The 57,142-nt window shown below is 55.5% G+C and carries 60 protein-coding genes and 2 pseudogenes (1 of these 62 cut by a window edge); 50 read left to right on the top strand and 12 right to left on the bottom strand.

Annotated elements, in window-relative coordinates; genetic code table 11:
* Positions 1-114: 114 nt before the first annotated feature.
* The 19 genes from GE107_RS09130 to msrA all read left to right on the top strand — a co-directional run bounded on the left by GE107_RS09130 (position 115) and on the right by msrA (position 14,957).
* Positions 115-723 carry a pyridoxamine 5'-phosphate oxidase family protein gene (locus tag GE107_RS09130; RefSeq protein WP_219639775.1) on the top strand — a complete coding sequence of 203 codons (609 nt, stop codon included), beginning with the start codon at positions 115-117 and terminating at the stop codon, positions 721-723.
* Positions 724-824: 101 nt separating this feature from the next.
* Positions 825-1,616 carry a lipid II flippase Amj family protein gene (locus tag GE107_RS09135; protein ID WP_219639777.1) on the top strand — a complete coding sequence of 264 codons (792 nt, stop codon included), beginning with the start codon at positions 825-827 and terminating at the stop codon, positions 1,614-1,616.
* Positions 1,617-1,699: 83 nt separating this feature from the next.
* Positions 1,700-2,107: a hypothetical protein gene (locus tag GE107_RS09140; protein ID WP_219639395.1), complete on the top strand. Its 408-nt coding sequence runs from the start codon at positions 1,700-1,702 to the stop codon at positions 2,105-2,107.
* Positions 2,108-3,064: 957 nt separating this feature from the next.
* Positions 3,065-6,400 (top strand): Ig-like domain-containing protein, encoded by a 3,336-nt coding sequence (locus GE107_RS09145; RefSeq protein ID WP_370636325.1) that lies wholly within the window; start codon positions 3,065-3,067, stop codon positions 6,398-6,400.
* A 194-nt stretch (positions 6,401-6,594) separates the two neighbouring features.
* Positions 6,595-6,771, top strand: coding sequence for a DUF4177 domain-containing protein (locus tag GE107_RS09150; protein ID WP_370636343.1), 177 nt, complete (start codon positions 6,595-6,597; stop codon positions 6,769-6,771).
* 60 nt (positions 6,772-6,831) lie between these two features.
* The gene (locus GE107_RS09155) at positions 6,832-7,254 is read left to right on the top strand and encodes a GNAT family N-acetyltransferase (protein ID WP_255570354.1); all 423 of its coding nucleotides are present in this window, start codon (positions 6,832-6,834) and stop codon (positions 7,252-7,254) included.
* A gap of 30 nt (positions 7,255-7,284) precedes the next feature.
* Positions 7,285-7,878 carry a histidine phosphatase family protein gene (locus GE107_RS09160; protein ID WP_219639397.1) on the top strand — a complete coding sequence of 198 codons (594 nt, stop codon included), beginning with the start codon at positions 7,285-7,287 and terminating at the stop codon, positions 7,876-7,878.
* Complete coding sequence (locus GE107_RS09165; RefSeq protein WP_219639398.1) at positions 7,875-8,225, top strand: hypothetical protein; 351 nt, start codon at positions 7,875-7,877, stop codon at positions 8,223-8,225. Before GE107_RS09160 ends, GE107_RS09165 begins: the two co-directional genes overlap by 4 nt.
* Before the next feature lie 17 nt (positions 8,226-8,242).
* Positions 8,243-8,686, top strand: a complete 444-nt coding sequence (locus GE107_RS09170; protein ID WP_370636326.1) for an NUDIX hydrolase — start codon at positions 8,243-8,245, stop codon at positions 8,684-8,686.
* 27 nt (positions 8,687-8,713) lie between these two features.
* On the top strand, positions 8,714-9,379 hold the full coding sequence (locus GE107_RS09175) for an HAD family hydrolase (RefSeq protein WP_219639400.1): 666 nt from the start codon (positions 8,714-8,716) through the stop codon (positions 9,377-9,379).
* 213 nt (positions 9,380-9,592) lie between these two features.
* On the top strand, positions 9,593-10,315 hold the full coding sequence (locus GE107_RS09180) for a YjjG family noncanonical pyrimidine nucleotidase (protein WP_219639401.1): 723 nt from the start codon (positions 9,593-9,595) through the stop codon (positions 10,313-10,315).
* Between the two features lie 48 nt (positions 10,316-10,363).
* Positions 10,364-10,921, top strand: a complete 558-nt coding sequence (locus GE107_RS09185; RefSeq protein ID WP_219639402.1) for a hypothetical protein — start codon at positions 10,364-10,366, stop codon at positions 10,919-10,921.
* Entirely contained in the window at positions 10,918-11,106 is a 189-nt protein-coding gene (locus GE107_RS09190; RefSeq protein WP_370636327.1) for a GNAT family N-acetyltransferase, read from the top strand. The genes GE107_RS09185 and GE107_RS09190 overlap by 4 nt, the downstream gene beginning before the upstream one ends.
* A gap of 49 nt (positions 11,107-11,155) precedes the next feature.
* Positions 11,156-11,755, top strand: coding sequence for a histidine phosphatase family protein (locus GE107_RS09195; RefSeq protein WP_219639403.1), 600 nt, complete (start codon positions 11,156-11,158; stop codon positions 11,753-11,755).
* Complete coding sequence (locus GE107_RS09200) at positions 11,752-12,045, top strand: antibiotic biosynthesis monooxygenase family protein (protein ID WP_219639404.1); 294 nt, start codon at positions 11,752-11,754, stop codon at positions 12,043-12,045. The genes GE107_RS09195 and GE107_RS09200 overlap by 4 nt, the downstream gene beginning before the upstream one ends.
* An 18-nt stretch (positions 12,046-12,063) precedes the next feature.
* Entirely contained in the window at positions 12,064-12,558 is a 495-nt protein-coding gene (locus tag GE107_RS09205) for a hypothetical protein (RefSeq protein WP_219639405.1), read from the top strand.
* Positions 12,559-12,638: 80 nt separating this feature from the next.
* Entirely contained in the window at positions 12,639-13,142 is a 504-nt protein-coding gene (locus GE107_RS09210; RefSeq protein ID WP_219639406.1) for a GNAT family N-acetyltransferase, read from the top strand.
* A 33-nt stretch (positions 13,143-13,175) separates the two neighbouring features.
* The gene (modA, locus tag GE107_RS09215) at positions 13,176-13,952 is read left to right on the top strand and encodes a molybdate ABC transporter substrate-binding protein (RefSeq protein WP_255570355.1); all 777 of its coding nucleotides are present in this window, start codon (positions 13,176-13,178) and stop codon (positions 13,950-13,952) included.
* 30 nt (positions 13,953-13,982) lie between these two features.
* Positions 13,983-14,957 (top strand): peptide-methionine (S)-S-oxide reductase MsrA, encoded by a 975-nt coding sequence (gene msrA, locus GE107_RS09220; RefSeq protein ID WP_219639407.1) that lies wholly within the window; start codon positions 13,983-13,985, stop codon positions 14,955-14,957.
* A gap of 58 nt (positions 14,958-15,015) precedes the next feature.
* On the opposite strand, the gene GE107_RS09225 is transcribed toward msrA, so the two are convergent.
* Complete coding sequence (locus GE107_RS09225) at positions 15,016-15,216, bottom strand: hypothetical protein (protein ID WP_219639408.1); 201 nt, start codon at positions 15,214-15,216, stop codon at positions 15,016-15,018.
* A 334-nt stretch (positions 15,217-15,550) separates the two neighbouring features.
* Positions 15,551-15,751 (bottom strand): hypothetical protein, encoded by a 201-nt coding sequence (locus GE107_RS09230; RefSeq protein WP_219639409.1) that lies wholly within the window; start codon positions 15,749-15,751, stop codon positions 15,551-15,553.
* A 118-nt stretch (positions 15,752-15,869) separates the two neighbouring features.
* Here GE107_RS09230 and GE107_RS09235 point away from each other — a divergent pair, with 118 nt between their 5' ends.
* From GE107_RS09235 to GE107_RS09245, 3 genes are all read left to right on the top strand, one after another.
* Positions 15,870-17,669, top strand: coding sequence for an ABC transporter substrate-binding protein (locus tag GE107_RS09235; RefSeq protein ID WP_219639410.1), 1,800 nt, complete (start codon positions 15,870-15,872; stop codon positions 17,667-17,669).
* 126 nt (positions 17,670-17,795) lie between these two features.
* Positions 17,796-19,229, top strand: a complete 1,434-nt coding sequence (locus GE107_RS09240; RefSeq protein ID WP_219639411.1) for an aspartate ammonia-lyase — start codon at positions 17,796-17,798, stop codon at positions 19,227-19,229.
* 192 nt (positions 19,230-19,421) lie between these two features.
* The gene (locus GE107_RS09245) at positions 19,422-20,759 is read left to right on the top strand and encodes a deoxyguanosinetriphosphate triphosphohydrolase family protein (protein WP_219639412.1); all 1,338 of its coding nucleotides are present in this window, start codon (positions 19,422-19,424) and stop codon (positions 20,757-20,759) included.
* Positions 20,760-20,884: 125 nt separating this feature from the next.
* Here GE107_RS09245 and GE107_RS09250 read toward each other — a convergent pair whose 3' ends face one another.
* Positions 20,885-21,112, bottom strand: coding sequence for a hypothetical protein (locus GE107_RS09250; RefSeq protein WP_219639413.1), 228 nt, complete (start codon positions 21,110-21,112; stop codon positions 20,885-20,887).
* Between the two features lie 735 nt (positions 21,113-21,847).
* Between GE107_RS09250 and GE107_RS09255 the strand changes: the two genes are divergently transcribed.
* On the top strand, positions 21,848-22,663 hold the full coding sequence (locus GE107_RS09255) for a hypothetical protein (RefSeq protein ID WP_219639414.1): 816 nt from the start codon (positions 21,848-21,850) through the stop codon (positions 22,661-22,663).
* A gap of 934 nt (positions 22,664-23,597) precedes the next feature.
* On the opposite strand, the pseudogene GE107_RS09260 reads toward GE107_RS09255, so the two are convergent.
* Positions 23,598-24,221: pseudogene (locus GE107_RS09260) on the bottom strand (IS1595 family transposase); the annotation flags it as partial.
* An 88-nt stretch (positions 24,222-24,309) separates the two neighbouring features.
* Here GE107_RS09260 and GE107_RS09265 point away from each other — a divergent pair.
* Entirely contained in the window at positions 24,310-25,074 is a 765-nt protein-coding gene (locus tag GE107_RS09265; protein ID WP_219639416.1) for an SDR family NAD(P)-dependent oxidoreductase, read from the top strand.
* Between the two features lie 21 nt (positions 25,075-25,095).
* Here GE107_RS09265 and GE107_RS09270 read toward each other — a convergent pair whose 3' ends face one another.
* Positions 25,096-25,776, bottom strand: coding sequence for a DUF6022 family protein (locus tag GE107_RS09270; protein WP_219639417.1), 681 nt, complete (start codon positions 25,774-25,776; stop codon positions 25,096-25,098).
* A 107-nt stretch (positions 25,777-25,883) separates the two neighbouring features.
* Here GE107_RS09270 and GE107_RS09275 point away from each other — a divergent pair, with 107 nt between their 5' ends.
* The 4 genes from GE107_RS09275 to GE107_RS09290 all read left to right on the top strand — a co-directional run bounded on the left by GE107_RS09275 (position 25,884) and on the right by GE107_RS09290 (position 32,415).
* Positions 25,884-26,597, top strand: coding sequence for a TetR/AcrR family transcriptional regulator C-terminal domain-containing protein (locus GE107_RS09275; protein WP_219639418.1), 714 nt, complete (start codon positions 25,884-25,886; stop codon positions 26,595-26,597).
* A gap of 109 nt (positions 26,598-26,706) precedes the next feature.
* Positions 26,707-30,624 (top strand): 5'-nucleotidase C-terminal domain-containing protein, encoded by a 3,918-nt coding sequence (locus tag GE107_RS09280; RefSeq protein WP_219639419.1) that lies wholly within the window; start codon positions 26,707-26,709, stop codon positions 30,622-30,624.
* Between the two features lie 143 nt (positions 30,625-30,767).
* A complete protein-coding gene (locus tag GE107_RS09285) occupies positions 30,768-31,664 on the top strand; it encodes an ATP-dependent DNA ligase (RefSeq protein ID WP_219639420.1) in 897 nt (298 codons plus the stop codon).
* Positions 31,665-31,794: 130 nt separating this feature from the next.
* Positions 31,795-32,415, top strand: a complete 621-nt coding sequence (locus GE107_RS09290; protein ID WP_219639421.1) for a TVP38/TMEM64 family protein — start codon at positions 31,795-31,797, stop codon at positions 32,413-32,415.
* A 91-nt stretch (positions 32,416-32,506) separates the two neighbouring features.
* Here the strand turns inward: GE107_RS09290 and GE107_RS09295 are convergent, their stop codons facing one another.
* Positions 32,507-33,418, bottom strand: a complete 912-nt coding sequence (locus GE107_RS09295; protein ID WP_219639785.1) for a DNA-3-methyladenine glycosylase family protein — start codon at positions 33,416-33,418, stop codon at positions 32,507-32,509.
* Positions 33,419-33,662: 244 nt separating this feature from the next.
* Here GE107_RS09295 and GE107_RS09300 point away from each other — a divergent pair, with 244 nt between their 5' ends.
* Positions 33,663-34,631, top strand: a complete 969-nt coding sequence (locus GE107_RS09300; RefSeq protein WP_219639422.1) for an aldo/keto reductase — start codon at positions 33,663-33,665, stop codon at positions 34,629-34,631.
* 78 nt (positions 34,632-34,709) lie between these two features.
* Here GE107_RS09300 and GE107_RS09305 read toward each other — a convergent pair whose 3' ends face one another.
* A complete protein-coding gene (locus tag GE107_RS09305) occupies positions 34,710-34,868 on the bottom strand; it encodes a hypothetical protein (RefSeq protein ID WP_219639423.1) in 159 nt (52 codons plus the stop codon).
* Positions 34,869-35,044: 176 nt separating this feature from the next.
* Here GE107_RS09305 and GE107_RS09310 point away from each other — a divergent pair, with 176 nt between their 5' ends.
* From GE107_RS09310 to GE107_RS09340, 7 genes are all read left to right on the top strand, one after another.
* Positions 35,045-36,562, top strand: coding sequence for an FAD-dependent oxidoreductase (locus GE107_RS09310; protein ID WP_255570357.1), 1,518 nt, complete (start codon positions 35,045-35,047; stop codon positions 36,560-36,562).
* Between the two features lie 30 nt (positions 36,563-36,592).
* Positions 36,593-37,090 carry a metallophosphoesterase family protein gene (locus GE107_RS09315; RefSeq protein WP_370636344.1) on the top strand — a complete coding sequence of 166 codons (498 nt, stop codon included), beginning with the start codon at positions 36,593-36,595 and terminating at the stop codon, positions 37,088-37,090.
* Between the two features lie 204 nt (positions 37,091-37,294).
* Positions 37,295-37,510, top strand: coding sequence for a hypothetical protein (locus tag GE107_RS09320; RefSeq protein ID WP_219639425.1), 216 nt, complete (start codon positions 37,295-37,297; stop codon positions 37,508-37,510).
* A 28-nt stretch (positions 37,511-37,538) separates the two neighbouring features.
* The gene (locus tag GE107_RS09325) at positions 37,539-38,216 is read left to right on the top strand and encodes a hypothetical protein (RefSeq protein WP_219639426.1); all 678 of its coding nucleotides are present in this window, start codon (positions 37,539-37,541) and stop codon (positions 38,214-38,216) included.
* A complete protein-coding gene (locus tag GE107_RS09330; RefSeq protein WP_219639427.1) occupies positions 38,213-39,409 on the top strand; it encodes a glutathionylspermidine synthase family protein in 1,197 nt (398 codons plus the stop codon). Before GE107_RS09325 ends, GE107_RS09330 begins: the two co-directional genes overlap by 4 nt.
* A complete protein-coding gene (locus GE107_RS09335) occupies positions 39,410-40,045 on the top strand; it encodes a hypothetical protein (RefSeq protein ID WP_219639428.1) in 636 nt (211 codons plus the stop codon).
* On the top strand, positions 40,042-40,434 hold the full coding sequence (locus GE107_RS09340; RefSeq protein WP_219639429.1) for a DUF350 domain-containing protein: 393 nt from the start codon (positions 40,042-40,044) through the stop codon (positions 40,432-40,434). The genes GE107_RS09335 and GE107_RS09340 overlap by 4 nt, the downstream gene beginning before the upstream one ends.
* 75 nt (positions 40,435-40,509) lie before the next feature.
* On the opposite strand, the gene GE107_RS09345 is transcribed toward GE107_RS09340, so the two are convergent.
* On the bottom strand, positions 40,510-41,016 hold the full coding sequence (locus GE107_RS09345; protein ID WP_219639430.1) for a DUF4178 domain-containing protein: 507 nt from the start codon (positions 41,014-41,016) through the stop codon (positions 40,510-40,512).
* Positions 41,017-41,022: 6 nt separating this feature from the next.
* On the bottom strand, positions 41,023-41,694 hold the full coding sequence (locus GE107_RS09350) for a PspA/IM30 family protein (RefSeq protein ID WP_219639431.1): 672 nt from the start codon (positions 41,692-41,694) through the stop codon (positions 41,023-41,025).
* A 169-nt stretch (positions 41,695-41,863) separates the two neighbouring features.
* On the opposite strand from GE107_RS09350, the gene GE107_RS09355 reads away from it, so the two are divergent.
* The 3 genes and pseudogenes from GE107_RS09355 (at position 41,864) to GE107_RS09365 (ending at position 44,325) form a co-directional block, all read left to right on the top strand.
* Complete coding sequence (locus GE107_RS09355; RefSeq protein WP_370636330.1) at positions 41,864-42,859, top strand: potassium channel family protein; 996 nt, start codon at positions 41,864-41,866, stop codon at positions 42,857-42,859.
* A 98-nt stretch (positions 42,860-42,957) separates the two neighbouring features.
* Complete coding sequence (locus GE107_RS09360; protein WP_219639433.1) at positions 42,958-43,914, top strand: sigma-70 family RNA polymerase sigma factor; 957 nt, start codon at positions 42,958-42,960, stop codon at positions 43,912-43,914.
* Positions 43,915-43,957: 43 nt separating this feature from the next.
* Positions 43,958-44,325 (top strand): annotated as a pseudogene (locus GE107_RS09365) (SRPBCC domain-containing protein).
* A 77-nt stretch (positions 44,326-44,402) separates the two neighbouring features.
* Here GE107_RS09365 and GE107_RS09370 read toward each other — a convergent pair.
* Positions 44,403-44,819, bottom strand: coding sequence for a VOC family protein (locus tag GE107_RS09370; RefSeq protein WP_219639434.1), 417 nt, complete (start codon positions 44,817-44,819; stop codon positions 44,403-44,405).
* 143 nt (positions 44,820-44,962) lie between these two features.
* On the opposite strand from GE107_RS09370, the gene GE107_RS09375 reads away from it, so the two are divergent.
* From GE107_RS09375 to GE107_RS09405, 7 genes are all read left to right on the top strand, one after another.
* Positions 44,963-45,319, top strand: a complete 357-nt coding sequence (locus GE107_RS09375; protein ID WP_370636345.1) for a hypothetical protein — start codon at positions 44,963-44,965, stop codon at positions 45,317-45,319.
* Between the two features lie 37 nt (positions 45,320-45,356).
* The gene (locus GE107_RS09380) at positions 45,357-46,469 is read left to right on the top strand and encodes a Gfo/Idh/MocA family protein (RefSeq protein ID WP_219639436.1); all 1,113 of its coding nucleotides are present in this window, start codon (positions 45,357-45,359) and stop codon (positions 46,467-46,469) included.
* 64 nt (positions 46,470-46,533) lie between these two features.
* A complete protein-coding gene (locus GE107_RS09385) occupies positions 46,534-47,301 on the top strand; it encodes a sugar phosphate isomerase/epimerase family protein (protein WP_219639437.1) in 768 nt (255 codons plus the stop codon).
* Positions 47,302-47,304: 3 nt separating this feature from the next.
* Positions 47,305-48,207 carry an AraC family transcriptional regulator gene (locus GE107_RS09390; protein WP_219639438.1) on the top strand — a complete coding sequence of 301 codons (903 nt, stop codon included), beginning with the start codon at positions 47,305-47,307 and terminating at the stop codon, positions 48,205-48,207.
* A gap of 22 nt (positions 48,208-48,229) precedes the next feature.
* Positions 48,230-49,063, top strand: coding sequence for a sugar phosphate isomerase/epimerase family protein (locus tag GE107_RS09395; RefSeq protein WP_219639439.1), 834 nt, complete (start codon positions 48,230-48,232; stop codon positions 49,061-49,063).
* 17 nt (positions 49,064-49,080) lie between these two features.
* Complete coding sequence (locus GE107_RS09400) at positions 49,081-50,445, top strand: MATE family efflux transporter (protein WP_255570358.1); 1,365 nt, start codon at positions 49,081-49,083, stop codon at positions 50,443-50,445.
* Between the two features lie 66 nt (positions 50,446-50,511).
* On the top strand, positions 50,512-51,444 hold the full coding sequence (locus tag GE107_RS09405; protein WP_219639441.1) for a manganese-dependent inorganic pyrophosphatase: 933 nt from the start codon (positions 50,512-50,514) through the stop codon (positions 51,442-51,444).
* 55 nt (positions 51,445-51,499) lie between these two features.
* Here the strand turns inward: GE107_RS09405 and GE107_RS09410 are convergent, their stop codons facing one another.
* Positions 51,500-52,297, bottom strand: coding sequence for a DNA/RNA non-specific endonuclease (locus GE107_RS09410; RefSeq protein WP_219639442.1), 798 nt, complete (start codon positions 52,295-52,297; stop codon positions 51,500-51,502).
* Positions 52,294-53,259 (bottom strand): S8 family peptidase, encoded by a 966-nt coding sequence (locus tag GE107_RS09415; protein ID WP_219639788.1) that lies wholly within the window; start codon positions 53,257-53,259, stop codon positions 52,294-52,296. Before GE107_RS09415 ends, GE107_RS09410 begins: the two co-directional genes overlap by 4 nt.
* 256 nt (positions 53,260-53,515) lie before the next feature.
* Between GE107_RS09415 and GE107_RS09420 the strand changes: the two genes are divergently transcribed.
* The 4 genes from GE107_RS09420 to GE107_RS09435 all read left to right on the top strand — a co-directional run.
* Positions 53,516-54,007, top strand: coding sequence for a hypothetical protein (locus GE107_RS09420; RefSeq protein WP_219639443.1), 492 nt, complete (start codon positions 53,516-53,518; stop codon positions 54,005-54,007).
* Positions 54,008-54,197: 190 nt separating this feature from the next.
* Positions 54,198-54,884 carry a hypothetical protein gene (locus GE107_RS09425; RefSeq protein ID WP_219639444.1) on the top strand — a complete coding sequence of 229 codons (687 nt, stop codon included), beginning with the start codon at positions 54,198-54,200 and terminating at the stop codon, positions 54,882-54,884.
* A 266-nt stretch (positions 54,885-55,150) separates the two neighbouring features.
* Complete coding sequence (locus GE107_RS09430) at positions 55,151-55,909, top strand: DUF6612 family protein (protein ID WP_219639445.1); 759 nt, start codon at positions 55,151-55,153, stop codon at positions 55,907-55,909.
* 125 nt (positions 55,910-56,034) lie between these two features.
* Positions 56,035-57,142, top strand: the 5' portion of a protein-coding gene (locus GE107_RS09435) for a family 10 glycosylhydrolase (RefSeq protein ID WP_219639446.1). 440 nt of this gene lie beyond the right edge of the window; 1,108 of the gene's 1,548 nt are visible here — the first part of the coding sequence; it begins with the start codon at positions 56,035-56,037; its stop codon lies off the right edge, out of view.

The raw sequence follows: 57,142 nt of genomic DNA on the forward strand, positions 1-57,142 counted from the left end.
CAGCTTGTTCTCCTTGATGAATGCTCGGAGTTGCTCCTTCGTCCATAAACCCATGTGTACTCCCCAACCTTTCTGCTGCTTTTATTCTAACAGGTTTGAGAGTTTACACACTTTATTTTACAGACTCAAGAGATCCGGGATATTATCGGCTATCCAAGTCAACTCGTCAATCATAAGGTCATTGATCATTTGGATTCCCACGTGAGGCAGTTTATTACCCTCTCTCCGTTGCTGTTTATTTCGTCTTCGGATGAATGTGGCTCGTGCGATGTTTCTCCCAGAGGGGATGGGCCCGGATTCGTACATATCGTGGATGAGAAGCGAATCGTCATTCCGGAACGGCCAGGGAATCGAAGGATCGATACCTTGAGGAACATTATGATGAATCCCAAGGTAGGCTTGATATTTGTCATCCCCGGGCTTGAAGAGACATTGAGAATCAACGGAACGGCGCAAATCATGAAAGACGCGAATCTGCTCCAGCGTATGGAAGTGAACGGAAAACCTCCTTTGCTCGGCATCGGCGTAGTAGTTGAAGAATGTTTTGTCCATTGCGCCAAGGCTTTTAAAAGATCCCGCTTGTGGGATCAGGAGTCGTGGTTGGACGATAAAGAGCTGCCGAATGTACCAAGAATGATCGCGGCGCATGCAAGACCATTAGGGGTATCGGAAGAAGAAGTATCGAAAGCTTTACACGAGAGCTATTCCAAGAGATTATATTAACAAAGAGGTATAGGTATAGTCGTTTGACCGCCGAGTGTTCGCAGCACTCGGCTTTTTTAAATGTACGAACGATAACGGAGAAGTCGGTGGTGATCAGAGAATTGACGACGAATCTAATCATCGTTTTCGTTATGACCATGATCATTCATGTCGCCGAAACGTTGTCCTATTCCATTCGGTTGGCAGGCGTGCGAATGAATAAGATCGCAGTAGCGTTATCGCTGACGGGGATCATTGTACTCGTTTCGAGAACGGCGAATTTGATACAGGCCCCTATGGCCGCCAAGTTTGTGGATTTCGCGAAAAGCCATGTTTCGTTCGATCTGCTGAGACATTTGAGAATGATCATACTTGCTTCATCCGTTGGGACGCTGATCGCGATCATCTTGTTTCCGACCTTCGTGAGCTTGTTCGGGCGAATGATCTCCAGGCTGGAAGTCGCGGGCTCCATTCCCAAGCTAATCGCGAGCGTTTCATTGGGACAATTGAAAAACACAAAGCACTATCTGAAGGTTCCGAGGTTCAGGTTGAGCCAATACAGATACTTGGGGATCTCCAAGAAGTTTATTCTGCTTAACATGATCGTGACTTCCTTCTATACGGTCGGCGTATTATCTTCCTTATACGCGGCTCACTTGTTTCCGGAATTCAGCACCACAGCTTCACAAGCTTCCGGAATCATCAACGGGATCGCTACGATTTTGCTAACCATCTTCATCGACCCGCAGCTGGGGCTGATTACGGATAAAGCTTTGAACCATGAAGAACAGAGGCATCAGCTAGGAAAAATTTACGTGATGTTGATGACGACGAGGTTTTTCGGAACGATGCTGGCTCAATTCGTTCTCATTCCGGGATCCTATTTGATCGGGTTCGTTGTGAGGCATATTTGACCAGCTTGAAACATTACGAATCCCTTCACCGTCGGTAGTATGAGAAGGAAAAAGGTAATGTTTACCGAGGCGGGGTGGGGATTATGAAACGAGCGATCATCGTCGCGATATTGCTTCTCGTCATGGGATGCCAAGGCAAGACGGAAACGATCGATCTTAAGCCGATCACATTAGCAGAAGCTTACCCGGGGGATATCTCGGAAGTCGGTCGAGTGGAGCTGCTGGACGGGTCTACTGGGGAGAGAAAGACCATTAAGGATCGGCAGAAGATCCAGCATTGGATCGGTCAAATTAAGGACATCCAACTGACACCTGACATCAACCAAGAAGGCCGGACGGGGTTTATTTTCGGGATCAGCCTTTACAAGGGCGAAGAAATGAAGCTGGGGTTCATTCCAAACCAGATTCATCACATTTACTACGAGTCCAATCCGGAATTCGAAGAGCGCATAAGATCATTTTTTGAAGAGCAATTCGGAAGGAACTATTAATATCCTTGAACCCTCTTGTAGGAGCAAGTTCATGTCCTTGGGTTAGGACAAGAACTTGCTCCCTTTTTTACTGAGCATGGGATGAGTCGTCGAGATACTGGGAAATCGCGAAAAGGAATCGCAATTGACGATTCGTATTGACGATTTTTTGGAGGTAAAGTATGTTAATTTTGGGTGCAGTAGTAATGCTGTTGCTTACAGTTTAGGTATCGGATGCCGGTTTGCTTGAGTAGCTGATTTAGACTTTTTTAAGAGGTGGATGAGGTTATGATTAAAATACGGAGAAAACTTCTGAGTTTCCTGTGTTTATGCTTTATCGGTCTATTTGTTCCTCATGCGCAAGTGAGTGCTGCAACCGCTTTTGCTTCCTTCGACATGTTTGCAGACGATTATGGACCTGTGGACGGCGGTCTTAGCGATAGCAGTTTCCACAATGAAAATTTTGTTGGTTACACGTCGTTTGGCGGCGCTTCAAAGACGGCGATCAGGTTTAATATGCCTAGTGGACTAGACACAGTCTCTCAAGCGATATTAAGGGTGTTTGTGGTCGATAAGACAGGGGTTCCTTACGTTAATTTATATGGGACAGAAACGGATAATTGGAGTTCAAGTAACGGTTTTCCGACCATATTAACACCGATTTATGAAAACAAAGATACAAACATTACTGTCGGTCAATACAAAGAATTCGATGTTACGACTTATGTGAATAATCAGTTGGATCCATCAAAAAATGATATTATTTCATTTGTATTAAAAGGGAACGAGATCGAAAGTACTCCTCCAAACTATATTTCAATTCGTGCGTACGATCATGGATCGGAACAGGCGCAACTGGTGTATTACATAAACTATCCCCCATCCGTGTCGAATATCACCGACCAAACGATTAATAAGAATGCATCGACTTCCGCTCTGTCGTTTACGGTGAGAGATCCGGAGACAGCGCCGGGAAGTTTGAGTGTAACGGCAACTTCGAGCAATACGACGCTCGTGCCGAATAACGGAGCGAACCTGACGCTCGGCGGGAACTTCGAAAACCGGACGTTGACGGTGACGCCGGCAGCGAATCAGAGCGGAACGGCGACGATTACGGTGACCGTACAGGATGAAGGCGGGCTCAAGGCCAAAGACACATTCTTGCTGACAGTAACTGACCCGCCGACCGTATCCGACATCACGAATGTAACGATAAATAAGAATGCTGCGACTTCCGCTCTGTCGTTTACGGTGGGGGATGCGGAGACAGCGCCGGGAAGTTTGAGTGTAACGGCAACTTCGAGCAACACGACGCTCGTGCCGAATAACGGAGCGAACCTGACGCTCGGCGGGAGTGGAGCAGACCGGACGTTGACGGTGACGCCGGCTGCGAATCAGAGCGGAACGGCGACGATTACATTGACCGTATCGGATGAAGACGGGCTCACGGCGCAGGATACATTCGTGCTGACAGTAAATGATCCGCCGACGGTATCCGACATCACGAATGTAACGGTAAATGAGAACGGATCGACATCCGCTCTGTCGTTTACGGTGGGGGATGCGGAGACAGCGCCGGGAAGTTTGAGTGTGACGGCAACTTCGAGCAACACGACACTCGTGCCGAATAACGGAGCGAACCTGACGCTCGGCGGGAGCGGAGCAAACCGGACGTTGACGGTGACGCCGGCCGCGAATCAGAGCGGGACAGCGACGATTACGGTGACGGTATCGGACGGGAACGGCGGAACGGCTCAAGACACGTTCGTGTTGACCGTTAACGGTAAACCATCCATTTCGAATATCACCGACCAAGCAATAAATAAGAATACAGCGACTTCCGCCCTGTCGTTTACGGTGGGGGATGCGGAGACAGCGCCGGGAAGTTTGAGTGTAACGGCAACTTCGAGCAACACGGCACTCGTGCCGAATAACGAATCAAACCTGACGCTCGGCGGGAGTGGAGCAGACCGGACGTTGAAGGTGACGCCGGCTGCGAATCAGAGCGGAACGGCGACGATTACATTGACCGTATCGGATGAAGACGGGCTCACGGTGCAAGACACATTCGTTCTGACGGTAAATGATCCGCCGACGGTATCCGACATCACGAATGTAACGGTAAATGAGAACGGATCGACTTCCGCTCTGTCGTTTACGGTGGGGGATGCGGAGACGGCGCCGGGAAGTTTGAGTGTATCGACAACTTCGAGCAACACGACGCTCGTGCCGAATAACGGAGCGAACCTGACGCTCGGCGGGAGCGGAGCAAACCGAACGTTGACGGTGACGCCGGCCGCGAATCAGAGCGGCACGGCGACGATTACGATAACCGTATCGGACGGGAATGGCGGAACGGCTCAAGACACGTTCGTGTTGACCGTTAACGGTAAACCATCCATTTCGAATATCACCGACTTAACGATGAATAAGAACGGATCGACTTCCGTCCTGTCGTTTACGGTGGGGGATGCGGAGACGTCGCCGGTAAGTTTGAGTGTGACGGCAACTTCGAGCAACACGACGCTCGTGCCGAATAACGTAGCGAACCTGAAGTTCGGCGGGAGCGGAGCATACCGGACGTTGACGGTGACGCCGGCAGCGAATCAGATTGGAACGGGGACGATTACGGTGACGGTACAGGATGAAGGCGGGCTCACGGCGCAGGACACATTCGTGCTGACAGTAAATGACCCGCCGACCATATCCGACATCACGAATGTAACGGTAAATGAGAACGGATCGGCTTCCGCTCTGTCGTTCACGGTGGGGGACGCGGAGACGGCGCCGGGAAGTTTGAGTGTAACGGCAACTTCAAGCAACACGACGCTCGTGCCGAATAACGTAGCGAACCTGACGCTCGGCGGGAGCGGAGCAAACCGGACGTTGACGGTGACGCCGGCTGCGAATCGGAGCGGAACGGCGACGATTACGGTGACGGTATCGGACGGGAACGGCGGAACGGCTCAAGACACGTTCGTATTGACCGTAAACGGCAAGCCATCCAACGCGAATGAAAAGGGTGCCGCTGGCGGCGGTGGAATTACCGATGACAAGATCGAAATTATCGTAGACGGAGTTACACAGGAACGGTCCGCTACGATCCGAACGACCAAAGACGGGGACAAAACGGTTACTACCATCGTGGTTGACAACGAGAAAGTTCTGTCGAACATTATGGTGGGCAACAATAGCCGAACATTGACGATTCCTTTCAACGGAAATTCGAATGTTGTAATCGGGGAAATGAACGGTCAGTTAGTCAAAGCACTTGAGGGCAAAGACACCAAGGTAGTAATGAAGACTGAACGAGGCACCTATACGTTGCCTGCAGATCAAATCAACATGGACATCGTATCCGCTAAATTCGGCCAAGATGCAGCTCTTAAAGATATTAAAATCAGCATTACGATAGCAGAGCCTGCGAGCAATACCGTCAGGCTGGTTCAATCGGCGGCCGGAGAGAAAAAGATAACGATAATGGTTCAGCCTGTGGAATTCGAGGTTAAGGCGACCTACAATGGCCATACGTTGAAAATTGACCGGTTTACCAGTTACGTGCAACGGATGATTCCGATTCCGGATGATGTCGATTATTCAAAAATAACGACTGGCGTTGTTCTAGACACAGACGGTAAGATCAGGCATGTCCCGACTAAAGTCGTATCTGAGAACGGCAAGTTTTATGCAATTATCAACAGCTTAAGCAACAGTGTATATTCGGTTGTCTCGTCTCCCAAAACCTTTGCAGACGTTGAAAATCATTGGAGCAAGGCGGACGTGAACGATATGGGCTCCCGAATGATTATCGAAGGCGTAAGCGAAACCTTGTTTGAGCCGGACAAAGCGATTACCCGCGCGGAGTTTGCGGCCATTATCGTTAGAGCGATGGGATTGACGGAAAACGAGACATTGATTGACCGATCCTTTACGGACGTGCGCAGCGGAGAATGGTATCAGGAAGCGATTCAGTTGGCGGCAGGATTCGGACTTGTTTACGGTGACGAGGATGGCTCGTTCCGACCGAACGAATCCATAAGTCGGGTTGAGGCGATGGCGATTTTGTCCAGGGCGATGAAGCTTGTAGATCTTACACCGATTCAAAGCAAGAGTGAGGCCGTTCATCTGCTCAGTGGCTTTAAAGATGCCGATCAAATTGGAGAATGGGCTGTAGAAGCCGTTGCGTCAACTGTAAAACAAGGGATTGTGCAAGGATACGATCAACAGCTGAAACCTCATGTGAAGATTACCCGTGCGCAAACTGCGGTGATGGTCAGAAGATTGTTGCAAAAAGCCGATTTGATCAATGGCTAGTATCTAAACCCATTTTCCGCTTAATGGAAGTTTGACAAAATGACCCAAGCCCGTTTACAAGCATATGGCTTGTATGACGGGCTTTTCAATTCATTTGGCAATGGAGATTATTGTTATAATATTAACGAGATATTCAAAAGCAGTATCAATCAGCAAACACAACAAAAGGAAGGTGTTTTCGATGCTATGAGTATATATTCGTTGAAACGTCGCTTGGAGGATTTTTCACAGAAGCGACGCATCGGGAAACCATCGAGGAGTATGCCAAAGAAGGATGGCGGCTCGTTCAAGTGTTGCCCACGAACTATAACGGACACGGCAAACCGACTCACTATGAAGTCATCTTCGAAAGGTTAGTCCAAACTAGTTGATCCAGGAGAATAGAAATCATGGTATATTCGAACTGAATGCCAAATGGAGGGTGAGCAGCTTTGCTGATCGATATCAAGGACATGCTGGGGAACCGAGGCATTCAAGAGCTGATCGCTTATGCGGTTTTCCCCGATCCGGAAGTGATTCAAAAGACGTTTGAGAAATATGAATCCAATCAAGGGAAGATCATGGGCTATTCTTTGGATGACGAAATCATAGGGATTCTCGGTTATGAATCATTGCCGGACGAAGTGGTGAAGATTGCCCATATCTCCGTTCATCCGGAATTTAGAGGGTTAGGCTACGGACGGGGTATGATTTTGGAGCTGATTGATCTGATTCGCCCGCGGAAAATCGTGGCGGAGACCGACGAAGAAGCGGTGGATTTCTATCGGAATATCGGATTCGTCATTGTCAGCTTAGGGGAGAAATATCCGAACGTCGAAAGATTCGAATGCTCGTTCGAAACGGAGTTCAACTGAACGTATTTCCACATAAAGGAAGGTTAAGAGGTGACATCGTTATATTTCGTCCGACATGCCGAGTCCGATCTTTCCGTTAGGGAGGATGCGATTCGGCCGCTTACGAAGAAAGGTCGCGAAGACGCGAAGAAAGTAACCGAGGCCTTGAAAGAAAGAAACATTACCGCGGTTTACTCTAGCCCTTATCGGAGAACGATCGATACCGTCAAAGACATATCCGAGTATCTCGGTTTAGAGATAACACTCGTTCATGATCTTCGGGAACGGAAAGTCGGGGAGTGGGTCGACGATTTTCGGGCGTTTGCGGCGAGCCAGTGGAACGATTTCGATTTCAAGCTGGGCAACGGGGAATCGCTGCGGGAAGTGCAGAAGCGGAATGTTTCCGCGCTCTATCAAATCCTGGATGCAAATCCCGGCAAAAACGTAATGATCGGCACGCACGGGACCGCTTTGAGTACGATCCTCAACCACTTCCGACCCGATTTCGGATTGGACGACTTCTTGGCGATTGCGGATAAGATGCCCTATATCGAATGCATTCAATTTGAAGGAAACAAGGTCACAAGCATTCGGGAAATCGAAATAGGAACCTCATTCTTCAACTCAAAGGAGAATTTCATTTGACCGTTAACGAAATCCAAATCAGGCGAGTCAAGTTCGGTTCCTTCTATCGATTCTGTGTTTTGTCCGCGTTATCGTTGAGCGTGTTTATTGCGTTTATCGTCCTTATCTTAAGTTTGCTCGGCGGCAATGTAACGGTGAACCTGAACGGCAATACTTATACGGGGATTACGGCGGGCTTGATGGGTTTATTTTTGTGCCCCATTATCTTTTTCCTCATGGGGTCCTTCTTTTCTCTCTTGCTCTATTTCCCTGTTAGGCTCGGATTGATAGTAATCAAGGGGCTTAGAATCAGTGGAGAATTCGAGCTAGACGGATCGAATGACGATGTCGAAGCCGGAAAGGTATAGGTCCAATGGGTTATATCATGGATTTGAGGAAAATTGTCGGTACGCAGCCCTTGATCATGGTCGGGGCGTGCGTTCTCGTATTCAACGAAGAACGGCATCTGTTACTGCAGAAACGTACGGACACGCTGGACTGGGGAACCATCGGAGGTTCGCTTGAGCCAGGAGAGTCCTTGGAGGAAGCGGCACATCGGGAGCTTTACGAAGAGGCCGGCCTGCGCGCCCGTTCACTGCGGTTTATTGCTTTATTATCCGGCAAGGACATGTACTACAAATATCCGCATGGGGACGAGATCTATAACGTTACGGCGGTTTACGAAGCGGACGGAGTCGAAGGGGTTCCCTGCGTCAATGATGAGGAGAGTTCGGAGCTTCGGTATTTTTCGCTGGAGGAGCCGATTCCAGGTTTGAATCCGTCGATTGAAGTCATTTTGAGAAAGTCGGGGTACATCCGGAAATGGTAGAAAAACAGCATATAGGCGGAGGAGAGCATGAATTGGACCCGGGCGGTACTGTTTGATTTGGACAATACGATATTGGATCGAACCCTAACTTTCAGGCGCTTCGCGGAGTCCTTCGTGGATTCCTATTTGGGTGATGCCGATACCAAGCAAGACATTGTCGAGAGAATCATCGTGCTGGATCGAGATGGGTATAAGGATAAAGAAGAACTGTTTACCGAATTGCTTGAGGAATTGCCTTGGAAGGTCAAGCCATCTGTAGCGGAACTGATGGAATACTATGGCCGAGAATACGTGAACAACGCCGTATTGATGGACCAAGCCCGGGAGGTCCTTCAGGATCTGAAAGCCCGGTTCAAGATCGGATTGATCACCAACGGCAAGACGCGGATTCAATATGGGAAAATCGATCGATTAGGGATTCGTGAACTGTTTGATGTCATATTGGTTTCCGAGGAAGCGGGTGTGAAGAAGCCGGATTCGAGAATCTTCGAAATGGCGCTTGAGCGATTAAGCTTACATGCCGAAGCATGCCTATACATCGGAGACCATCCCGCCAACGATATCGAAGGAGCTTGCAAAGCTGGCATGCAGACCATCTGGATGCAAGTGAACCAACCTTGGAGAGACGGTCTGAAAGCAAAGCCTATTCATACGATCCGGAATCTGGCGGAATTATTACCATTGGTCCCCTGACGGGGTGTGCAAACCCGACCGTTCGCGTAAAGACAAGGACAGTCTCACGGAAGTCATACGACTCCGGAGGATGTCCTTTCTTTCTATGCAGGTGTGCGAGCGAGAAAATTCGTTATTGATTTTACTGGAAAATGTGGTAGACTTCTTCGATACTCGGTTTCGTTCGTTAAAACGTTTCAATCCGAAACAACGGAAAGGCAGGCTGCCATTTAAATGTATAAGGCGATCATTTTCGATCTGGATAACACGCTGCTCAACTATGACCTCTGCGAGCTCGACTCCATGAAGAGAACGTGCAAGGATCACGGACTGTTCACGGATGAACCCTCGCAATGGGAATCGTTCTGGAAAACGTTCCTCGAGCACAATTACCGGTATTGGATGGATTTCGTCAACGGAGGAACGGTCAAGTCGATTGCAGAGGTGCTGCGCAATTCTTTCCGGGATACGTTACGGAAGGACGATACGTTCCATAACCGATTAACAGAAACGTACTGGAGGTATTTTTGCGCGATCTGCCATTTCGAAGATGGAGCGAAGGACGTCTTGGCCCGCGTGAAGGACCGTTTCCGGCTCGGCATCGTTTCGAACGGAATTCACGAAGCCCAGCGTAAAAGGCTTCAAGCCGGCGACATCGGGGATCTGTTCCATTCGATCGTCGTTTCGGACGAGGTCGGGGTTCGGAAACCGAAGAAGGAAATTTTCGACATTGCGCTTCGCGAACTGGCGCTGGAGCGGGAGGAAGTACTCTTCATCGGCGACTCCCTCAGCGACGATTACCATGGCGCGGTGAACGCCGGCATCGATTTCTGCTTCTACAATCGCAAGAACATCGAGCTGCCGTTGAACCACGAACCGAAATACATCATACAATGGCTTCCGGAACTTCTGCATGTCATCGGTTTGGAGGAGCGAAATGGGGTCCGAGTGGGATGATCACGCGAAAGCCGTTGTGATAACATGGAAAAAGAGAGGAGGGGCGCTTTGAACATCTTAATGAACATAGCGGGGACACTCATCTTGGTGGTGGGAATCCTCCTGGGACTCGCGGATGGTAATCTGATTGTCATCGCATTGAGCGTCATTGGCGGTTTTATGTTGCTTGGGATGTCCAAGATCATCGAGCTGATGGAACAAATAAACGAGAGGATGCTTCACGTCCCCTATACGCGTGACCATCTCCGATCGATTCTGCAAGCGTCTCCCGATTATGTAATCGAGGGAGGCGATTTCGAGATTTACCCGGAACCTCAGTCTACCTACACTTTGTTAAACTTGGATGGCGAAACTTATATCCGGGCCAGGGCGTTTCGCAAGTACATGAGCCAACGGGATGAGGAATACACGTTTTCCTTCCCGGATCGGCAGCCCGTGGTCCTGAATCGCGCCAGCCGCTATCATCCGGGCGCCGAATTATTCGCTTACGAGGATCAAGTCTACGTGATGTTGGGCGCAATCGGTCTCCGCTATCGGATATCCGGGCATCGGTTGATTTTGGAAAAACCAACGGAAGCGGACACGATGGGGGAAGAGAAGCTATGAATTTCTCCGGGAATGGGAACCGCTTCGGCATCGAAGCCAACATCATGCCAAGGTACCGCGCTTCCCTCCGGGTCGTGGAGAAGCTGGGCTTTCAGAATGAAGGGCTGGCGAAGAAGTATCTGAAAATCAACGGCATATGGGAAGACCACATACATATGGTGCTTATAAACGAAGCCATTGAATAGGAGGAGCGAATAGATTTCGACCCTATAAAGGGGAAAGGAAGTGTTGCGCTTGACGCTGATCGCGTTGATCCGCCACGGAAGCACGTATTGGAACCGAGAGCGCCGGATGCAGGGGCACGCCGGGAATCCGCTCGACGAGGAAGGCTGGCGTCAAGCTCGCTCTTTGGCGGACAGATTAAGCCTGGAAAGTTGGGATGCGCTGTACGCCAGCGATTTGCCGCGGGCGCGGCAGACCGCCGAGATCCTGCTTGAAGCGCTCCCGCTGAACGAAATTCGCTTCAATGCGCGTCTGCGGGAATTGAACCGCGGGTTGGCCGAAGGAACGACGGAAGAGGAACGGGTCTCCCGATGGGGAACGGATTGGCGAAAGTTGGAGCTTGGGATAGAGACGGATGCGGCAGGCACCGCAAGAGGGGCGGCGTTCATCCGCGACGTTGCGGCGCTGCATCCCGGAAGGAGAATTCTCGCGGTCAGCCACGGCAACATCCTTCGCCTTGCCTTAAAGGGAGTGATGCCGGATCTAGATACCGATACCGTCCTCGACAACACTTCGGTTACGTTGATCCGATTGCGTGACGGACAATGGGATTGCGCGCTCTATAATTGCTCGAAGCATCTGACGATTGCCGGAAACGGAGGGATCCGATGATCACCGAAGTCGCGATACTGAACGTCAAGCCGGGCTTGATGAACGAGTTCGAGAGCCAGTTCCGCAAAGCGTCGATCATCCTATCCGCCGCAAGGGGACACCGCTCGCACGAGCTTCATAAGTGCGTGGAAGAAGCCGACAAATACATCCTGCTCGTCCAGTGGGACACCCTTACCGATCACAGGGTCGGTTTCCGGCGGTCGGAGGCATTCGAGGAATGGAAAAACCTGCTCGCTCCGTTCTTCGATTCGATCCCGACGGCGGAGCACTACGTGAAAATCAAACTGTAGAGGAGAGGGACGACCGCGATGACGCCTGCCCGACTTAGGACCGTGGTGTTCGCGTTGATTCTGCTGTTTTTCCTCAATATCGTCTGTCTCGGTTTGGTTGACTTGTTCACGTTTAAAGTCGTTCCCGGCGGGGGGATGTCAGGGAACGGAAACCCCGCATTGGCCTTCGTTTTCCTGCTGATCCCGATCAATCTGGCTTTCCTCGCGATATTGGTTACGCTGACCCAATATTTGTTCCTGAACGGGTTCCGAGAAGGAAAGTTTTCGGTCGAATGGCTGATCATCGTCTTCTGCCTGGGCATCCTGCTGGGATGGCTGGCCAAGCTGCATGCGGACGGGATCTTCTCCACGTTGGGCGGTAAACCGGGGAATCCCCGCTCGCTCTTAATCGGCCGGTCTCTATTCAACCAATATACGAATACGGTTTTTTTCAACTACATCACGTTCGCGATAGGCGTCATGGCGGCCATTGTAGTTGGATACGTGACGGCGTTCGTCCGGTATCGTTCCTGATCAACGTGCATTCGTGATATGATAAATCCATAGAGGCTAAACCCGGAAAGCAAGACGCCGCAGAGAAAGAGGGACTCCGAATGCAGAACGGATATGTCATCGCGGACGCGCAATGGGAGGATTTGCCCGCCATTGTCGACATTTATAATTCCACCGTCGCGGGCCGGATGGTAACCGCCGACCTTGAACCGGTATCCGTGGAAAGCAGACGCCGCTGGTTTGAAGAGCATTCGCCCGACAGGCGCCCGTTGTGGGTGGTGAAGGACGAAGGTCGCGTCGTCGCCTGGTTCAGCTTCTCCTCCTTCTACGGGCGGCCGGCGTACATGGGTACGGCGGAAGTCAGCATCTATATCTTCGCGGATTACCGATCGAGGGGACTGGGCAAACGGCTGGTCCGGATGGCGATCGAGGAATGCCCGCGTCTTGCGGTCAAGACGCTTGTCGGCTTCGTGTTCGGACACAACGAACCGAGCTTGGCGCTTCTGCGGGCATGCGGATTCGAGCAATGGGGCTTTCTTCCGAAGGTCGCGAACCTCGACGGTATCGAACGCGACTTGGTTATTTTGGGGCTGCGGGTCGGCTAGAGGAGGGCAGAGGGTTCGAGAGAACCGGGGATCATGAAAATAGCGAAAATCCTGCTGCTTGTACTTGCGGTTGCCGCCACTTTGCTTCTCGCATCCTGCGGCAAATCCGGAGGCAAGCAAGAGAGGACCATCTTGCTCGTCTCGGCTGCCGCCAGCTTAAAAGACAGCTTGGAACGGATCGGCGCGGATTACGGGAAGGACCACCCCGAGGTCGACATCCGGTTCAATTACGGTTCGTCCGGTACGTTGCAGAAGCAAATCGAGCAAGGAGCGCCCGCCGACCTGTTCCTGTCCGCCGGCCGCAAGCAGATGGACGCTTTGACGGCGAAGAAGCTGGTTAGCGAAAGCCGCGATGTGTTGTCCAACCGGTTGGTTCTAATCTTGAGCGCGGATTCACGCGAACGCGTCGAGTCGCCGGAGGCGCTGCTGAAACCGGGATACCGCAACATTGCGATCGGCGAGCCGAACACCGTCCCTGCCGGTATGTACGCCAAGCAAGCGCTAACCGCGCTGGGGCTGTGGGACAAGCTTCAAGACAAACTCGTGTTTGCCAAGGACGTGCGGCAAGTGCTGACCCTCGTGGAGTCGGGCAATGCCGATGCCGGATTCGTGTACCGCACCGATGCCGGACCGTCCGAACGGGTCGCCGCGGCGCTCGACATCCCGGATGATGCCCACGATCCCATCGTCTACCCGTTCGGAATCGTGGCCGCCTCCAAGCACCCGCAGGAAGTATCGGCTTTCTATCGGTATTTGACGTCGGAGCCGGCGCTTCAAGTGTTTCGAGACCATGGATTTCGTATACAATGAGGTCATGACAAGAGCGAGAGGTGATGGAAGATGACGGATCGGCTAAATGGGGCGCTGGAGCAGGCGACGTTCGCCGGAGGCTGCTTCTGGTGCATGGTGAAACCATTCGACGAAATGCCGGGGATCGAGAAGGTCGTTTCCGGCTATACGGGCGGGCATGTGGAAAACCCGACTTACGAGCAGGTTTGCAGCGAAACGACGGGACATACGGAGGCGGTCCAGATCACGTTCGATCCGGAGCAGTTCCCCTATCGGAAGCTGTTGGATATCTATTGGCGGAACGTCGATCCTACCGATGCGGGAGGCCAGTTCCACGACCGGGGCTCCTCTTACCGGCCGGCGATTTTCTACCATAACGAGCAGCAACGGGCGCAAGCGGAAGCGTCGAAGAGGGAGCTTGAGGAAAGCGGCCGGTTCCCGAAACCGATCGCGGTGGCGATCGAGCCGGCATCCGCCTTCTATCCGGCGGAAGAGTACCACCAGGATTATTACAAGAAGAACCCGATCCGCTACAAGTATTACAGCAGAGGCTCGGGTCGCCCGGATTTCCTCGCCCGGCACTGGAACACGGACCAAGATCGCGAGCAGCTCAGAAGCAAGCTGACTCCCATGCAGTTCGAAGTCACGCAGAACAATGCGACCGAGCCGCCTTTCCGCAACGAATACTGGAACAACCACGAAGAAGGGCTCTACGTCGATATCGTATCGGGAGAGCCGTTGTTTACCTCGCTCGACAAGTTCGATTCGGGCTGCGGCTGGCCGAGCTTCACCAAGCCGATTCACGCCGGCACCATCGAGGAGAAGGAAGATTACTCGCATGGGATGATCCGTACCGAAGTGAGAAGCCGCGCGTCGGATTCGCACTTGGGGCATGTCTTCCCGGACGGGCCGAGAGAAGCCGGGGGCCTTCGGTACTGCATCAACTCAGCGGCGCTGCGCTTCATTCCGGTCGACCGGCTGGAGGAGGAAGGATACGGCCGGTATCGGAGTCTGTTCGGGAAGTAAGGTTTCAGCCATGCAATCGGATTGTGTGCAGATCGCATATAAGCAAAAAAAACGGCTGTCACTTCGACGAAGTGCGCAGCCGTTCTCTATTCAACCATTTGTTCCAGAATCCCCGCAACTTGCCCGACAGCGGACTCGCATTCGGTTTTCGCTCAAGAGCCTGCTTGAGGTACATGCCCAGGCGGCTGTTCCGGTTCCATTCCTCTTGCCGGAGTTGAATCATTTTCTCGACGTAATACGTGCTTTGGATTTGGATCATTCGCGTTCTCTCCTTGGTTATGGGTTGTCTCGGGCCGGCGGCGGCCGAACCATCGATGCCAGAATTTCCGATTGGGATGCGAATACGGCACGGTCTGATCCGGAGCTACCAGATCGGCATCCGCGTATCGGTTCATGTTTCGAACCATCTCCGCCTGCCGCAGCTCCATCATTTTCTCGACATGGTAGTGGTTGTGGTGCTGTATCACTTCCATTTTCCCCCTCTCGGTTACGACCTCATTATGCTTCAGTCAAAAGGGGATAAAAAGTGAAGATTGAATGAAAAATACTTCCTCTTTTTTTCACCTAACGCAGGGCAACAAAAAAGGCGGCCGTCACTTCACGGAAGTGTTGAGCCGCCTGCCGGGGAACCATTTGAGCCAGAAGCTTTGCCGGTTCCCGGTATGAACTTGCGCGTTCGAGGGGTCGGAGATGATTTCCCGGATATAAAGCCCCGATCGAACCCTTTTGTTCATTTCCGCTTGGCGGTATTGCATCATTAACTCTTCGTGGAAAGTACCATACGTTTGAAACATTGGAACACCTCCTCTTTCCGGTCTGTATCCTCATTATGCTCTCGTCAAAAGAGGATAAAAAGTGTAGAATCGATGTAAAAGATTTCCCCTTTTTTCCACCCAGGAGGAATACGATCCTATGCAGACGGCAACGGCGGAACGGTATCTGGATTTGTATCAGCGTTTCGTAGATGGCTCGGGGATTGGCGCTCCCGTCGAGGTTTCCTTGGAGGAGTTGGCCGACACGCTGTATTGCTCGACCCGGAACGTGAAGCTTGTCCTTCGCAAAATGGAGGAGGACGGGTGGATCGACTGGTTGCCGGGAAGAGGACGTGGCAACCGATCCCGGCTCGTTTTCCGTACGGACCGGGATTCCCTGCTGCTGGACGTCGCCAAGAAAATGGCCCTGCGCGGGGATTACAAGCAGGCGTTCGAAATGATCCACGCTTACGGGGAAGGGACGAACGTCAAAGAAAGATTCACCGAATGGCTGGATCTGCACTTCGGCTACCGAACGGAAACGCCGGACGGCAAACGGCAGGTGGATACGCTGCGCCTGCCGGTTCATACGCCGATTCATACGCTGGATCCGGCGGAAGTGTACAGCGCCTTCGATGGGCATCTGGTTCGGCAGCTATTCGACCGGTTGGTTCAATACGATGCCGCCTCCTGCCGTGTCATGCCCGCTTTGGCCCATGCGTGGGAGAAAAACGGCGATGCGACGGTGTGGCAATTCCATTTGCGCAAGGGTGTCCGTTTTCACCACGGACGCGAGTTAACGGCGGATGACGTGATTTTCACCTTGGATCGGCTGCGGGAAGGCAAGAGCCACAGCTGGGTGCTGCGGACGCTGGTCAAGGCGGAAGCCTTGGGTTCGCGGACCGTCCGCATCGAGTTGAATAAGCCGAACCGGATTTTTCACCGGTTCATGTGCTCGGCGGCCGTCTCGATTCTGCCGCGGGACTTGGTCGAGCAGGACGAAGCACGTTTCTGGAGATGCCCGGTCGGCACGGGTCCGTTTATGGCGACGGAATGGACGATGGATCGTTTCGTGATGGCTGCGCACACCGATTATTTCATGGGCAGGGCCCATGTGGACGGCGTCGTGATCGCGTTCATGCCGGAAGAGCACGGGGGTTGTTCGCAGAGAAGCTGGGAGAAGCTGGTTAGCGATCATGAGGTCTCGGAAACTAGCCCGGAAGAAGAGTGGCAGACCGTGGAGACGTTATGGCAGGGTTGCACGCTGCTCACTTGGAATCTGATGAAGGAAGGTCCGCAGCGGTCGATGGCGTTCCGGCGAGCCATCGATGCGTTGATCGACCGGAACGCCATGATCCGCGATCTCGGCGACGACCGAATGTACCCTGCGCGCGGTTTCCGTCCGGACGAGTCGATGCCGAATTGGAATGACGAATCGGAACCTGAACGGGCGCTTGCTTTACTCCGCGAAGCGGGTTACGACGGGACGCCGGTTACCTTGTTTGCCCGGGGCGTCCATGTGGAGGATGCGGAGTGGATCGGCAAGCAATGCGCGAAGTACGGGGTGAACATTCGGGTTCGACGGATTGACAAGAGTACGGCCGAGAAGCACGACTTCTCGGATGCGGACGCGATCCTTTACGGGATCAAATTCGCCGAGGACGATGTTTGCGAAATCGAGACCTACGAACAGGCCGGCAGCTATTTGAAGGAAAATCTGGATCCGGAGCTTCAAAGGTGGGCCAGGGAGATGATCGACCTTGCGCTCGATGCTCCGAATGCCGATGAGAGGCGCGTATTCCTGGAACGGATCGAACGCCGTTTGAGGGAGGAGGCGCACGTCATGTTCCTGATCCATAAGAAAGTGAATACGTCTTTCCAGCCGGGAATCCGCGGGGTAACCATGGGCCCGCTCGGCTGGATCGATTTCAAGAACGTTTGGGTCCAGAGCGCGGATTGACTTCCAGAACCGCGGGTACATCCTCCGCGGTATTTTCATGCCCGTCGTATGGGGAGGGTTTTTCCCGCGGGATTTGATACAATAAGGGAGAAGCTGGAAGCGACTATGCGAAGGGGATGGGTTCTCATGGCGGCAGGCAGAATCGAGAAGGACTTTCTGGGCGAGAAAGAGGTCCCGGCTGACGCGTATTACGGCATTCAGACGATGCGGGCGGTGGAAAATTTCCCGATCACGGGCGTGCCCGTCCATGCCGAGCTGTTGTGGGCGTTGGCCCATGTGAAGAGGGCTGCGGCGCGCACAAACGCCGAGCTGAAGCTGATGCCGGAACGGATCGCGCAAGCGATCATCCGCGCGGCCGACGAGGTGGCGGAGGGCAAGTTCGCGGACCAGTTCATTTCCGATTCGATCCAGGGCGGCGCGGGAACGTCCATCAACATGAACATGAACGAGGTGTTGGCCAACCGGGCGCTGGAATTTCTCGGATACGCCAAAGGGGATTATTTCCACTGCAGCCCGAACAATCACGTGAACATGGCCCAATCGACGAACGATGCCATTCCGACCGCGCTCCGCATCGCGGCTTACCGGCTGACCCAGCTGCTGCTTGAGGCATTGGAGGGGCTTGTCGGCGGCTTCTCTCTCAAGGAGGGGGAATTCGACGACGTGGTCAAAATGGGCCGAACCCATTTGCAGGACGCCGTTCCGATCCGATTGGGACAAGAATTCGGCGCTTACCGCCGGGTGTTGGAGCGGGATGTGGCGCGAATTCGGCGAGCGGCCGATAATTTGCTGACGGTCAATCTCGGAGCGACGGCGGTCGGAACGGGATTAAACGCCAAAGTCGAGTACATCGCGCGGGTCGTGGAACATTTGGCGAAGGATCTGGACATGCCGCTCCGTACGGCGGACGACTTGGTGGACGCGACCCAGAATACCGACGCCTATTCGGAAATGTCCGCCTCGCTCAAGGTATGCGTCGTCAACCTCTCAAAGATCTGCAACGACATCCGGATGATGGCCTCCGGACCGCGCGCGGGCCTGGCGGAGCTCATGCTTCCTCCCCGGCAGCCGGGTTCCTCCATCATGCCGGGCAAAGTGAATCCGGTCATGGTCGAGGTGGTGAACCAGGTGGCCTTCCAGGTCATGGGCAACGACCATACGATATGCATGGCCTGCGAAGCGGGGCAATTCGAATTGAACGTGATGGGGCCCGTGATCGCCTTTAATCTGCTGCAATCGCTGAAGGTTTTGCGTAATGCGGCGGACGTCTTCCAACGCTTCGCGCTGGATGGCATGGAAGCGAACCGGGAGCAATGCCGCGCCTATGTGGACCGCAGCTTCGGCATCGTGACCGCGCTGAATCCGCATCTCGGTTACGAAGTGGCGGCGAGGCTGGTCAAGGAAGCGACGGCGACCGGGATGCCGATCCGCGAACTCATTCTGGAGAAGAACATCCTGACGCCGGATGAGATCGACGTCATTCTAGACCCGATCCAGATGACGACGCCCGGCATCGCAGGTGAGTGGCTGTTGACCGGACGGGACCGGGAGGAAAGCTGAGGTCAGCGGTCGAAATCGCGCATGCGTGAAGGAAGGGTTGTCCCGAAGGCCATGGATATGGCTGGGGACAGCCCCTTTTTATGAGAGCTTATCTGACGTAATAAATACATCATGCATTTGCAGAGCCGGACCGATCGTGTAAAATGGTTGAAACACTTGCAAACGGCCCATTCGGGAGAGAAAGGGAACAAGATGAACGTACGCAAAATACGCTTGGACGAATCATCGGGAGCCCATGCCGGCACCGGCGAAGATCGGGACGAATACGAGAAGGATTACGCGCGGCTGATCGGTTCGCCGTCGTTTCGGCGGCTGCAGGGCAAATCCCAGGTGTTCGGAGCGGGCTCCGGGGATTACTACCGCACGCGGCTGACCCATTCGCTCGAGGTTTCCCAGATCGCGAGAGAGGTGGCGCGGAAGCTGGTCAAGAACGACCCGTTTCTCGCCCGCAAGGAGCATCCGGGCCTCATGATCGATCCGGATGTCGTGGAATGCGCGTCGCTCGCGCACGATTTGGGGCATCCTCCTTTCGGACACAAAGGAGAAGAAGTGCTGAACCGGCTGCTGATGGAGGAACACGGGCTGAAGTTCGAAGGGAACGCGCAAAATTTCCGCCTGCTCATGTTCCTCGAGAAACGGGCGGGAAGCGACAGCGGCCTGGACTTGACCGCCTCCGTGCTGCTGGCCGTGAACAAATATCCGTATTGCATTGACGAGCCGGGAAGGCTCAAGGGCGTGTTCCGCTCGGAATGGGAAGGGATCGAGCACCTTCGCCATCTCTGGGGCATGCCGGCGGGCTGCGCGACGCTGGAAGCCCAGCTCATGGACTTATGCGACGACATCGCGTATTCGACGCACGATTTGGAAGACGGGATGCGGGCCGGCAAAATCCAGATGAACCGCTCCTTCTTCGAGGACGATCGCGTGATCCGCAGCCTGATGCAGGAAATCGCGAACGACACGACGAACGAGGATATGGTCTGGGACCAGGTGGACATGTACGCGATGGTCAAGCGGGTCCTCATCCAATTTCTCGAGCAATGGGAGCAAATCTACGCCGAGAACGGCGGGGAACCTTCCCGGGCCAGGCGCGAGATCAAAGCCAGGTGGGTCGGCAAGTTCGCCAGCCAAGTGGGCTTCATCGACGATCCGAAGACCGGATGGAAACGGGTCACGTTTATCCGGGACGGAGAGGAGAACCTGGAGCTGCTGAGGACGATGGAAATTCTGAAGAAGCTGGCTTGGGTAACGCTGATCCAGGATTTCCGCGTACAGCGGCTGCACAAGCGGAGCGAAGTGATGATCGGTCGGCTGTGGGAGAGCTTCAAGGGCTACGAAACGGGTCATCAGATCGTGCCGCCGGACTGGCTGGAGAACTACGAACGGCAGAAGAGCCGATGGCCATGGGAGCGGCTTGTCGCGGATTATATTTCCGGGATGACGGACGCATACGCGGAGAAGGTATACGCCGAATTTTTTGCTAGTGCGTCCAATACAAAATGGGGTTTATCTATATACGACCGCGACTGATGAAGAACCGGTTTTTCAATCCCTTGGGCCGCGTCAGTGGCGTTTGTAAGGTGATGGACTTGAATACGATCCAATCATTTCTTGCTTCTGTCCATCTTCTAACGTGGGCCAATCGACCATGTGCGTTAGTTGCTTTTAACTTTGTCGTCATGCTCTTTGTCCGGGCCGAGTAGTGAGAGGGCGTTATATAAATCCTTCACTCGCTCGGCTTCTTCATTCAGACGGTCCCGCAATTTTCGTTCATGGTACAACCTGTCAAGGGAAACAGCTATAAATCCTTTATACGCGTCATTTTTGGATATCTGTTTTTCTGCATAGCGGATATTATCGTAGTTTGATTTTTCACCGTCCAATCTCTTAGCGGCAACTATTTTTTGTTTTTATATACGAATGAGAAATCAGGTTTTTCCACTTGACTTTAAACCCTGACATCGCAAACAGTTTGGCAGGCGGGGAAGATCGTAAATTACGGCGGTCCCATCGAAAACCACAATGATAAGGACGTTATCATTAATGAAGGTACGTTTTTCACATTTTTATTCTTTGGGATCTGCCGGATAAACTTGTCGTTTTCGTCGTATATCATGATGCTCTACTCCATAATAGCCCCCCATGTGGTGAAAAGTAGAAGGATCTCTTCTTCTCGTGTTATGGGAACTCCAATACGCTGCCCATTGATTCCGAGATAGTATATTCGCACTATCAGGACTTCGAATTTTTTTACCAAACTCCTCCATTTGAACCATGAAAAAAAGCCGCTCAGTAGAGCGACATCGAGAACTGCGTGTCAGCAAACTATTTTGCTCAGTAACACTGGTCAGACCATGCGGGTAACACCAAACTGTAGATTAAAGAATCAAATTTCAAACTACAAATTTTGTTAAAAGTTTGTTAAACGACATATTACGACATAGATCGCTATATACTTTTCCAACAATTGGGTGGTATACTCCTGTCAAGCAAGAATTCACTTTTTTGAATTTAACTTGACAAACTATTACGGTGTTGATCTCCCTGGATAACAGAAAGAACCATTACCAGTTAACTTTGGCGGGTCGGCTGGTAATGGTTCCGGTAGCCTAACCTCTTTGCAACTGCAAAGAAGTAGTCTATTTCATATTTTATCGCAAATGTATGCTCTTGTAAATTATGTTGATAAGCTGGCCAGCTATCATATAAAATTAATGGAAGGGAATGCGACTATGAATACGAACAAATCGAACTCACCTCGGTTCAACAAAAGAAGAAGACGTGTCGTTAGTCGTGCAATTATCTCCTCGGTTTCAGCATTATTGCTTCTTTTCAGTAGTCTATCTTCAGCTGGAGCAGCTTCTGAAAAGAAATCTCCTTCTGTGACTTACGCACCTGAGTCACCGACCACAATCAATGGTGTGCCTGAAACCAGCGATAGTGGGGGCAGGATTACTCCCATGCTCAACTATAAGGTTTCAACCACCTATAACGCGAGCACAGGCTATCCAGTTCAATATTTCAAGCTCATTGCAACAGCCACACATGATAATAGGAATTCTGCGGGATTATTTAAATTAGGTCTCAAAATAGAACAATCTACATCACAAGGATCTGAATTCTCCGGTAATATTGAATTTTCCGGAGAGGTTAAAGTTGCAATATTTGCCGGAATCCAAAGTAAGGTCGGCTATTCAGTAAAAGAAACAAGATCTTATAACGAGGCAGTAGGTTGGAATGGCACTATGGATTGTCCTGCATATAAGTATTGCACATTTGATGCATTTTATGAAGGTGTTGCATCAGGCGGAACAGTTGTTGAGAAATGGTACTCTGACTCGCTTGGTGGATATTATACTAATAGTTACCCCGTTAATGTAAAAGTTCATCCCACTGCTCTTAAAATAAATAGCAGATCTACTACTTCGCCGTAAACCTTTAAAGTGATTAAAAGGGCAGTTAAAGATCTTCTTTAATTGCCCTTTAATACAAGGAGAATGTATGAAGAGAAATTTTCTGTTTCTAGTATTATTAGCATTGTTAAGTTCATGTTCTACTAAGGAAGTTCAAAAGGAGAACACTGAACCGCTGTCGTATACAGCTTTTATTGAAAAAGTGCTGAAAGTAAAGAGCAGCTTCGAAAGTTCTCAATATAAATTAATATCTGAGGAAATCCTTTCAAATATAACAACCTCATTTCCGTCGAATTTAATTGATAATTCAAGAAGCTCCGATACCCTATCTAATGAGGATCAAAGCCCTCAAAGATACGAGTGGTATTACAAACAAACATCCGGGGAACTACTAATTAAAGTGAATTTTATCTACGCACCAGAAAACATTACCAGCAAATTCATGTCAATTAGCACAATCTCTCCAGAGGATAATTTCAATATCTTGGAAAAGGAAATCAAGAGACCTTATTTAAGGACTTACATAATTAATTTAAAAGGAAGTATCCTCATTATTGAATTTCTTTCGTCGCAGAACAAGAATAACAGTTTTTTCAATGATTCAGGTTTGTTTTATCAAGAATTTGAAAAACTACTCATTAATTTTTAGGGAAATCCCCGCACTTGCGGGGTCATTTCATTTTGTCGCCTCCTTCAGTAACGCATGACAATATTGGTCCCAGTGAATCTTACTACACCAAGCACAACACCTTTTCTAACGCTCACTTCTTTTACCGCTTCTTGAGCAAGTGAAGTTGCGCGATATGTCTGTTCAAAGCGATAATGGGATCGAAACTCATTTCTATGGCTCACCCTTTGTTGCTTGATGACCATATTATATGCGAACGTTAGTTCTGGATATGCACTTACCTCAGGGTTGAGAGGGTACGGGCCAGTCAAAGCGCAAGCGTTGCGGCTTATAAGAAGAGTGGCCGTCGGAGACGATTGTGCTGCCAGGTTCAACAAGCTTATGGGCGACGCGCTTGATCTCTTCGATCGATACGCTCTCGATGACCTGAACTCGAAGATATTGTGGACGATTCTTCTTGTCCTTGGAAAGAGCGATGACCGCTTTGGCTTTGTCGGTTCCACGTCCGTCCTTGCCCTTGCGCGGCGCTCCAAAGTAGGCATCGCCCATGTCCACTGTGCCTGAGAGTTTGTACTGATCGTCGCGATCGGCCATTGCAGCGCGAATCTTTCGCATCAAGCGCTGAGCCGTACGGTAGTTGAGGTCCAGGATTTGCGACAGGGACAGCACCGACTTTCCGCGCTTGTCGTGTGCAACCAAATAGAACGCCCAAAACCAAGTGGTCAGTGGCAGTTTCGTTTTGTGAAGTAGAGTGCCCGCCGTCACAGAAGTCTGATAGTGGCAAGCTTGGCATTCGTATAGCTGTCGGGTCTGAATGTAGTAGTAAGCATCGTGCTTACACTTTGCGCAAACGAAGCCGTCCTTCCAGCGCTTATGCGCCAGATAATCGGCACACTGTTCCTCGGTGGCAAATTCCTTTTGAAATTGAAGACCGCCATGTTGTGGAGTCAAATGTAGGTAATATTGTGTCGTTTGGGAGCCGGTCCGGTTCGATTTACGAAAGGGACTAATCGGAGTAACAAGAGGGGAGAAGGGGGACATGCTAGCCATCGATTTGTCGGGCAGAACCGCGCTTGTCACGGGGGCGGCCGGCCAGCTCGGCCGCGTCATGATCCGCACGCTCGCGCGGGCGGGGGCGGATGTCGTCATCCATTATCAGAGCAGCGGGAAGAAAGCTGCGGAGCTTCTGGAAGAAGTGAGGGGCATGGGGCGCCGCGGCATGATCGTGCAAGCCGACGTCACGAACCGGGAGTCGGTCGCGGAGATGAAGCGCAAGACGGCGGAACAGCTCGGACACGTCGACATCGTGGTGGCGAACGCGGTGATCCAGTATCAATGGACTTCGGTGCTCGAGCAGCCGCCGCAAGACTACGAGAGCCAATTCGAGTCATGCGTCATGCAAAATGTGTACTTGGCTCAGATTTTCGTGCCGGACATGATCGGCAAGAAATACGGGCGGATGATCGGCATCAATACCGAATGCTCGATGCAGAACTTCAAGACGCAGTCGGCATACGTGGCCGGCAAACGAGGGATGGACGGCGTCTACCGCGTGCTGGCCAAGGAAGTCGGAGAGCATGGCATCACCGTCAACCAAGTGGCCCCGGGCTGGACGATCAGCGACCGGGACCGCGAGAACAACGCCGAACGCAGCGAAGCGTACGAGCGCTCGGTGCCGTTGGGTCGGCGAGGAACCGATCAGGAGATCGCGAACGTGGTTGCGTTCCTGGCCTCGGACCTCGCGAGCTTCATCACGGGCGCATACGTGCCGGTCAACGGCGGCAACGTGATGCCGGCGATATAAGCAAGCTCGCAACGACCGTCGTTATGCCGGCATCGGACGTTTGAAGAAAGCGACGACGTCGTTGCCTCTCGGCACGACGGAGACGAGCTCCCAGCCGTACCGGCCCCAATCGGCCAAGACCTGGTCCAGCGTCCAGCTGTATCTTTGTCCGTCATCTGCGGGATGCAAGGCATCCGCGATCGCGATGTCGGACGCGTATTCCCAACGGATCCCTGCGGCTTTCGGATCGTCCGGGCCGGGGAGCCGTTCTTCCGGGAGGTCCCATCTGACGCGGGTTGCGGCGCGGGACAGCGCCTCCAGGATGGCGTCCCTGTCCACGGCCTCCATGGGCAGGAGGCGGGGCGCACGGGGCAAGCGGAACGATTTATGGGAATGGTAGACCTGCAAAATCATCGTCCCGAGCGGGGTTCCGTCCCCGTGACGGACGACGTACCACGCGCAGCGTTCCCTTTCCTCCGGGGGGCCCCAGGATTCCACCGAGTTGGCTCGATTGAAGCCGCCTTTGACGAGATAACCTTCCGCGGTCAGATGTTCGATCACGGGGGTCATGAAGTGATGGATCCACACGCCGTAGGCGCGGTCTCCGAATTTCTCGAACATCTCCGCGAGTTCATCTTTCTTGTCTTCAAGGACGGTTCTCCACGAAGCGTTTAGAATGGGGTCGACCGAACGGACGAGGGATGCGATAAGGGATGGGGTCATCGTAAGCACTCCTTTTGCTGTTTTCAATTTAACAACGATAAATTATAATTGAACAGTGTTAGAATAATGCAGGAATGCGCACGTGTCAACCATAAAGGAGGGAAAACATGGCAAGAAGACGCATTCGCCCCCCCGCGGCCGAGACGGATACGTCAGCTTCGGAGGCGCTTCATACGCCGCTCGACCGTTCGAGGATCATGAACGCGGTCATCCATTTGCTGCAAACCGAGGGGCTGGACGCCTTAAGCATGCGCAAAATCGCCGATGCCCTAGGCGTGAAGGCGGCGGCCCTCTATTACCACATCAAGGACAAAGACCAGCTGCTGCGCGAGTTGGCGGAACGGATCGGCTCGGAGGCGGCGTTTCCGGATTCGGATCTTCCGTGGCAGGAGCAGATCCGGCAATGGGCGATGAACTTCCGGACGACGCTCCATCGGTACCGGGACTCGGTGCGGATCATGAACGCCACGTTCGCCGCGAGCCCCCATCGGATGGCGCATATCGAATACCTGTACAAGGTGCTCGTGGAAGCCGGCTTTCCGGACGCGCAAGTTCCTTGGATGGCGGCCATGCTCAAAAATCAGATTTACGCGTTCGTGGACGAGGAGAGCCGTCTGACCGACCGTGCGCAGCGGGAGAACGCGGACATGGCCGGACTCGGAGAAGCTCAAGCCCATCGGTTCGAGTCGCTCCCCCCGGACCGATATCCGCATGTAACCAGGCTGGCCTCCTACGCGACCTCCGTCGAATGGGACCGGGAGTTCCGGTTCGGATTGGACGTCTTGTTGGCCGGTTTCGAATCGAAATGGAAACAAGAGTGATATCTGAAGGTATTTTGATAGAATTGTTGAATATCTTACAAAAAGTAGAGGGCTATCTAACAATAGTCCTCTATTCTATTTAATGAATCGAAGAATGGGGAGGTAAATCATGCTGAAGAGGCTTCGAAAACGTTTTTTGAGACTCGGATTGGCCGCACTGGTTCTCGCATCCGTCATGCCCGCTTTCCAGCAAGCCGCCTATGCCGAAAGCACGGTCCTTACGGTTGGCCAAGCGATCGCGAACAACAGCGGAACGGCGACCGTCGAAGGCTTTGTCGTCGCGCATACGACGGGAACCAACGCGTATGATTTCAACGCACCGTTCGCCAACGACTTCAACCTGGCGTTGGCCGACAGTCCGACCGAACGCTCGGCAGCCCATTTGCTGCCCGTGCAAATTCCGGCTTCATTCCGCCCCCAATTCGGGCTGCTGAGCAATCCGTCCTTGATCGGTTCGAAAATCCGGGTTACCGGGACGCTGAAAGCCTACTTCTCGGTTCCCGGACTGCAGAGCCCGACCGCGATCGAGAAAGTTTCTTCCGGCGACCCGAACCCGCCCGAGCAAGTTTCCATTGCGCAAGCCAAAGGACGCCTCGGCCAAACCGTGATCCTTCAAGGCGTCGTGACGGCGGACAATTCGGCCGTCGGAGGCGGCAAGCTGTCCACGTACGTTCAGGACGCAACGGGCGGCATCAATCTCTTCGATCCGGCTCCTCTTGATTTGAAGGAAGGAGATTGGGTCCAAGTTACGGGCGTGATCGCGGATTACAGAGGCCTCGCCGAGATCATGCCGGTTCCTGGCGGCGTGACCGTTCTCCAATCCGGGCAGCCGCTCCCCGCTCCGCTCCCCGCCACGATCGCGGCGCTGAACGATCCGGCTCAGGCGGAACCGCTCGAAGGCAGGCTGGTGAAGCTGACCGGCTTCATCCAAAGCGTACCTTCCTCCCCGGCCGGAGGCGGATTTAACGTTTCGCTGATCGATGCGGATTTCAAAGGCATTACGCTGCGCGTGATGGAAGGCTCCATGGATATCAGCCAGCTGCAGCCAGGCAAATGGTACGAGATCACCGGCATCGCAAGCCAGTACAACAGCTACCAGGTGTTCCCTCGCAAAGCGGCCGACTTGGTCCTGCTGGAACCGCAGCCGCCAGCTCCCGCCGCTGCCGGCGAGTATTCCTCTATCGTGGAGAGCGTCGTGGACGGGGATACGATCCATTTGAAAACGCCTGTGCTCGGCACGGATAAGGTGCGGTTCGTCAACATCGATACGCCGGAAACCTACCATACGCCGAAGAACGAGTTGGATCAGAATCAGCTCGATCACGGGCTGGCCGCCAAGGCCTATATCCATACGCTGCTGAAAGCAGGCGACGAGGTCACGCTCAAAGTCGGCCAAGAGGCCACCGACGATTACGGCAGGCTGCTCGCCCAAGTTATCCGCAAATCCGACGGCCTGAACGTGAACCTGGAAATGGTGAAGCAAGGGATGGCGGTTTCCTACTTCATCTGGCCGATCGGCGACGATTACGAAGTTTACTCGCAAGCCGTGAAGCAAGCGTACGACGCCAAAATCGGCATCTGGAACGAATCGAATCCGCTGCTGGAGCTGCCCTTCGTCTTCCGCGCGCGGGAGCAAGGCAAAGGCCTGACCCGGTACGTCGGCAATTATTTCACGAAGAAATATGTATCTCCCGAACAATGGGCAGCCGTCCCGGTGGAAGCGCGCGTGTTTTTCGCATCCCCCGCGGAAGCGGAAGCGAACGGATACCTCCCGCAAGGCGCAACGCAGGAGAACGTCAAGGTCCAGCTGCTCGGCATGAACGACCTTCACGGGAAGATCGACGTAACGGCCACGGTAAATGGCGTGAAGTACGGCCGCGCCGAATACTGGGCGGCTTATCTGCGCCAGCGGGAAGCGGCCAATCCGAACACGCTGATCATGCACTCCGGCGATATGGTAGGGGGAAGCTCTCCGGTTTCGGCGCTGCTTCAAGACGAACCGACGGTGGATATCCTGAACGCGCTCGGATTCGATGTCGGAACGCTCGGCAACCACGAATTCGACGAAGGCGTGGACGAAATGCTGCGCCTGATCAAGGGCGGCGACCATCCGAACGGAACGCCGAATTACATGGGAATGAATTTCCCGGTCATCGCCGCGAACGTGGAGTACAAAGACACGGGCGCAACGGTTCTGGATCCGTATGCGATCAAGGAAATCGGAGGCGTCAAAATCGGATTCATCGGCGTCGTGACGACGGATACCCCGAGCATCGTCATGCCGTCGGGGATCGCGAACGTCCGATTTACCGACGAAGCCGACGCGGTCAACCAATACGTGCCCGAGCTGAAAGCACAGGGCGTGGAGGCGATCGTCGTTCTGGCTCACGTCCCCGGCAATCAGGACGGGACGACGGCGACGGGCGAAATCGCGGACCTCGCGAACCGCGTGGACGATGCGGTTGACGTCATCTACGCCGCGCACAATCACGTGAAGCTGAACGCCGTCGTGGACCATAAGCTGATCGTGCAGGCGTGGGAGTATGGAGACGCCATCGTAGACGTCGATCTGGAGATCGACCCCGCGACTCATGATATCGTGAAGAAATCCGCCGAAATCGTCGACGTCGCGCAATCGGGGATCGCGCCGGATGCGGAAGTCGCGGCCATTATGAAGAAGTATGAGGATATGGTCGCTCCCAAAGTGAACGCTGTCGTCGGAACGAACGAAATCGCCCTCATCAAAGGTTATCCGACGAAAGGCGTTCTCGGCGACAATGCGCTGGGCAACCTGATCGCGGACGGCATGAGGTTCGCGATGAACAGCGACTTCGCGCTGATGAACGGCGGCGGCGTCAGGGACAATCTGGACGCCGGCCCGATCACGTGGGGCGAGCTGTTCAACATTCAACCGTTCGCGAATACTTTGGTGAAGGTCGACGTGACGGGAGCGCAGTTCGTCGACATTTTGAACGCCATGATCAGCCCGCAATACGGTCCGGACTCGTTCGTCGCCGGTGCTCGCTATACGTGGGACACGGCGACGAACAAAGTCGTAAGCTTGAGGCTTGCCAGCGGTCAGCCGGTGGATCCGAACGCCACTTATTCGCTCGTCGTCAATAACTTCATGTATAACCAGACCAACGCCAAGTATAAGCTGATCGCGCAATACGGCAAGAACGTGGTGCAAGGTCCGGAAGACGTCGCGGCGACCGTCGATTTCGTGAAAAGCTTTGCCGCGCCGATCCATTATGAGGCGGAAGGCAGAATCAGCACGGATCTCGCCGCTCCCGTAACCGAAGCGGCAGTGGACGGCGTCAGCGGCGAAGGCGAGTATAACGCCCAAGACGTGAAAGTGACGCTGACGGCTACGGACGGAACGGGGATCGGCGTCGCAGCTTCGCAATTCCGGATCGGAGGCGGAGAATGGCAACCGGCGATCGGCGGAACGTTTACGATCACGGCGGAAGGCCGCAATGTCGTCGAATACCGCTCCATCGATCAAGCCGGCAACGCGGAAACGGCGAAATCGCTGGTGATCCTGATCGACAAGACCGGTCCTTCGATCCAAAATCCGGGCGAGAGGAAGGTTTACCCGTTTGAGGACGTATCGATTCCGCTGGCCGCATCGGACAGCCTCAGCGGCGTTGACCGGGTTACGGTTACCCTGGATGGCGCTCCAACGGCAAATCCGCTCCGGATCGCACCCTATGCACTGGCCTTCGGCAGCCATGAAGTGAAGGTAACCGCAGTAGACCGCGCGGGCAACAAGAGCACGCTTGCCTTTACGGTCGTCGTGGCGATGGACGTCGCTCATCTGGATGATCTCGTACGGGCAGGGGCGGAAGACGGCAAAATCACAAGCAATGGCGTCATGAACAGCCTTCTGGCGAAGGTCGAATCGGAGTCGTTCCGCGCGTTGGCGAACGAAGTGAAGGCGCAGTCCGGCAAAAAAATCGACAAGACGTTCGCGGAACTGCTTCTGAAGGCCATCGAACAAATCATGAAGACAGAGAAAGCGGCATAAGCCTTATCTTCGGCAAGCAGCCCGGTCATCCCGGGCTGCTTGCTTGTTCCGGCCGAATCTTCGGGCAATGAAAATAATGGAACCCGGAAGGATATCCTAGTACGCAGATCGAACACCCGATGCGAGGAGGAATCCGTTCCGAGATGCGACCGTTCAAGCCGATGTCCCCGATCCGGGCGGACCGGCTGCCCGAAGGCCCCGAGTGGAGCTACCAGCTCAAATGGGACGGGTACCGTCTCGTTGCCAGCCTGGACCAGGGCACGGTCCGGCTGTATACGAAGAACATGCTGCCGGCGAACGAGATGTTTCCGGAAATCGCGGCAGCTTGCTCTAGTCTGCCCGGCTCCCTGCTGCTCGACGGCGAGGCCGTCGTGATGGATCCTGAGACGGGCAGGCCGAGCTTTCAGCGCATGCAGCAGCGCAACAAATCGCGCAATGCGGAGGCGATCCTGCGGATGTCGAAGAACCTGCCGGTCCAGTATATCGTGTTCGACATCCTGCGGATCGGCGAAGAGAACCTGAGGCCGATTCCTTACGAAGAGCGCGATCGCAGGCTGCGCGAGCTGGCCGCCGATTGGCAAGCTCCGCTGTTCACGACGGACCGTTTCGCGGACGGTGCCGGTCTCTGGAGTTGGGTAGAACGGCACGGCTGGGAAGGCGTCGTCTGCAAGCGGCTTTCCTCGGCTTACCGGGAAGGCAAGGAGCATCGGGATTGGTACAAACGGAAGCTGGCGCCCGAATTCGACGTCGACATCGTAGGCATTCTTTGGAGAGAGGGGCGCGTGGCGAGCCTCGTCATGCGGGAGAATGGCGTATACTTCGGGCGCGTGTCGCTCGGGCTGAGCGGCGCGCTGAAGGAGAAGCTTCGGCCCATGGGCTCGGACGATCCGGCCCATTGCCTGCTGCCGCGCGCGCCGGCCGTCGCGAGGGGAGAACATGTACGCTGGCTCCGGCAACCGTTCGGCGCTCGAGTGACCGGGACCGAAATTACGGACGAAGGGATACTCCGCCATCCGAAAATCGTCTCGCTTCACCTATAAGTCCGGGAATGTCATCGGTTCGCATGCGCGGCCGATTTTTTTTCGGAAAATAGACTGAATTTCAGGATATTTTAATGCGATTCGTGTATTGTTAAGTTAATTGCACAGTTTTTCCAGGGAGAGGAACTCTATGGATTGGTTTAACGTATGGGTGGACAGGGCGGTGGAAGTGACGGGCCTGACCGGTACGACGATACTCGCCGTGACCTTTCCCTTGGCGGTGATTCAAGGCTTTCTCGGACTTTTTCCTTTCTCTACGCTTATCCTCGTGCACATCACGGCGCTCGGCGTGATCGATGGCCTCATTGCCAGTTGGGCGGCGGGCGCGTTGTCTGCCATCGTCGTATACCTGGTCTGCAAATTCCTGTTCGCCGAGCGGTTCCGGCGCAAGTGGGGGCATCGGCTCGAGCGGTACGAGAAATGGCAGACGTCCTTCGACCGGTACGGCATTTGGGCCATCATTCTGCTGCGGACGCTTCCGATCATGCCGAACAACCTCATTTCGTTCATGTCCTCGGTTTCTCCCATCCGGGCGTCTTCCTACGTTTGGTCATCGGTCATCGGGAACCTGTCGCACATTTGGCTCTTCGGGATCATCAGCTCGAAGCTTGTGTTTCCGGGCATGGATATCAGCCTGCTGATCGGTACTTACGCGGTGTTCTGTCTCGTGCTGCTGGCTGCCTTCGCGGCGTTCCGGTACCGGGAGCTTCGTTACGGAAGGCACGATAAGGGGGATCCGACGGCACTGTGAAACCGTGATTCCGGCAAAATCCGAAAAGAGGGAGCGTGCGGGAGTGAGCTGGGATTGCCGGCCTGTCAACACAGGCTTTGCATCCGGGCACCTAGTAGAGCACCTTCCACAAATAGAAAGTCGCATACGACTCCCAGCCGCTCCAGGAGGAGGACAATCGCTTGATTTCCGCGATCGTCGGCTTCCGGTCCGTTCCGAGCAATCGCTGGATGGCGAGGTGCAGCCCGACGTCGGCGATCGGGAAGGCAGATGGGTACCGCAGGCAGCGCATCGCGACGTAATGGGCGGTCCAGGGGCCGATGCCGCGGACGGCGGTCAGTATCCGCTCCGCCTCCGCGACGTTGCCGGCTTCCAGCAGCCGATCCTTCGTCAAGCTGCCGTTCGCGATGAGCGCGGCCGTTTCGATCAGATACTCCGCCTTCTTGACGGTCATTTGCAAGGGCGTGAGGTCCTCCGTCCGCAGGCCGGCAATCCGTTCGGCCGTCGGGAAGATCCAATGCCGGGCGCCGTCCGCGTCCGCCGCATGCTGACCGAACGACTCGACGAGTCGCCTCTTGAGCGTGTACGCGAAAGTCAAGTTGATTTGCTGACCGAGGATCGCCCAGCCGATCGCTTCGAACAGATCCGGGACGCCGACCAGCCGGAGACCGGAATAACGTTCGGCGGGGTCGCGGAGCAACGGGTCGCGGGAAGCCATATCATAAAAAGGAGACAAGTCCGTATCGAGGTCGAACCATTCGGCGATATACCGGACGAGCGGACCCCGAACGGCCGGCAGCCGGGACGAGTCAACGCCGTCGATGCGAATGCGAAGCCTTCCGTCTTCTTCGGAACCGATCGTCACGATCGGTTTTTCCTTTTCGACGGGAATGCAGCGGGTGACGGAGCCGCCGGCGGTCCGGAACAGGCATTCGTTGGAGGAACGGGACAGGTATCCGTGGATTTGGTCGAAGCTGAAGTGTCTGGGGGTATCAAGCAGCAGATCATCATGATCGCGATCCATTCGGACAGGCATCGGGAACTCTCCTTGGGTGCGTTTCGGTGAATGGCGGAAATTCTTTACTCTGTTGTAACACAAAAGCAGGCCCGAACGCTTTCGAAATCTTGCGCTCCCATTCGGCGACGGAAGATTGGCCTCGCGGGTGCCCGCGTTTTGGAAAATACGATCCGTTGCGGTAAAATGAGGACGTTAACGTCGGCGCCAGCCGCCGATCACATTCGCATGACGCGGAATGGAGGAATCATGGATGCATTACCGGACGCTTGGCAAAACCGGACTCCAAGTTTCGGAAATCGGCTACGGTGCCTGGGGAATCGGGAAATCGATGTGGATCGGGGCGTCGGACGACGAGTCGATCGCGGCGCTTAACCGTTCCATCGACCTTGGCCTGAACTTCATCGATACCGCACTGGGTTACGGCGACGGACATAGCGAGAGATTGATCGGAGAGGTTGTCCGCTCGCGGTCCGAGACGGTGTACGTCGCCACCAAGATTCCGCCCAAAAACATGCAGTGGCCCGCGCCGACCGGCATTCCGGCGGACGACGCTTTTCCGGCCGAGCACGTGATCGCGTGCACGGAACGGAGCCTGAGCCATCTCGGCCTCGATACGATCGACGTGCAGCAGTTCCATGTCTGGTCCGACGAGTGGGTCGGCCAGGGCAGTTGGCTGGAGGGCATCCGGAAGCTGAAGGAACAGGGCAAAATCCGGCATTTCGGCGTATCGATCAACGACTACCAACCGGCCAACGCGCTCAAGCTGATCGAGACGGGACTCGTGGACACGGTTCAGGTCATCTACAACATTTTCGACCAAAGTCCCGAGGACGAGCTGCTTCCTGCTTGCGCCAAGCATAACGTCGGGGTGATCGTCCGCGTGGCGCTCGACGAAGGCGGACTGACCGGACGCATCACGCCGGAGAGCACGTTCGAGGAAGGGGATTTCCGCAACCGTTATTTCGCCGGGGACCGGAAACGGCAAGTGTACGAGCGGGTTCAGAAGATCGTGTCCGATCTGGGGATCGGAATTGAGGACATGCCGGAGACGGCGCTTCGGTACGTGCTCAGCCATCCGGCTGTATCCACCGTCATTCCGGGCATGCGCACGGTTCGCCACGCGGAAAGCAACATGAGGGTGGGCGACGGGAAGGGATTGCCGCAGAACCAGGCGGAGAAGCTGAAAGCCCATCGCTGGGTCCGCGACTTCTATCGTTGAGGCTTGCGTCGAAGTAAGGACGCGAGAACGGGGCTGCCCGGAAGGCCGATACGACCTTTCGGGCAGCCCCGCCGCTTGTTACCGTGCGTCGTCGGGATCCGGCACGCTGCCGGGCGCCCGGCCCGGTTCAATGGTGACCGGAGCAGAGGTGTGCCGGGTTTCATGCCGCTCGGTGTCGGCGAACTCGTGTGTCATCAAGTCTCGCAGCTCTTCGTTCGGTTCCGAATTCGGATTCATGGACGCAGCTCCTTTCGGGTTCTTCCCTTCAGTCTGCCGGCGGCAAGGGCAAATTATCCATTGGAGATCCTCATTTACGTATCGCCGCGGGTAGTTTAGTATTATTCCATAAGCATGAAGAATACCGTCCGTCGGAACCGATCCGAAGACGTTAGAGGAGCTCCTGCCATACATTTATGAACAAAGCCCGTTTTTCCATCGCTTCCGTTATGATCGCCTTCATCCTGCTGATTCCGCCGAAAGGGGTTTTCAACGCTCACGCCCAAGCGGCCAAGGCCGCAGACCCCGACCACCCCGACATCGCCATCATCGGTTCCGAAATCGAAGGCATGTATCTGGCCCGCGCGGCTGCGGATGAAGGTTTGTCCGTCGTCGTCCTCGACCCCCGTCCCAAACCGGGCGGGCAGCTTCTCGAAGGAGAAATGCTCTTTCTCGACGAACCGCTGGGCGATAAAGGCCAAGTTTTGCTGCAAGGCCGGGTCAAGGAGCTGTTCGACGGCTTCAAAAGCGGCAAAATCCGCAAGCTCTCGGAATTCCGCGCTTACTACGATAAGCTGACGAAGGGCATCCCGATCGTCTCCGGCGTTACCCTCACCGGCGTCGATATCCGCCAACAACCGGACGCCACAGGCCGGTTCGTGGAATCGGTATCCTACCGGACGAAGGATGGCCGCGACAAAACCGTTTACCCCCGATATGTCGTGGAGAATACCGATTTCGCCGCGCTCACGTCCCGTCTCGGCTTGCGCCGGATTCCGGGGATGGAAACGATTTTCCGAACGCCGGACGGCTCGAACGATTACATGGCCGCTTCCCTGATGCTGAAATTCAAAAACGTGGATTGGTCCGCCTTCCAACGCGAAGTGATGCGGCTGGACAAAGGGAAACGCGAACAAAAATACGGCTCGGAAACCCACGTTAACGGCACGTTCACCTGGGGATTCGGCAAAGTGGGGGCGGGTTACAACTCCGGGTCGGACGAATGGTTTCTGCGCGGATTGAATACGGTTAATCAAAGGGGCGGAGAAGTGCTGATCAATGCGCTGCTGGTCTACGGCGTGGATCCGTCCAACGAAGAGAGCGTACGGCAAGCCGTCGAGGAAGGCAAACGGCAAACCCTGCGCATCCGGGACTATCTTCGTCAAACGCTTCCCGGGTGGTCCAAGGCCGAAATCAACGGCTATCCCGATTATTTGTACATCCGCGACTTCGACCGGTACGAAACGGAATACGTGCTGCAAGGCACCGACCTGATGAGCGGCCGAATGTTCTGGGACAATGTCAGCATCGGGGGCTACGAAATCGATCTGCAGGGAACGAAATCCAGCAAATGGGGGTCCCGCAAAGGAAACCCGGACAAATACGGGATGCCGCTTCGCTCCTTCCAAGCCAAGAGCTTCCGGAACGTCATCGTCGCGGGCAAGAACGTCGGCGCATCCGCCGTCGCGTACGGCAGCGCACGGATCCAAGCGCAGACCGCGCTTGCCGCAGAATCGATCGGCATTATCCTCGGCCAAATCAATGGGAAATACATGCTGGACGAGATGACGCCCGCCCGGATGAAAGCCTTGCAGGATTACATCCGCAGCAAGTACCGCATCACGTTGACCGGGGGCAATGCGGTCAACAAAATCACCGGTCTTACGGAAGACCAGAGGCGTGCTTTCAATCAAGGCCAGCTCGTCATTCCCTGATCGGAACGGAGGTGAGGAAGGTTGAAGGTCGTGGTGGTATCCGATACGCACATGCCCCGGATGGCGAAGAAACTGCCCGAACGGCTCGTACGCGAACTCGGGAGCGCCGACCGGATCCTTCACGCGGGCGATTGGACAAGCGAAGACGTGTACGAAGAGCTCGTACGGTATGCCCCGGTCGAAGGGGTGGCGGGCAATAACGACGGAGAAGCGCTGTCGGCCAAATTCGGCTTCCGGAAACGGATCCAGTGCGGGGAAGTTCGGATCGGGCTGGTGCACGGACACGGCAAGAATGCGCGGATCACCGCCGAACAGCAAGCCGCGGCGGCATTCGGACCGGATGAAGTGGACGTCGTCGTCTTCGGCCATTCCCACGTCCCCGTAAGCAAGAAGCAGGGCGGCGTCCTGCTGTTCAATCCGGGCTCGCCGACCGACAAGCGGAGACAGAAGCGGTATTCGTTCGGCATACTGGAGATCGACGGCAAGGAGATCAAGGCGAAGCACGTGTTCTATGACAGCAAGGAATAGCATCGGTGCCGGATCACGTCAGGGAGCGCGTCCCTGGCGTTTTTGCTGAGCGGAAGCGAGTGATGCTTTGCTGTTATTCAACAAATATTGACAGAAGTTGATTCCTTCTAGTACTGTACAATAATGGGAACCTAATCGAAGCTGAAACATTTTCCGATAGGGATTCGTATTCCATCACATATCTCGATTGAGAGGATGCAAGCCATGGACAAAGAAATGGTCGTGACCTTGTACGAGAAGCAGCCGGACGGCGGACTCTGCCCGATCGACGAGCGGGCGTGGTCGCTGAACATGGTCGCGGCGCTGGAGCACGTCAATTATTTGACGGTGGGGGGCCGGGAGTACGAGACCGTGGAAGGCCGGCTGAACTTGGATACGGGGAAGCTGGAGATTTTGGTCGTACCGATGCGAAACCAATGAGAAGCCGGAACGGAAAGGGGAACCGAGCTTGAAACGGGAAGACGGACCGGATGAACAGCTGATCGGCAAATTGTTTACTAAAGACGGCAAACCGCTGCGGATTTTGTCGACTTCGCTCGGCATCGCGCTGCTCGCGAACGCGGCGCTCTTGCCCGGCGCTTCAAGCGCCTCGTCCGCGGCAAGCGGGACGCAAGCGAGCGGAACGGCGGGACCGAAATTGGTGGAGTGGTCCACCGAAGAAGCGAAGAAATATTACGATCCGGCGGTCGATTGGAATCTTCCGCTGCCTGCGGATGGCGTCAAAGAAGAGGAGCAGACGGTCGTTGCGGGCGGTTCGTCCGATAACGTCGGTACCGGCGGCACGACGGTCATTCATACGACGTCCGGCTTCGGCTGGGATGATCTCATGCTTTATCATTTGCTCTTCAATAACGGATCGGCCTATTCTTCCGCCGGTTGGTCCTCCTCCCACCCGACCTACTACGGCGGGACCACGACCCGCTATCAACCCAAATCTTACTCCAGCGGGGCTTTCCAGAACAAGCCCGTTCCGGGTTCCTCCGTGCGTCCCAAAACTTCGGATACGACGGGGACGATTACCCGGCGTTCGACCTCGTCGAGCAAGGGCGGCATCGGCGGCACCTCCAGCGGATACAGCTCGTCCGGGTCTTCCAGCTCCCGTTCGTCCGGCGGATTCGGAGGATGACGGCCGGGGTTTTCGAGGTTGTCGGATACCCCGATCCCGACCGGTCGGCGAAGGTGGAGCTGCTGAAGGAAATGGGCTTCGGCTGGGCAGACCTGGAAGGCGAGTCCTATTGGATCGATCAGGTCGCGGTGTTGCGCAAGGACGTCTATCAAGAACTGGAACGCGCTTCGGGCATCCTGTGGCGCGTGTTCGATAAAACCGCGCGGTACCTGATCGGCAAACGGGATCTCTATCACTTGATCGGCATTCCACCCGTCTTATGGGAGATGCTCGACCTGCTGCCTGTTCCGCCCGAAGGGCTCATCAGCCGTTACGCGAGGTTCGATTTCGCCGTCTCGAACGATGGCGTCATCAAGCTGCTGGAGCTGAACGCGGATACCCCGACGGGATACGTGGAAGCGGCGATCGCGACGCCCTGGTTGTGCGGACAGGCGGGCGTGGAGTCCCCCAACGGGCTCATGCCCGGCTTGGTCGCGTCCGCTTGGGCGGAGGATCGGCCGGATACGGCGGCTTGCGTGGCGTACGGAACGCATCTGGAGGATTCCGGCACGATCGAGGCGTTGGTTCGCCACAGCGGACTCGACGTCCAATGCGTGGATTGCCTGGACCTCTGGGTAAACGAAGGCACGCTCAGAGACGGGGAAGGACGCGCCATCGGGCGGTTGTTCGCTTTGTACCCGAAGGAATGGATGGCGGTCGACGAAGGGGGAGACGCCCTGGCGTACGCCATCGAGTCCGGCAACCTCCAGCTGTTCAATCCTCCGCACAGCATCCTGCTGCAATCCAAAGGCCTGCAGGCGGCCGCATGGGGCTTGTTCGAGCTTGGATTGCTTTACGATCGCGAAGAACGGGACGCCATCGAACGCTATATGCTTCCGACTTACAACAAACCGGTCTTCGAAGGGAGCTTCGTCTCCAAGTCCATGTTCGGGCGGGAGGGAGGTTCCGTGAAGCTGTACGACACGCAGGGAAATTTGGAGATCGAAGACCTTGAGGGATTCGATACGAGCGCGCTCTTTCCCGTCGTGTACCAGAAGAGAGCGGAACTGGCGCGCATCCCTACGGCCGCGGGCGAGCTTCATCTGTTGACGGGCATGTTCGTGATCAACGGGACGCCATGCGGCTTGCTCGGAAGGGCAGGCGGGCCTATCACGGGCAATTCCAGCCACTTTATCGCTGTGGGAGTGAAGTAGATGAGAATCAAAATATGGGGCCTTCTGCTGTCCGCCATCCTGCTCGGATCGCTGCTCTCCGCATGCTCCTCGGACTCCTCCTCCGTCTTCCATACGGGATCCGGCTCGGGAAGCGAGGCAATGGCGCCCGATACGGCCAGGGTTCCCTGGGACTATCGGATCGTGGAAGGCAAAGTCGGGGATCTGATCGGAAGCGACATGACGATCCTGCCGGACAACGAGCTGCTGCCGAACGACGGGAACTATGCCACGGGCGATCCCGTATGGACCCTGCAGTACATGGACGCCGAGATCACGACGAATTCCGAGCAGAAGAACTCGATTCACCTGTCGTCCTGGAACACGATCAAGTCTTTCAAGGACGAGAAGAGCGCCAAGGAGGACTTGGCGAATCTGAAAGTGTCGCTGAAAACGGAAGTCGATCTGGTCGGGGTTTACAAAACGGAGTATAACGGGAAAACGCGGAATTTCGCCGTTGTGGCCCTCCCGTCGGGAAACCGCATCAAGCAGCCGATTAGCGACGAGCGTTACAAAACGATGAAGGATCAGAAAAAGGTCGAGGTGCTTCTGGAAGAGGTCCACGACTTCGCGAATTACGATTATGCGTATGCCAAATTCCGGGGGTGGGCGAATTGACCGTTGTCATCAATCTGATCGTCAGCGTGGTCGTCATCGTGGCGCTGCAATTGGCCGGCATGTTCATCTTCAGCTGGATGACGCCGTTTAACGATCTGAACGAGCTGAAGAAAGGGAATACGGCCGTCGGGCTTGCCATGGGCGGGAAGTTTCTGGGGACCGCGATCATCCTGGGGGTCTCCGCCTATACGAACACTTCCATCTGGTTCATGATGCTGTGGTTCGCGGTCGGCTATTTGATTCTGGTGGCGGCTTATTGGATATTCGAGCTGGTGACGCCGGGACTGAAGATTTCCGAACATCTTCAGAACCGGAACACGGCAGTGGGCGCGCTGCTGTGCTTCGTCTTCGTCGGCACGAGCTTTGCCGTCAGCAGCCTGATCATCTAAAGGATTCCACAGAATTACAGAGGCTGCACCCCGGATTTGTTCCGGCAGGGCAGCCTCTTCTTCTAAGCCTAACGGTTAGGTGCCGCGGATGACTTCGACATCGGCAGGGAGCACGGATTCTCCTTCGTACAGCATGAAGCGCCCGTCCAACCATTCGATGCGGAGCAGCTTCCGGTCGTCGGACTGGAATTGCCAAACGGACAATTCCCCTCCACCTGGAAAGGGCGTTTTACCGGTCGTGACGACGAACCCGGCGTACTGTTCTTCCAAGTGGTAAGTGATGTCGTCCAGTTCCAGCGTCATGGGCACTTCCTCGAAGGAATCGAGGCGGCCGTCGATCGGCTTGTAGAGGGAATATTCGGTCTGCTCGCGCTCTTCGATCAGCAAATAGCGGATGTCCGATCCGTCTTGCAGCGTCAGAACGGAGCTCCGGCGCCGGGGGTTCTGCGTGCGTCCGATGACCTGATACGTCACGAGGGACACTTCGCAGAAGTCGCCCGGACCGAGCGTCAGGATGCTCCGCGGCGCCGCAGGCGGTTCGGCCTTGCTGACGAGATTCCGGATTCGTTTGAACAGGCTCATCGGCGGTTACTTCTTCTCGTACTGCTTCATGAGAGCGGCGAGCTCGTCTTCGACTTTCTTGTCCTTGCCGAGGTTCGCGAATTCCTCGTCCAGCGATTTGCCTTTCGAGGACGCCAGTTCGTTGCTTGCTTCCGCCTGCGCTTCCATCTGGAGCATTTTCTCTTCCATCCGCTTCAGTCCGGCGGCTGCCGTATCGGAACCGAAACCGCTCATCGCCTTGTTGATTTCGTGCTGGGTCTTGGCCGCATTATAGCGCGCCGCGAGCGTCTCGCGTTTGTTTTTCATCTCGGTCAGCTGCTTGCGCATGTCGTCCAGTTTGGCTCTCAGATTGTCCGCCAGCTGGCGGTTCTGGTCGTACGCGGCCTTGTATTCGTTCATTTTCTGTTCGGCGGCGTGTTTCTCTTCCAGCGCGCGGCGCGCCAGGTCGACGTTCTGCGCTTGCGCGGCCATATGCGCCTGTTCCGTGCGTTTCTGCACGAGCGCCGTTTGCTCCTCGTATAGTTGCTTGAATTTCTTCTCCAGGGCGATCTGCTGCGCGACCGCTTTCTCCGCTTCTTCGAGATCTTCCGTCATATCGCGGATATATTGGTCCGTCAATTTGATGGGATCTTCGGCTTTCTCGATCAAAGCGTAGATATTCGACAAAGTCAGGTCACGCAAGCGTTTGAACAAGGACATGGAATTGCCTCCTGTAATTGCGATTTTTAATCCAGCAATACGCGCGATTTCCGGCAAGGTTTCATCGCGTTTCAAGCTCATAATGATATCCTAATATAGAAGGAATTAGATTCCAAGAGGGTAAGGTGAGCCTGCATTGCATTTTTTTCTGAGGTTTTGGGTGAAGGCCATGCGTATCCGCAGGACGGCGATCGTCGCGCTGGTCCTGCTGTTCGTCGCGGGAAGCGCTACGGTCGCGTATGCGCTCGAACCGTCTACCTTCCAGACGTGGTTCAACGCGCTGTATTGGGTACTCACCACGATGGCCACGGTCGGGTACGGCGACTTCTTCGCCAAGACGGCAATCGGCAAGCTATTTTCGATATTCCTGTATATTTTCGGGATCGGTTTGCTCAGCTTGGTCATCGGGAAAATCATCGAATCGGTGGGAAACGTCCAAAGGCAGAGGGAGGCGGGAAAATTGCGGTATCCTGGTAAAAACCACGTTATCGTCATCAATTGGAGCAAGAAAGCCCAGTACGCGGTCGAGGAGATTTTGTCCTACGCGCCTGCGCCCGGCATCGTCATCATCGACGAATCCGACAAGCACCCGATGATCGACCGGGAACACGTGCATTTCGTCAGCGGGGATCCGTCATGGGATGAAGTGCTGGAAAGAGCGGGTATCCGGGAAGCGCGCGCGGCCATTATTTTCGCGGATGCCCGCATCGACGAACCGGCGCTCGTCGACGGCAAAACGCTGCTCATCGCCTCCAGCATCGAGCGGATCGCGCCGCAAATCCATACGACGGCGGAGATCACGCAGGAACAGCACGTCCAGAACTTCCGGCACGTGAAGGTCAACGAATTCGTGCTGTCCCACGACGCGATCTCCAGACTCGCGGTGCGCTCGGCGCTTCAGCAAGGGAACTCCGAGATCTTCAGCCAGCTGCTCAGCCGCAAGCACGGGGATGACGTATACGAAGTGCCGGTCAGCGCCGAATGGAGAACGTACCGGGATGCCTTCGAAGACCTGCTGCGGCAGGGAGCAACCTTGATCTCCGACCGGGGCGATCTGGGGATCAACCGCAAGCTCGACGCGCCGATCCCGAAGGATGCGCGGCTGTACGTCGTCACCGACGAGGCGACGTACCGGGCGCTGGCGGCTACGTCTTTGCGAGCATAGCGAAGAGGCTTCTGTCGGAAGAAATTAAAGTTTTAGACTGAGCTTAGATTGAATAATGGAAATTTAATTTTTCGGGGAGATCGTTAAGGGAGGCCGCGATGAACGAGACCGCATTTGACGAACCATTATTTGCAAGCTTGAAGCCGGGCTTAACCTCGTTCTGTTACCGAATGCTAGGCTCCATGGACGATGCGGACGATGCCGTTCAGGAGACGAGTATTCGGGTCTGGCAGAGCTGGAGCACGTTCAGACAGGATTCCTCGTTCAAAACTTGGGTCTATCGGATTGCCTCCAACCTGTGCTTGGACAAGCTGAGACAATCCAGACGCCGTGCTCTTCCCGTTGACCTGTTCGACCCGGCCGTCGCCATCGTCGAGCCGCGCGACACGCTGCCGGACTCTGCCTGGATCTGGCCGTCTCCCGACTTTGGGGGCAATCCGGAGGATCGGCTCGTCCGCAGAGATACCCTTCGACTGTGCTTCATCGCTCTCCTGCAGACCTTGCCTCCGCGGCAGCGCGCGGTACTCATTTTGAAGGATGTATTTGAATGGTCCTCCAAGCAGATCGCGGAAACGTTGGCGATGTCGCCGGCAGCGGTGAACAGCGCCTTGCAAAGAGCCCGAGAGACGATGGACCGGGCGCAGCTTCGCTCGGATGAGCTCAGCAGCATGGACGTTCAACCGGAGCAGCAGCTGCTGTCCCGGTATGTGGAGGCCTTCGAGCAATTCGATATTGCTGCGCTCGTCTCGTTGTTCCACGAGGAAGGCTGCATGTCGATGCCGCCCTTCGAGATGTGGATCCGCGGCAAGGAAGATTTGTCCGCCTTCTATTCGCTTACTCGCTGGCATTGCGAAGGTTCGCGATTTGTGCCCATTACGGTGAATGGCGGTTATCCCGCTTTGGCCCAGTATATGCCGGGTAAAGAGGGCTCCCGCCTGGTACCTTGGGGCATCCACGTCATCGAAACCAAAGAAAATCAAATCCTGCACGTTCAAAACTTCATTCATACGCCATTATTTTCGCGATTTGGGCTGCCTGAGCGAATTGACCCATGAATTTCGTCATTGACTTACGTCATGAGAGAGGTATCAATTTAATATGGAAACGAGTCAACCGACGAAAGTAACCGTGCAAGCCGTCATTCGAGCCCCTGTCGAGAAGGTATGGCGCTATTAAGACCGAGCAACGATCTGCGGGTCGGCGGCAAGTTTCTGACACGGATGGAAGCGAAGGATGGCAGCATGGGCTTTGATTTTGGCGGCGTCTACGATGTCGTGAATCGGCATGAGGCTCTCGGCTGCGCCATGGAAGACGGAAGAAGAGTGGATATTGCTTTCGTCGATCAAGGGAATGAGACGAAGGTCATGGAAACGTTCGACGCGGAAAGCTCCAATCCCGTCGAGTTCCAGCAAGCAGGCTGGCAAGCGATCATGGACAATTTCAAAGCCTATACCGAACAAAACTAATCATCGAAGAAGACGCCGGGGAAGATGCCCGGCGTCTTTCTTTTTGAACCCTAGTACGAGCGTGCTCTCCGTTAGCCTCAACCTTGTGACGCATCCATGTTCATGTAGTTAATGGCCCACAGATGGCCGTCCAAGTCCACGAAGCCCCAATGATACATGAACCCATGTTCTTCAGGTTCAGCGTGCAATTTCCCGCCCAAGGATACTGCGGTATTCACGATTTCATCGACCTTTTCCCGGCTCTCGAAGGCCAATGCGATCGTCATCTGCGCATACTTGCTCGTATCGACGGATTCCCTCTCCGTGAGCGTATTAAAGAATGCTTGATTGATCAGCATGACCTGCAGGTTGTCGCCGATCACGATGGCTGCCGAATTCCCGTTCTCGGGGAATTGCGGGTTGATCTCGAATCCGAGTCCGGTAAAGAACGCTTTCGATTGTTCTACGTTTTTTACAGGCAGGTTGAAGCTCGTGAATGCGGACGTTAATGCCATTTTCAAAACACCTCTTCGTCAAATTAGTTTGTGTTGTGTTCATTTATGCCTTCGTTTATATAGACGACAGCCGATCCGGGAATTCATCGGTCTCATGGATTCGGAAGCGTGAATTTTGAAAAATAACTTGGTATTAAGTTCGGATACCCGCCACTCCCGTAAGGGATCGTGGAGGAGCGCATCCCCAGTTCAGTACCGACCGGGTCGCCGTTCAATTGGTCGGTTATATGAACAAGATGAAGGGAGCCACGGAGAATCTGGACTTTTTAAAAGAAATCAACGCGGATCAATCGGATCCCTCGCTTAAGTATTTGGATTCCGAGGAGGTCGGCTACGACGGCATCGAGTTGATGTACCAGAAGGAGATGCGGGGGCTTAACGGTTATAAATCTTATCAAATCGACAGCAGCAAAAGGTTACAGGAGGGATCAAACGGGATCAAATTCATCCAGTTTTGTTTGGGAAATATCCATTGTGGTCTGACCGGGCATGCGCAATAATGGGAGCGTACGTCCATCCCGACAAGAGGTGAGAGCCATGCGCAAAGTGAAGGTCGGCGTCATCGGAGCCGGTCAAATCAGTGCCATCTATCTGAAGAACTGCACCCAGACATTTGATGACATTCTGGAGGTCGCGGCGGTCGCGGATCTCGTGCCCGAGCTCGCCCGTAAGAGAGCGGAGGAGTACGGCGTGCCGAAAGCCTGCTCGGTTGACGAGCTGCTCGGCGATCCCGACATCGAAATCGTGCTCAACCTGACGGCTCCCGCCGCCCACGCGCCGATCAATTTGAAAGCGCTGCAATCCGGCAAACACGTCTATGCGGAGAAGCCGTTTGCTCTGACGCGGGAAGACGCGGACGAGGTGCTTTCGCTCGCCGAGGCGCGCGGGCTGCTCGTCGGCTGCGCGCCGGACACGTTCCTGGGCGCGGGGCTTCAGACGTGCCGCAAAATCATCGACGATGGCTGGATCGGCACCCCTTACGCCGCGAACGGCACGATTATCATGGGCAACGCTTCCTCGGGCATGCATCCGAACTTCCAGAATTTCCTGAAGCTCGGCGGCGATCCGATTCTGGACATGGGGCCGTATTTTCTGACCGCTTTGGTGTTCCTGCTTGGCCCGGTAACCCGGGTAACCGGCACGGCTAAGCAGCTTCGGAAGGAAATCGAAATCCGTAATCCCAAATCCCACCGGTTCGGAGAAGTCGTGCCGGTCGAAGCGCCCACCAACGTGACGGCGGCGCTCGATTTCGCGGGCGGAGCGACCGCCAGTCTGCAGGCGGCCAAGGAAAGCTTCGGTTATTATCCGCGGCTGGAGATCTTCGGAACGGAAGGCAATCTCACGGTGAACGACCCGAATTTCTTCAGCGGGACGATCTCCATCCGTTTCCCGAACGGGGAGTCGAAGGAAATCCCGCTCACGCACGGCTTCACGGAAGACAGCCGCGGCATCGGCGTCGCTGACATGGCCTACGCCCTGCGTCTGGGACGTCCCCACCGCGCGACCGGCCGCCTGGCCCGCCATGTGCTGGACGTCTCGCTCGGCATCTTCGAAGCGTCGGAGTCCGGCCGCCACGTGCTTCTGCAGGCGGATCTGGAAAAGCCGGCGCCGCTGCCGCTCGGTCTGAAATACAATCGGCTTGATCCTTGATCCGTCGATCCGGATGGAAGTCCGGATATCCCCACCCATCAGGTAAATAAAGGAGAGCATGCGCATGAAACGATTTCCGATCGGCGTTCAACCTTACACCGTACGCGAACTCATGGCTCAGGATTATACCGGCACGCTGGAGAAACTGGCGGCCATCGGCTACCGCGGCGTCGAGCTCGGCTTGCCGCCGGCGGGCATGACCGTCGCCGAGCAGAAACGGCTGCTGGGCCGTCTCGGACTGCAAGTGATCGGCACCCATGGGCCGTTCGACAGCCTGGAGGCGGATTGGGAAGCCTTGTTCCGCTATTTGGACGAGACGGGAGGCCGGTTTATCGCACTCTCCCTGAAGTTCGCATCGAAGGAGGAAGTGCTCGCCAAATCCCAGGAATTGAACCGGATCGGCCGGAAGTGCAAGGAGGCCGGAGTTCAGCTCCTCTATCACAACCACGACTGGGAGTTCGTCCGGTTCGACGGCGTCAGCGCGCTGGATTGGCTGCTTCAGGAAACCGATCCCGAATGGGTGAAGATGGAGCTTGACACCTATTGGGTCGCCCGCGGCGGAGAAGATCCGGCCGCGTATCTCGGCAAGCTGAAGGGTCGTTGCCCGCTCCTGCACATCAAGGATATGGAGGCGGGGGAAGAGAAGTTTTTCGCGGAAATCGGGGAAGGCGTGCTGGACTTCGTCTCGATCGCCCGCGCGGCCGAGGAAGCGGGCACGGAGTGGCTGATCGTGGAGCAGGACCAATCCCGGCGCGATCCGATCGAGAGCTTGACGATCAGCTGGCGCCATTTGCAGCGGATGGGTCTGACGGGGACGAACGCGGAGGGCTAACCGATGCAAGCGTCCCGACCTTGGCCGGCAATCCGGGTGCTCGGGGATTACGTCATGAAGGCGGGGGCCGGACTCGGCCCCCGGACGATTCCGGACTACGAGCTGCTCTATTTCCCCGAGAGGAGCCGGGGCGTCTACCGCTGCGACGGGGAGACGATCCCGCTGGACCGGCCTTGCTTCATCCTCACGCGCCCCGGCGAGCGGCACGAATACGTCTACGATCCGAGACAGCCGTCGCGGCACCTATTTATCCATTTCTCCTTTCCGGAGTTGCAGGATGCGGCTTCGTTTTTCCCGCTGCTCCAGTCGGGAGGTCCCTCGCGGATCGCGTACGAAGGCGAGCTGCTCGTCGGCATCATGAAACAGATTTTGTATGTCGCCTACGCGTTTCCCGAAAGCCTGCAGCGGCGCGGAAGCCCGCTGCTCCTGTCGCTGCTTACGGAATTGGAAGGGTACGTCTCGGATCAACCTGCGGCGAAGGAACCGGGCAAGCTGCCGCCGCCGATTGCCAAAGCGCTCGAGCTGATCGACGATCAATTGGATGACAAGTTGACGGTAGAGAGCCTGGCGTTCCAGGTCGGCTGGTCCCATGAGCACCTGTCGCGATCGTTCGTGCGCCACTTGGGCAAGACGCCCCGCGAAATGATCGTCGCTCGCCGCATCGAGCGGGCGTGCCAGCTGCTGCTGAACGACTCGCGGTCCGTGAAAGAGGTCGCTTACGCGGCCGGGTTCGCGGACGAGAATTACTTTTGCCGGGTTTTCCGCGCGGTAAAAGGGATGACGGCAACGAAGTACCGCAAAACGTATTACAAGCCTCCGTATCGCGAATGGATGCCGCAGCCGGACGGGGATACGCGTTATCCGACGAACCGCGTGTTCGTCGCGGCGGACTTGAAACTGACTTGAGCGAAAGGAGAGGCATAACGGCATGTTTCCGTTTAAGACCTCGTTGAATGCATCGACCCTGTTTCCTTACGTGTTGGATGTCGAAAGCCAAATCCGCGTGGCGGCGGATGCCGGCTATGAAGGAATCGAGCTGTGGGTGAGAGATATCGAGACGTATTTGGCGGCCGGAGGCTCTCTCGGGTCGCTTCGCCGTTTGATCGGGGACACGGGCCTCGCGTTGCCGAACGCGATCGCCTTCTTCCGGTGGGCCGACCGGGACAAAGCCGTTCGGGAAGCGGGCCTCGAGCAAGCGAAGCGCGAAATGACGATGCTGGCAGATCTAGGATGCGAGGCCGTGGCTGCGCCTCCATTCGGCGACGTGGAAGGCGTCACGCTCGAAGAGATGGCCGAAGCGTTCGCCCGTCTGGCCAAACTCGGCAGGGACATCGGAATCGAGCCTTACCTGGAATTCTGGGGGAGGGCCAAGCGTTTGTCCCGGCTGAGCGAAGCCGTGTATGTAGCGATGGAAAGCGGCGTAGGGGACGCGAAAATCCTGCTGGACCCGTTCCACCTGTACGCGGGAGGCAGCAAACCCGAAGGCCTTGCTTGCCTGAACGGCAGGATGATCGGGATCGTCCATGCGAACGACTATCCTTCCGAACCCGACCGCGCGCGGATCGCCGACCGCGACCGCGTCTTTCCGGGAGAAGGCACGGCGGATTCCCGCGCTTTCGCCAAGACGCTTCATGACATCGGGTACCGGGGGTTCTTGTCGCTCGAGCTGTTCCAGGAAGACGTCGCCGGACGTTCCGCTGCGGCAACGGCTGCATACGGCCTCGGAAGAATCCGGGCCGCCTACGACGTCGAGATCGGTTAGAAAGGATGCCTCCCGCGTTGTTTCAACCATCGGGATCGAAACTGTCCATATACGCGATCACCTGGCCGATCTTCGTGGAATCCGCGCTGCAGATGTTTCTGCGGATTTCCGACACGTTCATGCTCAGCAAAGTGTCGGATGACGCCGTCGCCGCGGTCGGCGTCGCGAATCAGCTCGTCATGTTCTGCGTCCTCATTTTCAGCTTCATATCCATCGGGACGACGGTTGTCGTTTCCCAATTTCTAGGCGCCGGCCTGAACCGGGAGATACCGCGTCTGACCGGGGCGGCGCTCGCGATCAATTTCCTCTCCGGCATCGCGATCAGCGCGCTGGTCGTCGCCTTCGGCGGTCCGTTCCTGCGTCTGCTGGGGCTGGACGGCACGCTGCTCTCCCTGGGGCGGCAATATTTGGCGATCGCGGGCGGCGCCTTGGTCGTGCAGGCGCTGCTGACGGCGGTCACCTCCGTCATCCAGGCATTCGGCCTCACGCGCCAGACGATGCTGGTCACGATCGGGATGAACATCATGAACGTATGCGGCAATTATTTGTTCATTTACGGCGCCCTCGGTTTTCCGAAACTCGGCGTCACGGGCGTCGCGATCTCGACCGCTTGCAGCCAGTTCGCGGGATTGATCGTCAACCTGGTGCTGCTGCGCCGGACGACGGGGGTACGGGTGACGCTGCCGGATTTCTGGAGATGGAAACGGGAGCATGTCGGCAAAGTGCTGAAGGTCGGCGTTCCTTCTTCCGCGGTCACGTTGTCCTATGTCGCCAATCAGTTCGTCATTACGGCGATGATCGCAACGCTCGGCGCTCAGATGCTGGCGGCCAAAATCTACACCCAGAACATCATGTTCGTCGTGATGATTCTGGCCGGTTCCTTGGGCCGGGGCGTGCAAATCATCGTCGGGCGCCTGATCGGCGCGGGCAGGCTTGAAGAGGCGTACCGCCAAGTGTTGCTGAACTTGGCCCGGAGCGTCGTCATCACGCTCGCCGGCGTGTCCGTGCTGTGCCTCGCGCGCGTTCCGCTGCTCCGGTTGTTTACGCAGGAGCCTGCGATCATCGCCCTGGGGGCGACGCTGCTGCTCCTGAGCTTCCTATTGGAGCCTGGACGGAACTTGAACGTGATCATCGAAAGGTCGCTGCAAGCCGCCGGAGACGCGCGGTTCCCGATGTGGATCTCGATCGCCGTCAGCTGGCTGTTCAGCTTGCCGCTTGCGTACTATTTAGGCATCCACAGGGAATATGGGCTCATCGGCTTCTGGTCGGCCTTCGTCGTGGACGAGTGGCTTCGCGGCTTGATCCTGCTCATCCGCTGGAGAAGCAAATCCTGGACGGGGCATTCGCTCGTAAGCGGCGAAGGGACCCATACCGCGGGCTGATCTCTTGATTGTAGGCTCCCAATTGGGTATACTTGTCTCGCCAAATAACTATCGAGGAGCCCTGATATGGATCAAACGCTGATTTTCGGTCACAAGAATCCGGACACGGATTCGATCTGTTCCGCAATCGCTTATGCGGAATTGAAGAAAGAGCTCGGCATGAAAGTCGAGGCCGTTCGCCTCGGGGAAGTGAACGGAGAAACGCAATTCGCGCTGAACAAATTCGGCGTACAAGCTCCGCGTCTCATCGAGACTGCGGCATCCGAAGCGAAGAACGTCATCCTCGTCGACCACAACGAGCGCCAGCAGAGCGTCTCCGACATCGACCAAGTGAAAGTCGTGGAAGTCATTGACCATCACCGCATCGCCAACTTCGAGACGGCCGGCCCGCTGTACTACCGCGCCGAGCCGGTCGGCTGCACCGCCACGATCCTGAACAAGCTGTATAAGGAGAACGGCGTGAAGATCCGCAAGGAAATCGCCGGTCTCATGCTGTCGGCGATCATTTCGGACTCCTTGCTGTTCAAGTCCCCGACCTGCACGGAGCAAGACGTGGCGGCCGCGCGCGAGCTGGCGGAAATCGCCGGCGTGAACGCGGAAGAGTACGGGCTGGCTATGCTCAAAGCCGGGGCGGACCTGAGCGACAAGACGATCCAGCAGCTCATTTCGCTCGACGCGAAAGAGTTCCAAATGGGCAGCGCCAAGGTCGAAATCGCCCAAGTCAACGCCGTCGACGTGAACGACGTGCTGAGCCGCCAGGCGGAGCTGGAAGACGCCCTGAACGGAATCATCGCCTCCAAGGGCCTCGACCTGTTCCTGTTCGTCGTCACCGACATCCTGAACAACGACTCGGTCGGCATCGCGCTCGGCGCGAAGAAGGAAGCCGTCGAGAAAGCCTACAACGTGAAGCTGGAGAACAACAAAGCGGTGCTGAAAGGCGTCGTTTCCCGCAAATCCCAGATCGTTCCGGTGCTTACCGAGACGTTTAACCAACTGTAAGAGAGCCGAATCAGCGCACAACGAAAAAACCGCCGCGAGGCGGTTTTTTCGTTCTTTATACCCGAATGTCGCGGGAGGTGGCGATGCGAATCCGAGCTTCCGGCGCCAGCGGATCGTGCTTGCGCAGTACGCCGAACCCGAGGCCTGTCCTTTGCTCGATGAGGCCTACGGGGACCTGGTACGTTCCGAATTCGCCGTATTCGAATTCGAGGTTGCCGATCAGCCCCTTCTGGGTTTGCAAATACGCAGTGGCGCTGAGGTCGCCGCTTGCCTTGACGATGACGGCGATTTTCCAATATTCGGCGGGAATCCGAACGCCGCGGTATTCCGTATCGTCCGGCCGGAACACGGGTCCGGTGAACACGGTCACCTTCAGCTTCTCGTTTTCCGCATGGTTCAAGATGTAGTCTTCCAACTCTACCCAAGTTTTCTGATTCAAATCCGCATGCTGGGGACTGCAATTCGTGTAATGGAACGTATCCCGGTTCGCCAGTGCCGCCTCGTCTCCCCAAGCGGGATCGCGCCTTCGTACGAGATGCCCCCGGTCAAGCGCGTTGCCGGCGTACAATTCGGGTCCGCATTGATTAGTCGTCTCGATCCGGGGATCGAAAATCCACTTGTCATCGGCCCTCGGCACATCCACGAGCCGGTTGCCGTCGATGTTCACGACCGTGTAATAGGCGAGCCGGCGGGTCTTGCTCATGACGATGGAGAAGTGGGTATAGTGCAAGATCGTCCCGCCGCCGCTCACGGGAGCGAAGTCTGACGCCAATTCCGGCGAAGCGTCGGGGTGGGGGACGTTGAATTCCGCCCCTAGAAAATCCGGATCGTACCCGGCCGCCTTGGGTTTCATGACACGCGAAGCACCTTGGCGGCGAACTCGGCATCGAAGAGATGGGACAAGCGGTCCAGGAGCGTGAGATAAACGAGACCGTTCCCTTCGAGCTTCGGCGATGTCCCGAGCGGCACCGTTCTCCGGATCAGCTGCGCATACAGCTCGTGCTCGGTGAGATTGCGTTCGAAGCTCCGGTTCGCGAGCACTTTGATCAAAGCCACGGCTCCCGCGACATGCGGCGTGGCCATCGAAGTGCCGCTGAGCGTCGCGTATTTGCCGCCCGGAAAGGTCGATAGGATTTGTTCGCCGGGGGCCACCAGGTCGATCTCGTTGTTCGAATTCGAAAAATCGGCCGAGCGGCGATTCAGGTCGATCGCGCCGACGCTGACGACCTCGTTGTAACTGCCGGGATAGTCGAACTCGTTCGTGGACTCGTTGCCGTCGCCTTCGTTTCCGGCCGCGCATACGACGACGATCCCGCTCTCGACCGCTTTCCGGATGGCCGCGTGCAGCTCCGGCACGTCCTCCGGACCGCCGAGCGACATGGAGATGATGTCGGCTTTCTGTTCGATGGCGTAATGGATCCCTCGAATGATCCAGTCGTATTGGCCGGAGCCGTACCGATCCAGCACTTTGACGACGAGCAGATCCGCTTCCGGGGCGACGCCGACGACGCCGGAATCGTTCCTCGACGCCGCGATCGTCCCCGCCACATGCGTGCCGTGACCGTTGTAATCCATATACCGCTCCGCGTTCCCGCCGTCGTCGTCGGTGAAATTGATGCCGCCGCGTATCCGGTCCCGCAAATCCGGATGGGAGATGTCGCAGCCCGTATCGAGAACGGCTACCGTAACGCCTTTGCCCATGGTCTGCTCCCAGATCGCGGGGGCTTGCACCAATTCCACGCCCTTGGGCACCTCATGGACGTTGTCCCGCTCCTCCAGCACTTCAAATGGGATGACGCGGACATTCCTCTTCATCATGATTCCTCCTTGCGCCGATTGGATTGAGCCGAAGCGACGAACGCGGGGCTCTCTCTTTAGTCTAATTTTTCTGAAAATGAAAAACAGTTCCTTAAGGCGCGTTTTAGAATCGACACCAAAGATACAAAAACGTAGAAATGCGCTTGAAATTGATGTCGAAAAATGTCGCATCATGTCTAACGTCGTTTACATAGGCGCATTTCGCCCCTGATCGGCATATATTTCAGGTATGTCACAAGCAGGGGGGATTGCCATGAGGTATACGGTGCAATATATCCCGATCGGCAAGATCGTAGCCGGCGGTGACGTCCCCGTTACGAAGCGCCTGAGGCGGCTTCGGCAGACCGCGGTTGACTGTCTTCACCTATTGATCGTCCGCAAAAGCAGAAAGGCCGGCGGCTATGTGGTCGTAAGCGGTCACCGGCATCTCGATTACCTGAAAAGGCATACGAAGAAGAAGGCCGCGCCATGCCTGGTAGACGAAAACCGCGCGTCGTCCGCTATCGTAACGTTTCTTGAGCGGATCCGAAAACCCGAACTGCCCTGCGAAGTACCGTATCTGAAGCGGGAGCGCGTCGCGGTAAACAGCTGGTCGATCATTCGTACGTACTTGAAGCAAGACTCCCGTTTCCGGCAATTATCCCGCAGGCAGCAGCTCAAAGTGCTTCGGCTTGCGCTTCAATATAAGAAAACGACGGTTCAATCGATGAAAGCGAAGGTTGACGAATGGGTCGGCAAGAAATAGCGCCGTGAATGGCGCGCAAAGGTTGCGATCGCTGGAAGATCGCAGCCTTTTGCTCGAAAAATTCGATTAACTCGGTCAATAATGGGGGTGCGACGGAAGAGTTACTCGAATATCGACTAGTCCCCCGACTTCGGTTGCAGCCGCGCCCGGTTCCTGCTACAATTCTCGAAAACCGGGAGGGGACCCGAGAATGAAAACCATCGGCTGCTTTCATGCCCATCATTCGAACATCGAACTCATCGAGCGTGCCCTAAGCGCTTACGAGGTCGAGCTCGTCCATTTCGTGGATCCGGGACTTGACCGGATCAAGAAGGACGCAGATTTCACCAGGGAAACCGTGGAGATGAAAGTGAAGGGCACGCTGGCCTGGATCGCGCGATGCCATGTGGACGCGGTTTTGGTCACCTGCACGTTTTTCACGGCTGCCTTGCAAGGGGAAGAGAAAGCGGGCGGGATTCCGCTGTTCCAAATCGACGAGCCCCTGTTCGAATTCATTTCCGGAACGGAACGGCCCGTCATCGTCGCTTTTACGAATCCGGACACGGTTCAAGGAACGATGGAACAGCTTTCCGCCTATCTGCGTCGGAAGGGGAGAGAAGTCGAGGCCGCGCCTTGCCTGCTGGAGAATACGTTCCCGCTCATCATGCAAGGGAAGAAGAGCGAATATACGAAGCACGTCACCGAGGGGTTGGCCCGGCTCGTGAGAGAGCATCCCGGGAAAGCCGTCGCAGCCGCTCAATTGTCCATGGTACCGGCCGCCCGGCAAGCGGGGAAGGAAACGGGGGTTCCCGTCGCCAATCCGCTCGATTCCTTGGCCGCCCGCATGGAGGAAGAATTGGCGCTCGTTCGGAAGGACAAGCCTGAGTCGATGGGATAGGGGATAAGGGGAAAGGGGTGCGGCGAGCACCCCTTTCCTTATGCCATCGCGGTGTTAACGACCGCTTGACCTTTTGTTTGTTTCTTCGCGTACTTTCCCGTGACGATCCATTACGTTCCAGCGGGGGACATCTTGGCCCGTAACTTGCCGCGGCATCTTTGCGCTCCTTCATTTTCCACTGGGAATCGTAGGGATAATCGGTTATCTTGATAGGAATAACGCATGAAGGAGCTGCAAACTCTATCAAACGCTTGTTGATGACTGCCATGTTAATATTCGTCATGGCCGGCTGCGGCCCCAAAATGGTGCCCGAACAAATCCTGAAAGATTCGATTGCCGCCCATCGCAACACCCAAAACTTCACGATCACGATGAAGGTCGATCAATTGCTTCAGACAGAGGATATGTCGATGAAACAGAAAATCGAGATGCGAGGTGAAATCGACGCGAAGCCTCTGCGATATTTTTTCGATCTTCACGCCAAAAACCTGGCGGGAAATATCGACGCGTCCATATACGGAACATCGGATACGCTTTATTACTTGGACCGGAAATCGGAAGACGGGTGGATGCAGGTCGACGATCCTGAGCTCAACAAGAAAATGGACAGCTCCTTGATGGATTACCAAGACCCGGCTCACTATTTGCAAATGATCTTGGATGACCGCAACCATTTGAGAGCCAAAGAAACGGAGCAGGGGATCCGGGTGTCCCTGGAGCATCCGGAAGAGGCGACGAAACGGAAGATGGCCCAGATCCTGGTCGACTCCTTAGGAGAAGAGGAGCCGTTCATCGTCAAGGACAACGATTTGAAGCGGATGGACATCACGGTCGACTTCGGAACGAAGCTGATCCGCAGCATGTCCATGGAGCAGATCGTCACCATTCGCATGAAAGAAGGAAATACGGATACCCGGGTCCAACAAACGATCCGCGCGGAATACGGGAACTACAACCGATCCTCTATCCAGTTGCCGGAAGAGCTTCGCGACGCGCTGGAGGCAACCGAGCCTGCCGCCTCCTGACGGGCGGTTTTCTTGCATGAGAAGATTCTCATCTGGACAAGCAGCAACAACAGGGCATGCGTGAGCGTCAAAAAAAGATGGATATGTACTTGTATCGGATACACGGATAGGAGGAAACAAGGAAAATGACGCGGTTTCGAAAATGGTTCTCCGGCCTATTCGCCGTCTTGCTGGGGTTGTCCCTGCTGGTTCCGGTCAGCCATGCACAGACGTCTCAAGCCATCCGGATCTACCTGGACGGCCAATGGGTTCGCAGCGACGTCTCGCCGTACATTTTGCCTAAGGCCAACCTGACGATGGTTCCCGTACGCGTCATCAGTCAAGGGCTGGGCGCTTCGGTCGCCTGGACGCAGAAGACGAAGACGGTGACGATCCGGAAGTCCGGCGTGACCATCGTGATGATCGTCGGTCAGAAAACGGCGACCGTGAACGGAGCGAAAGTGCCGCTCGACGCACCGGCTGCGCTGAAGTCGAGCCGCGTCACCGTCCCGCTGCGATTCATCAGCGAACGGTTGGGCTTGCAGGTCAAGTGGAATCCGGACTATCGATGGATCCAGTTGATCTCCAAACCGGGCCACGAGATCAAGGGAGCCTGGGTATCCACCGTCTATAATTTGGACTGGCCATCTGCCAATTCCTATGGAAATTCGGACCGGCAGAAAGAGGAGTACGCCGCACTGCTCGACGACCTGCAAGGAATGGGCCTGAATGCCGTATACGTGCAGGTTCGACCGAATGCGGACGCGCTATATCCGACGAAGCTGGCGCCTTGGTCCCAATATTTGACGGGCGTGCAGGGCCAGGATCCGGGCTACGACCCGCTCTCTTACATGCTGGAGGAAACCCACCGCAGAGGGATGGAGTTCCACGCCTGGTTTAACCCGTTCCGGGCGGGTACCGATGCTTCCACGGCGGCTCTCGCTCCTGAGCATGTCGCTCTTGCGCACCCCGATTGGATCGTGAACGCCGGCGGCAAGCTGTACGTCAATCCGGGCATTCCCGCGGCGCGCCAACACATCATCGACGTCATCATGGAAGTCGTCAAGCGGTATCCGATCGACGGCGTTCACCTGGATGATTATTTCTATCCCGAAGGCGTCGAGTTCGACGACGAAGCCGCGTTCCGGGCATACAACCCCAAGCAGCTCGACGATAAAGGCGAATGGCGGCGGGACAACATCAACGATTTCATCAAGAAGCTCGGCCAGTCCATCCATGCCGCCAAACCTAGGC

It is taken from the genome of Cohnella sp. CFH 77786 (assembly GCF_019400745.1).
Taxonomy (GTDB): Bacteria; Bacillota; Bacilli; order Paenibacillales; family Paenibacillaceae; genus Cohnella.

What these genes read in the sequence shown, in the direction of transcription:
- GE107_RS09140 (WP_219639395.1), top strand. Translation starts at nt 1,700, where the DNA reads ATGAAACGAGCGATCATCGTCGCGATATTGCTTCTCGTCATGGGATGC.
- GE107_RS09170 (WP_370636326.1), top strand. Translation starts at nt 8,243, where the DNA reads ATGGATTTGAGGAAAATTGTCGGTACGCAGCCCTTGATCATGGTCGGG.
- GE107_RS09175 (WP_219639400.1), top strand. Translation starts at nt 8,714, where the DNA reads ATGAATTGGACCCGGGCGGTACTGTTTGATTTGGACAATACGATATTG.
- GE107_RS09180 (WP_219639401.1), top strand. Translation starts at nt 9,593, where the DNA reads ATGTATAAGGCGATCATTTTCGATCTGGATAACACGCTGCTCAACTAT.
- GE107_RS09190 (WP_370636327.1), top strand. Translation starts at nt 10,918, where the DNA reads ATGAATTTCTCCGGGAATGGGAACCGCTTCGGCATCGAAGCCAACATC.
- GE107_RS09200 (WP_219639404.1), top strand. Translation starts at nt 11,752, where the DNA reads ATGATCACCGAAGTCGCGATACTGAACGTCAAGCCGGGCTTGATGAAC.
- GE107_RS09205 (WP_219639405.1), top strand. Translation starts at nt 12,064, where the DNA reads ATGACGCCTGCCCGACTTAGGACCGTGGTGTTCGCGTTGATTCTGCTG.
- GE107_RS09210 (WP_219639406.1), top strand. Translation starts at nt 12,639, where the DNA reads ATGCAGAACGGATATGTCATCGCGGACGCGCAATGGGAGGATTTGCCC.
- modA (WP_255570355.1), top strand. Translation starts at nt 13,176, where the DNA reads ATGAAAATAGCGAAAATCCTGCTGCTTGTACTTGCGGTTGCCGCCACT.
- msrA (WP_219639407.1), top strand. Translation starts at nt 13,983, where the DNA reads ATGACGGATCGGCTAAATGGGGCGCTGGAGCAGGCGACGTTCGCCGGA.
- GE107_RS09225 (WP_219639408.1), bottom strand. Translation starts at nt 15,216, where the DNA reads ATGATCCAAATCCAAAGCACGTATTACGTCGAGAAAATGATTCAACTC.
- GE107_RS09230 (WP_219639409.1), bottom strand. Translation starts at nt 15,751, where the DNA reads ATGTTTCAAACGTATGGTACTTTCCACGAAGAGTTAATGATGCAATAC.
- GE107_RS09235 (WP_219639410.1), top strand. Translation starts at nt 15,870, where the DNA reads ATGCAGACGGCAACGGCGGAACGGTATCTGGATTTGTATCAGCGTTTC.
- GE107_RS09240 (WP_219639411.1), top strand. Translation starts at nt 17,796, where the DNA reads ATGGCGGCAGGCAGAATCGAGAAGGACTTTCTGGGCGAGAAAGAGGTC.
- GE107_RS09245 (WP_219639412.1), top strand. Translation starts at nt 19,422, where the DNA reads ATGAACGTACGCAAAATACGCTTGGACGAATCATCGGGAGCCCATGCC.
- GE107_RS09265 (WP_219639416.1), top strand. Translation starts at nt 24,310, where the DNA reads ATGCTAGCCATCGATTTGTCGGGCAGAACCGCGCTTGTCACGGGGGCG.
- GE107_RS09270 (WP_219639417.1), bottom strand. Translation starts at nt 25,776, where the DNA reads ATGACCCCATCCCTTATCGCATCCCTCGTCCGTTCGGTCGACCCCATT.
- GE107_RS09275 (WP_219639418.1), top strand. Translation starts at nt 25,884, where the DNA reads ATGGCAAGAAGACGCATTCGCCCCCCCGCGGCCGAGACGGATACGTCA.
- GE107_RS09280 (WP_219639419.1), top strand. Translation starts at nt 26,707, where the DNA reads ATGCTGAAGAGGCTTCGAAAACGTTTTTTGAGACTCGGATTGGCCGCA.
- GE107_RS09285 (WP_219639420.1), top strand. Translation starts at nt 30,768, where the DNA reads ATGCGACCGTTCAAGCCGATGTCCCCGATCCGGGCGGACCGGCTGCCC.
- GE107_RS09290 (WP_219639421.1), top strand. Translation starts at nt 31,795, where the DNA reads ATGGATTGGTTTAACGTATGGGTGGACAGGGCGGTGGAAGTGACGGGC.
- GE107_RS09295 (WP_219639785.1), bottom strand. Translation starts at nt 33,418, where the DNA reads ATGGATCGCGATCATGATGATCTGCTGCTTGATACCCCCAGACACTTC.
- GE107_RS09300 (WP_219639422.1), top strand. Translation starts at nt 33,663, where the DNA reads ATGCATTACCGGACGCTTGGCAAAACCGGACTCCAAGTTTCGGAAATC.
- GE107_RS09305 (WP_219639423.1), bottom strand. Translation starts at nt 34,868, where the DNA reads ATGAATCCGAATTCGGAACCGAACGAAGAGCTGCGAGACTTGATGACA.
- GE107_RS09310 (WP_255570357.1), top strand. Translation starts at nt 35,045, where the DNA reads ATGAACAAAGCCCGTTTTTCCATCGCTTCCGTTATGATCGCCTTCATC.
- GE107_RS09320 (WP_219639425.1), top strand. Translation starts at nt 37,295, where the DNA reads ATGGACAAAGAAATGGTCGTGACCTTGTACGAGAAGCAGCCGGACGGC.
- GE107_RS09330 (WP_219639427.1), top strand. Translation starts at nt 38,213, where the DNA reads ATGACGGCCGGGGTTTTCGAGGTTGTCGGATACCCCGATCCCGACCGG.
- GE107_RS09335 (WP_219639428.1), top strand. Translation starts at nt 39,410, where the DNA reads ATGAGAATCAAAATATGGGGCCTTCTGCTGTCCGCCATCCTGCTCGGA.
- GE107_RS09345 (WP_219639430.1), bottom strand. Translation starts at nt 41,016, where the DNA reads ATGAGCCTGTTCAAACGAATCCGGAATCTCGTCAGCAAGGCCGAACCG.
- GE107_RS09350 (WP_219639431.1), bottom strand. Translation starts at nt 41,694, where the DNA reads ATGTCCTTGTTCAAACGCTTGCGTGACCTGACTTTGTCGAATATCTAC.
- GE107_RS09355 (WP_370636330.1), top strand. Translation starts at nt 41,864, where the DNA reads ATGCGTATCCGCAGGACGGCGATCGTCGCGCTGGTCCTGCTGTTCGTC.
- GE107_RS09360 (WP_219639433.1), top strand. Translation starts at nt 42,958, where the DNA reads ATGAACGAGACCGCATTTGACGAACCATTATTTGCAAGCTTGAAGCCG.
- GE107_RS09370 (WP_219639434.1), bottom strand. Translation starts at nt 44,819, where the DNA reads ATGGCATTAACGTCCGCATTCACGAGCTTCAACCTGCCTGTAAAAAAC.
- GE107_RS09380 (WP_219639436.1), top strand. Translation starts at nt 45,357, where the DNA reads ATGCGCAAAGTGAAGGTCGGCGTCATCGGAGCCGGTCAAATCAGTGCC.
- GE107_RS09385 (WP_219639437.1), top strand. Translation starts at nt 46,534, where the DNA reads ATGAAACGATTTCCGATCGGCGTTCAACCTTACACCGTACGCGAACTC.
- GE107_RS09390 (WP_219639438.1), top strand. Translation starts at nt 47,305, where the DNA reads ATGCAAGCGTCCCGACCTTGGCCGGCAATCCGGGTGCTCGGGGATTAC.
- GE107_RS09395 (WP_219639439.1), top strand. Translation starts at nt 48,230, where the DNA reads ATGTTTCCGTTTAAGACCTCGTTGAATGCATCGACCCTGTTTCCTTAC.
- GE107_RS09405 (WP_219639441.1), top strand. Translation starts at nt 50,512, where the DNA reads ATGGATCAAACGCTGATTTTCGGTCACAAGAATCCGGACACGGATTCG.
- GE107_RS09410 (WP_219639442.1), bottom strand. Translation starts at nt 52,297, where the DNA reads ATGAAACCCAAGGCGGCCGGGTACGATCCGGATTTTCTAGGGGCGGAA.
- GE107_RS09415 (WP_219639788.1), bottom strand. Translation starts at nt 53,259, where the DNA reads ATGAAGAGGAATGTCCGCGTCATCCCATTTGAAGTGCTGGAGGAGCGG.
- GE107_RS09420 (WP_219639443.1), top strand. Translation starts at nt 53,516, where the DNA reads ATGAGGTATACGGTGCAATATATCCCGATCGGCAAGATCGTAGCCGGC.
- GE107_RS09425 (WP_219639444.1), top strand. Translation starts at nt 54,198, where the DNA reads ATGAAAACCATCGGCTGCTTTCATGCCCATCATTCGAACATCGAACTC.
- GE107_RS09430 (WP_219639445.1), top strand. Translation starts at nt 55,151, where the DNA reads ATGTTAATATTCGTCATGGCCGGCTGCGGCCCCAAAATGGTGCCCGAA.